We start from the raw sequence: 56,995 nt of genomic DNA on the forward strand, positions 1-56,995 counted from the left end.
TTCGCAGGGCAACTACAAGGGCCTCGACGTCGATTACTGCCGCGCGCTCGCGGCCGGCGTGCTGGGTGACGCCAGCAAGGTGCGCTACGTCTCGCTGACCGCGCAGAACCGCTTCACCGCGCTGCAATCGGGCGAGATCGACGTGCTCTATCGCAACTCGACGCAGACCTATTTGCGCGGCGTCACGCTCGGCCTGCGGCAGGGCCCGATCAACTTCTACGACGGCCAGGGTTTTGTCGTGAAGAAGGACCTCGGCGTGAAAGACATCAAGGACCTCAAGGGCGCCACCGTCTGCGTCGCTCAGGGCACCACGCACGAAGTCACGCTCGGCGACTATGGTCGCGCCAACGGCATCGACTGGAAGCCGCTGGTGTTCGACCGCGTCGACACCATGTACCAGACCTTCTTCGGCGGCCGCTGCGATGCCATGACCCAGGACGCCTCCGCGCTCGCGGGTGCCGTGACGACCGCGGCGCCGAACCCTGCGGACTACGTCGTGCTGCCGCAGACCATCAGCAAGGAGCCGCTCGGCCCCTTTACCCGCAACGGCGACGAAGTCTGGAGCGACATCATCACCTGGCTGCATTACGGCCTGATCGAGGCCGAGGAGCTCGGCGTGACGCAAGCCAATGTCGATGAGATGGCGAAGTCCCAGACGCCAGCGATCCAGCGCCTGCTGGGCGCCTCCGGCGACCTCGGCTCGCGGCTCGGGCTCGACAACAAATGGCTGGTCACCGCGATCAAGGCCACCGGCAATTACGGCGAGATCTACGAGCGCAATGTCGGCAAGGCGAGCCCGCTCAAGCTCGACCGTGGTCTCAACGGCCTCTGGAGCAAGGGCGGCTTGATGTACGCGGTACCGTTCAAGTGAACATCTCTCGTGTCCCGGACGCGCTGCAGCGTGCAACGCTGCTGCGCAGAGCCGGGACCCAACAGCTAATGGGCCCCGGCTCCGCAGCGCAATACTTCGCATTGCGCTGCGTCCGGGGCACGGGACCCATCAGGTAGTCACCTTCAATGACAACGCCCCCTCGCATCGCCCTCATCCACGCCCTCAAGCATTCCATCGCCCCGATCGAGGCGGCGTTCGCGACGGCATGGCCCGAGGCCCGGCTGATGAACCTGCTGGATGACAGCCTGTCGGCGGACCTGGCGCGCGACGGCGCGCTCAACGATACCATGACCGAGCGCTTCCTCGCACTCGGCGATTATGCGGCGGCGACCGGAGCTGATGGCATCCTGTTCACCTGCTCGGCCTTCGGCCCCTGCATCGAGGCCGTCGCGCGTGCCCATGCGCCGATGCCGGTACTAAAGCCGAACGAAGCGATGATCGAACGGGCGGTGACGATGGGCCAACGGATCGGCCTGCTCTCGACCTTTCCACCGACGCTGGCCTCGATGCCGCCGGAGTTTCCCGCCTCGGTCCAGATCGTGCCGAAACTTGCCGAGGGCGCGCTGGCCGCACTCGACCGCGGCGATCGCGCCACGCACGATCGGCTGATCGTCGAAGCGTCAAAGGATTTGCGCGATTGCGACGTGATTGCGCTCGCGCAGTTCAGCATCGCGGCGACCGCACCGCTGGTCGCGGAGGCCACCGGCCGTCCCGTCGTGACGACGCCCGACAGTGCGGTCGACAAGCTGATGAAGCTGCTGAGGGCGAAAGCCTAAGCGCCCGCCTTCTTCCGGCGCCCCGCGTCCTTGATCGCGACCGCGAGCGCGGCCTTCGTTTCACTGACAAAATCCTCGACGAGGTCCTCGCGCGTGGCATGTGCGGCCTCACCGGTGAACAGGCCCTGCTCGGCCAGCATCACCACGCCGTGCAGCGCCGCCCAGATCTTGAGCGCTTGCCGTTCGCGCAAATAGCCGACCGCAGGCACTTCCAGCGCCTCGATCACGAGCGAAAAGGTCTCGCGCGTCGCCTCATGCAGCTCGCTGCCCTTGACGGCGCATGACACGGTGCGGGACGCGAACATCAAGCGATAGATCCCGTTGCGGCGCAGGCCGAAATCGAGCATTGCCTGCGCCAGCCGCGACAGCTTCGGCTGCTTTGACGGTTTCGCCATCGCCTCCCGGAAGATTGCGCTGAGCTGCCGGAACGCTTCCGCCGTCACCGCCGCGAGCAGCGCCTCGCGGTCGGCGAAATGCCGGTACGGCGCCGGCTGCGAGACGCCGAGTTGCTTGGCCAGCGCCTTGATGCTGATCGCCTCGGCACCGCCCTGCTCCGCCTCGCGCAGAGCCGCCTTGATCAAGGCATCGCGGAGATCGCCATGATGGTAGGTGTTTTCGGGCTTGCGGGTGAGTTTTGAGCGCATGTTGCAGCCGAACCTACAAGTTTGCGCTTGACAGGGGAAGCCTATCGCGAATGTAATAGGATATAACTTAATGCAGCGGCAAACGCTGCGGATAAATTTGACATGAGGAACGCGCGCCGCCTTTGGCGCTCCGCGCATACGACCGAGGAAGCCGCAATGGCAGAGCGACTGAGGGTTCACGTCGATCCCGACAAATGCCAGGGCCACGCGCGCTGCAAGGCGCTCGCGCCGGAACTGTTCGAGCTCGACGAATACGGCAACGCCCACGAAGCCGGCGACGGTACGGTCCCTCCGGGCCTCGAGGACAAGGCGTGGCTTGCCAAATCCAATTGCCCCGAAATCGCGATCGATGTGATCGAAGAGTAGCGCACTCCCCGCCTGCTCGCGTGCCTTCAGCGACCACGAACCCCGAGGGATTCGAGATGTCCGACGTCAGCCAGCCCGCCGCCCATCCGCCCGTCACCGACTGGGTCCATGATTTCGACCACACCGATCCGCAATGGACGGAGGATCCCTTCCCGATCTGGGACGAGCTGCGCGCCGCGAGCCCGGTGGTGCACACCGAGCGTTTCCTCGGCTGTTACCTGCCGACGACCTATGAAGCGGTGCGCGAGATCGCCAACGACAGCGAGCATTTCTCGTCGCGCCGCATCATCGTGCGCGACGTCCGGCCCGAGGTCGCCAGGAACGCGGCCCCGCCGATCACCTCCGATCCACCCGTGCACAAGCCGGCCAAACAATTGCTGCTGCCGCCATTCACGCCGGACGCGATGAAGAAGCTCGAGCCCCGGGTCCGCGCCATCTGCAACGAGCTGATTGACGATTTCATCGCTGAAGGCAGCGTCGACGCGGCGGCACGCTACACAAAACACATTCCGGTGCGCGCGATCGCCCACATGCTCGGCATTCCCGAGAGCGACAGCGATCTCTTCGTCAACTGGATTCACATGATCCTCGAGCTCGGCATCAAGGACGAGACCATGCTGCTCCAGGCCGTGCACGAGATGAGCGCCTATTTCAGCGCCCATATCGAAGAGCGGAAGAAAAAGCCGACCGACGACCTGATCTCCTATTTGATGAACGCCAAGGACAAGGAGGGTAATCCGCTCGAGGATTCGCATGTGCTGGGTTCGCTGCGGCTGCTCCTGATCGCCGGCATAGATACCACCTGGAGCGCGATCGGCTCCTCGCTCTGGCATCTCGCGAGGACGCCGGCCGACCGTGAGCGGCTGATCGCCGAACCCGAGCTAATCCCCACCGCCGTGGAGGAACTGCTACGCGCCTATTCGCCGGTCACGATGGCCCGCGAGGTGGTCAAGGAGACGACGATCTCGGGCTGCCCGGTCAAGACAGGCAACATGGTGCTGCTGTCCTTCCCGGCCGCCAACCGCGATCCAAAAATGTTTCCGGACGCTGACAAAGTCGTGATCGACCGCCGCGAGAACCGCCACGCCGCGTTCGGCCTCGGCATCCACCGCTGCGTCGGTTCCAACCTGGCGCGAATGGAGATGCAGGTTGCGCTGGAGGAATGGCTGAAGCGGATTCCGGACTTCGGGCTCGATCCGGCAGGCACGGTGACCTGGTCGCAGGGCACGGTGAGAGGCCCCCGCCAGTTGCCATTTCTGCTGGGAAAGGCGATGTAGACCTTTCCGGACAGCGATACGGAGAGGCCGGCCGTGACAGAGCAAGCGATCCAACCGGCCTCCGACCACATTGACATCGCCGACGCCCAACGGCGGATCAAGGCGATCTTCATCGGCTCCATCGGCAATCTCGTCGAGTGGTACGATTTCTACGCCTATACGGCGTTCGCGCTCTATTTCGCTCCCGCCTTCTTCCCCGGAAACGACCCCGTCGTTCAGCAATTGAATGTCGCCGTCGTCTTCGCGGCGACGTTCCTGATGCGGCCCCTGGGCGGCTGGTTCTTCGGCTATCTCGCCGACCATTTCGGCCGCCGCATCTCGCTCACGCTCTCCGTCGTCTTCATGTGCTTCGGCTCGCTGATCATCGCGCTGACGCCGACCTATGCCACGATCGGCTTCGCCGCGCCTGTGATCCTGGCGCTCGCCCGCGTCATCGAGGGCCTGAGCCTCGGCGGCGAATACGGCGCCAGCGCCACGTACCTGAGTGAGGTCGCCGATCCCAGGCACCGCGGCTTCTATTCCAGCTTCCAGTACGTCACACTGATCGGCGGCCAGCTCACCGCGATCATCGTGTTGTTGCTCCTGCAAAAGGTCTTCCTCACGCCGGAGGAGCTGAAAGCCTGGGGCTGGCGCATCCCGTTCGCGATCGGCGCGATGCTCGCAGTCTTCGCCGCGGTGATGCGGCGTGGCCTGCACGAGACCGAAGCGTTCGAGGAGGCCAAGAAGGTGGTGAAGCCGACCGGCTCGATCACCAATTTGCTGCGCTATCCGCGCGAGCTGCTGCTGGTGGTCGGTCTCACCGCCGGCGGCACCGCCGCGTTCTACACCTTCACCACCTACATGCAGACCTTCGTCAAGCTGTCGGTCGGCTTGACCGAGGACCAGACCACCTTCGTGATCTTCGGCACGCTGATCTTCGCGACCATCCTGCAGCCGATCTACGGCGCCATCTCCGACAAGATCGGGCGCAAACCGCTGCTGATCTTCTTCGGCGTCGCCGGCACTCTCGCGACCGTACCGCTGCTGATGACGTTGAAGGAGACCAAGTCGCCTTTCATGGCGTTTATCCTGATCTGCTGTGCCTGGCTGTTCGTCGCCGGCTATACCTCGATCAACGCAGTCGTGAAGGCCGAGCTGTTCCCGACCAACGTTCGCGCGCTCGGCGTCGGCCTGCCCTACGCGATCACGGTCTCGATCTTCGGCGGCACGGCGCCGGCGATCGCGCTCTATTTCAAGAGCATCGGCCACGAGGACTGGTTTTACTTCTACCTCAGCGGCATCATCTGCCTGTCGCTGATCATCTATTCCACCATGCGCGACACCAAGCACGCCTCCGCAATGCACCGCCACGAGTAGGCCATGGCCGACGAGACGCCATCCGACAGCAAGCTGACGCGCACCAAGGAGAAATGGGCGCGTGAAGGCCGCTTCCTCACCGGCAGGATCACGCGGCCGGAGGACCAGCGCCTGCCGCCCGGCCAGCACCTCACCAAGGACTGGCCGGTGCTCGATCTCGGCGTCCTGCCGCCGGTGTCGCGCGAACGCTGGCGGCTCGATGTCTACGGCGCGATCGAGACCCCCGTGTTCTGGACCTTTGCCGAGTTCGCCGCGCAGAAGCAGGACCATGTCGTCTCCGACATTCATTGCGTGACGACCTGGTCGCGCTACGACAATCAGTGGGAGGGGCTAGCAACCCGCGAGCTGCTCGCGGCCTGCCAACCGCGCGAGGATGCGCGCTTCGTGGTGCTGCATTCCTACGACGGCTACACCACCAACCTCGCGCTGGAAGACTTCGCCGCCGAGGACGCGCTGCTTGCCCACAGCTGGTCGGGCAAACCGCTCACGGAAGAGCACGGCGGCCCGGTGCGGCTGGTCGTGCCGCATCTTTATTTCTGGAAGAGCGCCAAATGGCTCCAGGCGATCGAGTTCCTGACTGAGGATGCGCCAGGTTTCTGGGAAGTCCGCGGCTACCATAACCGCGGCGATCCCTGGGCTGAGCAGCGCTATTCAGACGATTAGATTCAAGCAAGAACGGGGAAAGCCGATGCCGACGGAACGCTTTCAATTCACCGGCGAAGGCGGCCATCAGCTTTCGGCCGCGCTCGAAATCCCGGACGGCGAGGTCGCGGCCTACGCGCTGTTCGCGCATTGCTTCACCTGCGGCAAGGACACGCTGGCAGCAAAACGCATCTCGGTCGCACTCGCCGCCAGGGGCATCGCCGTGCTGCGTTTCGACTTCACCGGGCTCGGCTCCAGCGAAGGCGATTTCGCCAATTCGACGTTCTCGTCCAATGTCGCCGATCTCGTTCGCGCGGCCGACCATCTGCGGAACACGCGCAAGGCGCCCTCGATGCTGATCGGCCACAGCCTCGGTGGGGCTGCGATCCTTGCAGCAGCCGGACATATCCCCGAAGCTACGGCGGTTGTGACGATCGCCGCGCCATCCGACCCTGCCCACGTTACCGGCTTGTTCAGGGAGCACGTCGACGCCATCCGCGCCCAGGGCGAGGTGGAAGTTTCGCTCGGGGGCCGTCCGTTCCGGATCAGACGCGAATTCCTCGACGACATCGCCGAGCACGAACTGATGAAGGACATCACGGGACTGCACAAGGCGCTGCTGGTGATGCACTCGCCGGTCGACGATACCGTCGGCATCGACAATGCGACCAAGATCTTCGTTGCGGCCAGACATCCCAAGAGCTTCGTCTCGCTCGACCATTCCGATCACCTGCTGACCAGGCCCGCCGACGCGCTCTATGCGGCCGACGTGATCACGGCCTGGGCGAGCCGCTACATCGACACCGCAAAACCTGCGAAAGCGATGGATCTCCCCGAAGCGCCGCGCCGGGTCGTGGTGCAGGAAACCCGCAAGAGCAAGTTCAACCAGATCATCACGGTCGGACCGCATCGACTGGTGGCGGACGAGCCGGTCGCCGCGGGCGGCGAGGACGCCGGCCCCGGGCCCTATGATTTCCTGCTCGCCGGCCTCGGCGCCTGCACCTCCATGACCATGCGCCTCTATGCCGACCGCAAGTCGCTGCCGCTCGACCGCGTCACCGTCACGCTGAAGCATTCGAAGATCTACGCCAAGGACTGCGAGGAATGCGAAACGCGGGACGGCATGCTCGACCAGATCGAACGCGACATCGCAATCGACGGCGCGCTCGATGCCGAGCAGCGCAAGAAGCTGATGGAGATCGCCGACAAGTGCCCGGTGCACCGAACGTTGACCTCGGAGATCCGCATCGTGACGAAGGCTGCGGAGTAGCGCGCTCGCACTGGTCTAGAAGCACGATGCCATCGTCCGCACCGCTGCGCTGATCTCGCTCTCGCGCCAGGCCGCAAAGCCGAGCAGCAGGCCGTGATCGCGGGGCCGGTCCAGCGACAGGCTGGACAAGGCGCGCGTCTCGACCCCTGCGGCGGCCAGCCGTTTCGCTGCCGCCTGATCGGCGGTGCCGCGCTTGAGGCGGGCGACGAGCTGGATGCCGCCCGGGGGGACTTCGACCGAGAGCATCTCGTCCAGATGGCGCTGCAATCCCGCGACGAGGTGATCGCGGCGCGCGTGATAGAGCCGGCGCATCCGCCGCAGATGCGCGAGGAAATGTCCGTCGGCGATGAACTCGGCAAGCGCTTCCTGAACGTGGCTGGAAGCGATCAGCCCGATGTGCCGCTGCGCGATCTCCAGCGTGCCGACCAGCGCCGGCGGCACGACGAGATAACCGAGCCGGATGTCCGACGTCATCGCCTTCGAGAACGTGCCGACATAGAGCACGCGGCCATGTGCGTCCAACCCCTGCAAGGCCGGCACCGGCCGGCTGTCATAGTGGAATTCGCCGTCGTAATCGTCCTCCACGATCCAGGTCTTGCCGGGCCTGCTTGCCCTGAGAAAATCGGTGCGGCGCGCCAGCGACATCAGCCGTCCGGTTGGGTGCTGGTGCGATGGCGTCATGAAGATCAATTTCGGGGCCGTCAGTGTCGGTATTCGCTGCATGCCCTGCTCGTCCAGCCTGATGCCGGTCACGCGCGCGCCGGAGGCACGGAACGCGGCAGCCGCACCGGGATAGCCGGGATCCTCCACCCACACCTCGTCGCCTTGCGCGATGACGGAAGCAGCGATCAAGGTCAACGCGGCCTGCGCGCTCGGCAAGATCATGATCTGCCCTGCCTCGGCGCGAACGCCTCTGCTGGTGGCCAGATAATGCGCGAGCGCCTCGCGAAGGCGCGCTCGGTTCACAGGTCCGAGCTCACGCTTGGCCGCACGCACGGCGCTGCGGCGCAGGCAGCGGGCCCACACCTCGTTCGGAAACTCCCTGAAATCTCCGTGCCCAGGGCGCAACGGTCTTAGCGGAGCCTGATAGGACATCGGCCAGTCGGTCTGCTTGAGCCTCGAAGCCCAGTGTGAGAGCCGCGGCCTGGCGGTGCGCACGCCGGGCGCGACGGCGCCCGTCCGTTCGATAGGTTCGTCGCCATCGACCGTGACCACCGGACGGCGTCCGTGCGACGCCTCGATATATCCCTCCGAGGCGAGCTGCTCGAAAGCATAGGTGACGGTGTTACGCGAAACGCCGAGCTCACTCGCGAGCCGGCGGCTCGACGGCAACGCGCGACCTTTACCGAGACGGCCGGTCGCGATCAGGTTTCGGAGCTGGCTCGTCAGCTGGGCCACCAGCCCCTCGTCGTCGGCCCGCTTCAGGTCGATCAGGGCCGAGATCGTCACTTCAGAAACTGGCACCTTATTTCTCCGTGATCTGGCCCTTTTTCAGGTGCCACGCGGGATGCTATCCGCCGGTCTGGACAGCTTCAAGGACCTCCGTGATGAACTCCCTGTCTCCCCGCGCGGCCGTCGGCCTGTTCCTCATCGTCGTGCTGGCCTGGGGCGTGAACTGGTCGGTGACAAAGCAGCTCGTCCAGTTCCTTCCACCACTTTGGACTTCAGCGATCCGGAGCTGGATCGCGCTGGCCGGATTGTTCGTGATCCTCGGACTGAGCAGAAATCTGGTGATCCCGGAGCGGCGCGACATTCCCGTGGTCCTGAGCGTGGCGCTGCTGCACATGACGCTGTTCTCGGTCCTGGTTGCGGCCGGTGTGCGCTTCCTGCCCGCGAGCAAGGCCATCGTGCTCGGCTACACCACGCCGCTCTGGGTCGCGATCGCCGCGCCTTTGCTGGGGAAGGATACGCCGACCGCGCCAAAGCTCGCCGGCGCCCTCCTCGGATTGATCGGCCTTGCCGTGATCCTGAACCCGGCGTCCATTGACTGGACCAATGCGAACGTCGTGCTCGGCGCCGGCATGGTCATCCTGGCTGCGATCTGCTGGGCCGCGAATATCATCTATATCCGCGCGCATCGTTGGATCGCCTCGCCGCTCCAACTCCTGATCTGGCAGGTGCTCGTCGCGACGATTGTGCTGTCAGTCAGCGCGACGGTCGCGGACGGTCTGCCGCACGCGGAATGGTCGTGGAAGCTCGTGCTGCTGTTCCTGTATTCGGGGCTGATCGGAACGGCGTTGGCTTATTGGGCGATGTCGATGGTCAACAAGAGCATCTCGGCTCTGACGACCTCGCTCGGCACCACCGGGACGCCGCTCGTCGGCATCGCCAGTGCGGCGATCCTGCTGGGCGAGCCCATCGACATGAGCCTGACTGTTGCGGCCGGATTGATCATCACCGGCATCGGGCTTGCGACGCTCGGCGACCGGCTGTTGCGCGGTCAGGCGACCGCGAGCGGTTGAACCCGCAGCACGCCGCGCAAACCGGCCGTCGTGCCGAGCAGAATGCCGGCGACCGCGACGAAGGAGCCCAGCGCGAGCGTCGACACGCCCGTGAGCCCCTGCCCGATCGAACAGCCGAACGCCATCACGCCGCCGATGCCCATCAGCGCTGCGCCGCTGCCTGAGCGCAGCATGTGGCGCGGCGAGGAATAGCCCTCGAGCTTGAAGCGTCCCGTCGCGAGCGACGTCGCCAGGCTACCGGCGAAGACGCCGGCAACCGTCGCAATGCCAAAATTGAGGGTCAGGCCGGTCGAGAGCATGGCGTATTGCAGCGCGTCCGCGATCGGCGCGATGAAGGTCAGCGAGGTCACCGGCACGGGATTGAAGTCGTCGGCGCCGAGATGGCCTGTAACGAACCAGCCGGCAGCGACAAGCAGGCCGACGACGACACCCGCGGAGATCTGGCCCGGCGAGCGACGGAACGCCGGATGCGCGAAGGCGAACAGGATCAGCGCGACGACGATGACAGCCGCGGCCAACGCGCGCGAGAACGCTTCAGCCGGCCCGAATGCCGCCAGCAGCGACGGCAGCGAATTGACGTTGACGGTGGTTTGCGAGGCCTGGACCAGCGCGATGCGCGCCGGTGCGATCAGGCCCTTGAGTGTCATCTGCGCGGCGATGGCCAGCACGATCACGACGACGAAGGAGCGCAGATTGCCGCGGCCGAGCAGCACCAGCGCGCGCGAGCCACAACCGTTCGACAGCACCATGCCGTAGCCGAACAGCAGGCCGCCGAGGAACAGCACCGGCACCGAGAAGGTCTGTTGCAGATAGATCGACTTGCCGAGATCGACCATGCCGTTGCCGGCGAGGAGCTGGCTGACACCGATCGCAACCGCGATCGCCAGCGCATAGCTGCGCACCAACCGCCCGTCTCCTTCCGCGAGAAATCCGCGCATGCTGCTCATTAGGCAGAAGCCGCTGAGCAGGCCGACGGCGCCGTAAATGAGACCGATGACGAGGCCGGCGAGGATGACGAGTTGCGCAGAGGATTCCATCGTCACGGCTTCAGGATCACGCGATCCCGCGAGGAGCCGGCGACCGCGGCATACGCCTCCTTCGCGCGCTCCAGCGGATAGACAGCATTCGCCTTGATCGGGAACGGCTTCAGGTGACCGCTTGCAAAGCCGGGGCTGAGATCGCGCAGCACCGCGCCTGTCGCGGCCGACGACAGGCCGAGCGTATCGATGCCGACATAAGTGTGCTGGCCGCGATAGAATTCGAGGATGTTGAACTGCACGATGCGATCGATCGCGGCGATCAGGATCTGACGGCCGCGCAGCGCGAGCGACTTGTGCGCGGCCTGGAAATAGGGATCGCCGACGGTATTGAAGACGATGTCGGCGCCCTTGCCGCCGGTCAACTCGCGGACCCGCGTGGCGACATCGGTGACGGACGCGTCGATCACCTCGATCGGCGCGTTGCTGTGGCCCTCATACGCTTCCGCCTTGCGCACCACGCCGATGACGCGCGCACCCTGCCAGGTCGCGATCTGCACCGCGGCCTGGCCGACCTTGCCATTGACGCCGAACACCAAAACGGTGTCACCGCTCTTCGGCACACCCGCGCGGCGAAAGCCTTCCATCGCGGTGACGAAGGGCACGCCGATGCCGGCGGCCTCCTCCCAGGACACCGTCTTGGGCTTCTCGACGACCGCATCGGCCTCGACGACGAGATGGGTTGCGTGGGTGCCGTCGCGGCGGATGCCGAGATCGCCGGAGGAGCCGAACACTTCGCGGCCGACCGTGCCGGCAGGCCCATCGATGACAACGCCGGCGTAATCGCGGCCCGGTGTGCGCGGGAACACGGCATAGGGCATCAACCCGGTCGCGGCCTTGACGTCGGAGGGGTTGACGGCGGCGGCCTTCACCTCGATCAGGAGATCGTTGGGGCCGCGCGTGAGGGTGTGACGCTCGACCACCGGTGCAAGTGCAGCAGCGTCCTCGGCCTTGGCCTTGAGGCGCACGCAGCGCGCTTCGACGGATTTGGGATCGGCTGGCGACATGAAAAGACCCGCGATTTCTCGCGGGCCTTGTCGCCTCTGGGGTCGGTCAAGTCAATCCGTCAGGTCAATCCTTCAAGTCAATCCTTGGGCCGCTTGTCGTAGAGGCGTTTGGCCTTGCCGAGCGAGCGCTCCAGCGTGGCCGGCGCGACGACCTGCACCCTGGAGCTGATGCCGATGGTGTTCTTGATGTGGGTCGAGATCCGGTCGGCATGATCGACAAGCCCCCTGCCGTCCCAGCTTTCGGGACGCGCCTCGGCTATGATGGTCAGTTCGTCCATCCGGCCTTCACGGGTCAGCTCCAGGATGAAGTGGCCGCCGCACCAGTCGGTGGCGAGCAGCACCTCCTCGATCTGGGTCGGGAACAGGTTGACCCCGCGCAGGATGATCATGTCGTCGGACCGGCCCGTGACCTTCTCCATCCGCCGCATGCCCGGACGCGCCGTGCCCGGCAGCAGCCGCGTCAGGTCGCGCGTGCGATAGCGGATCACCGGGAAGGCTTCCTTGGTCAGTGAGGTAAAGACCAACTCGCCCTTCTCACCGTCCGGCAGCACTTCGCCAGTCTCGGGATCGATCACCTCTGGATAGAAATGGTCTTCCCAGATGTGCAGGCCGTCCTTGGTCTCGATGCATTCCTGCGCGACGCCGGGGCCGATCACCTCCGACAGGCCATAGATGTCGGTCGCATCCATGTCGAATGCTTCCTCGATCTCGCCACGCATCGCATTGGTCCAGGGCTCGGCGCCGAAGATGCCGACCTTGAGCGAGCATTGGCGCGGATCGAGCTTCTGCCGCTTGAACTCGTCGAGGATCGCCAGCATGTAGCTCGGCGTCACCGTGATGATGTCGGGCCGGAAATCGTTGATGAGCTGCACCTGCCGCTCGGTCATGCCGCCGGAGATCGGCACCACGGTGCAGCCGAGTTTTTCGGCGCCGTAGTGCACGCCGAGGCCGCCCGTGAAGAGGCCATAGCCGTAGGCATTGTGGATGATCATGCCGGTGCGGCCGCCGGCGGCACGGATCGAGCGCGCCATCACCTCCGACCAGGTGTCGATATCGCGTTGCGTATAGCCCACGACGATCGGCTTGCCCGTCGTGCCCGACGAGGCGTGCACGCGCACCAGCTTCTCGCGCGGCACGGCGAACATGTTGAAGGGGTAGTTGTCGCGCAGGTCCGTCTTCACCGTGAACGGGAATTTCGCGAGATCGGAGAGCTCGCGAAAGTCGGACGGATGCACGCCGGCCTTGTCGAAGGCCTTGCGATAATGCGCGACGTTGTCGTAGGCGTGCTTCAGCGACCAGGCCAGGCGCTGCGTCTGCAACGCCATGATCTCGTCGCGCGAGGCGCGTTCATGCTTATCCATCTCGGCCCTATAGGTGTGGCCGCCTTCCTTCAGCTTCGTCGAAGCCATCCTCGTTTCCCCACATTGATTGGTTCTTTTATTTGTCTTGCGCCGGCAGCCACGTGCCGGGAATGACGCGCGAATGCCCGCGGAATTCGGCGATGACGGTGTCGCCTGCGGTGACGCGCACATCGTAGATGCCGGAGCGACCGCCGCGGGTGACCTCCCATGCCTTGGCGACGAGGCGGTCGCCGAGCTTGCCCGGCTTGATGAAGGTAATCTGCCCCTGCGCCGCGACCACGCGCTCATTGTGCGAATTGCAGGCGAACGCAAAGGCGGAATCGGCGAGCGTGAAGATGAAGCCGCCATGGGCGATGCGCTGGCCGTTGACCATGTCCGGCCGCACCATCATCGCCAGCGTCGCAAAGCCCGGGCCGATCTCGACGATCTCCATGCCGAGACCTTTAGAGGCATCATCCTCCGCCCACATCGCGTCAGCGCAGGCGCGGGCAATATCTTCAGGCAACAGGGCGGCCTTGACGTTCACGCGCTTCTCCCGGCCAGATGTTTGCACATGATGTTCTGCTGGTTGGCCAAAACTGTCAAATAATGCGACGCATTTGCATTGTCGGGGTCTGATGCGCCCGATCAGACATGATCGTAATCGACCACGACCCGCTCCGATGATGGCTTGGCCTGGCAGGTCAGGACGAACCCGGCCTTCAGCTCCCAGGGCTCCAGCGAATAGTTGATGTCCATCGGCGCTTCGCCCTCGACCAATTTTGCGCGACAAGTCGAGCACATGCCGCCCTTGCAGGCGAACGGCAGATCGACGCCGGCGCGCAGTGCGGCATCGAGGATGGCTTCGTCTTCGGCGACCGGAACATCGCGACGCTTGCCGTCGATGATCAGCGACGCCATGGCCTTTGGCGGTGCATCGGGCGCAACGACTTTCTTCGGCCGCGGCTTGCCACCGAACTCGGAGACGAAGCGCTCGACGTGAATGCGTTCTTCCGCGATGCCGAGATCACGGCAGGTCGTCTCGATGTCCTCGCTCATGCCGGACGGACCGCAGATGAAGACGTGATCGACGCTGGCCGCCGGCACCAGCGAGCGCAGCAGCACCCTCACCTTGTCGCCGTCGAGCCGGCCGTGCAGGATCGGAATGTCCTGCTCCTCGCCGGAGATGACGTGGAAGATCGAGAAGCGATCGATGAAGCGGTCCTTGAGCTCTTCGAGCGCTTCGAGGAACATGATGTTGTCGGTCGCGCGGTTGCCGTAGAACAGGAAGAAGCGACTGTCGGGCTCGCGTGCCAGCGTGCCCTTGACGATCGAGAGGATCGGCGTGATGCCGGAGCCTGCGGCAAAGCCGACATGGATGCGCCCGGCATCGTCGGGGGGAACCACGCCGAAGCGGCCTGTCGGCGTCATCACGTCGAGCTCGTCGCCGCATTTGAGATCTTCGGCTGCCCAGCTCGAAAATGCGCCGCCATCGATCTTCTTCACGGCGATGCGGATCTCGCCGTCATCGGGGCCGGAGCAGATGGAATAGGAGCGGCGCACCTCCTCTCCGTCCAGCGTGGTGCGGAGCGTGAGGTATTGGCCGGGCGTAAAGGCGTAGTCGCGAGCGAGTTCGCGGGGGATGGCGAAAGTCATCGAGATGGCGTCAGACGCCTCGCGACGGAGATCGCTGACGGCCAGGCGATGGAAGCGCGGTGCGGCTGCGGACATGGTCAATGACACTTGAAGTAATCGAAGGGTTCGCGGCAGGCCCTGCAGCGCCACAGCGCCTTGCAGGATGTCGAGCCGAACTCGGATAGGAGCTCGGTATTTTCCGAGTCGCATTGCGGACACGCAATGGCCTGCCCGCCGAACAGCGCGCGACGCGAGCTTGAGGCCTGCGGCGGCGCGATGCCGTAGGCGTGCAGCTTACGGCGCCCCTCCTCGCTCATCCAATCGGTCGTCCAGGCCGGTGACAGCACCGTGTGGACCTTCGGACGATTGAAGCCGGCGCGCTCCAAAGCGACCTCGATTTCGAGTGCGATCATGTTCATCGCCGGACAGCCCGAATAGGTCGGCGTGATCGCGACCTCGACATGATCGCCATCGAGAACGATATCACGGAGCACGCCGAGATCGGCGATGGTCAGCACCGGAATCTCGGGATCGACCACGCTCGCCGCGGCGTCCCAGGCCCGCCGGCGCAGCTCGCTATCGCGATCGAGCACCGTCACCATGTCTGCCCCGGAAACGTTCGCTGCATCGATTGCAGCTCGGACAGGAGATGGCCGAGATGCTCGCTGTGCCGGCCCGCGCGGCCACCCTGCTGCATCCAGTCGTTCTGCGGCAGCTCAAGTGTCGCTTCCCTGGCGACATCGGCGAGCGTCGTCAGCCAGCGGCCACGCAAGCTTCCGGGATCGATGGCGATACCGGCATGGATCAGGGCGCGCTCGCCGTCGTCGACCGCGAACAACTCGCCGGTAAATGCCCAGAGATGATCGATCGCTCCTTGCGCACGGGCGTGGCTTTCGTCCGTGCCGTCGCCGAGCCGGATGATCCATTCCGAGGCATGGCGCAGATGATAAGCGCTCTCCTTCTCCGACTTGGCGGCGATGGCCGCAAGCGTCGCATCGCGCGAATTCATCATCGCCCGCCAATAGAGATCGGCGAAGGCGGAATAGAAGAACTGCCGCACCAGCGTCTGGGCGAAGTCGCCATTCGGCTGCTCGACCAGCAGCAGATTGCGGTACTGCCTGACATCGCGAAGGTACGCGAGCTTATCCTCGTCGTTGTCCTTGCCCTCGGCCTTGGCGGCGTAGCTGTAGAGCTCGCGGGCCTGGCCGATCAGGTCGAGCGCAATGTTGGACAGCGCCATGTCCTCTTCCAGCATCGGCGCGTGCCCGCACCATTCCGACAGCCGATGGCCGAGGATCAACGCATCGTCGGCGCGGCGCAGCGCGTAGAGCACCAGCGGCGTTTCGGAGACCTGGATGTTGGCAGTCGCCATCACATGTGCCCCACTTCTTCCGGCACCTCGTAAAACGTCGGGTGCCGGTAGATCTTCGACTCCGCCGGCTCGAACATCATGCCTTTCTCGGCTGGATCGCTCGCCGTGATCGCGGTCGACGGCACGACCCAGATCGACAGCCCCTCTCCCCGACGGGTGTAGATGTCGCGGGCGGCTTGCAGCGCCATCGTCGCGTCGCTCGCATGCAGCGAGCCGACGTGCTTGTGCGCGAGCCCATTGCGGCTGCGAATGAAAACCTCCCACAGCGGCGTGTTTGGCGTGGCCATAGTGATCTCCCTATTCGGCGGCTTGCGCGGTCTGGCGCTGCGCGCGCTTGGCGGCATAGGCGGCTGCGGCTTCGCGCACCCAGGCGCCGTCCTCATGCGCCTTGCGGCGCGCGGCCATGCGGTCGCGGTTGCAGGGGCCGTTGCCGGCGAGCACCTGCTTGAACTCGGTCCAGTCGATCTCGCTGTAGCGCCAGTGGCCTCCCGCATCCTGAATCATGCCGGGATCGGGAATGGTGAGGCCGAGATATTGGGCCTGCGGCACCGTGGCATCGACGAACTTCTGACGCAGCTCGTCATTGGAGAAGCGCTTGATCTTCCACTTCGTCGAGGTGTCGCTGTGCTGGCTTGTGGCGTCCGGCGGGCCGAACATCATCAGCACCGGCCACCACCAGCGGTTCAGCGCATCCTGCGCCATCGCCTTCTGCTCGTCGGAGCCGCGGCACAGCGTCAGCATGATCTCGTAGCCCTGACGCTGATGGAACGACTCCTCCTTGCAGACCCGGATCATCGCGCGCGCATAGGGGCCATAGGAGCAGCGGCACAGCGGGATCTGGTTCATGATCGCGGCGCCGTCGACCAGCCAGCCGATGGTGCCGATATCGGCCCAGGTCAGCGTCGGATAGTTGAAGATCGAGGAGTATTTGGCTTTGCCCGCGAGCATGGCATCGACCAGCTCTTCGCGCGAGGCGCCGAGCGTCTCGGCGGCGGCATAGAGATAGAGCCCGTGGCCGCACTCGTCCTGCACCTTGGCGAGCAGCGCGGCCTTGCGGCGCAGGGTCGGCGCGCGCGTGATCCAGTTGCCTTCGGGCAGCATGCCGACGATTTCGGAATGGGCGTGCTGTGAGATCTGGCGCGTCAGCGTCTTGCGATAGGCCGCCGGCATCCAGTCGTTCGGCTCGATGCGCTCCTCGGCATCGATGCGGGCCTGGAACTGCGCGGCCCTGCCCGCGTCCTCGAGACCGCGATCATCGGCCTCGGCCGTGTTCAGCGCCTGGGTGTACATGCGCGTCCTCCCGCTTTATTGGGAGGCAATATATAACAAAAATTACGTCATGCAAGATATTTCTGTAACATAACGATCAGCCCCCGAACCTCCTTTCGAGGAGCTTTCGCGCGGGCGGCAACGGCCCCTTTTCATTGGTTCCATGGCCATCAAGCCATTGTTCGGACGGAGCGAGCAGCGCGCGATAGATCTCGCCGCAAAGCGAACGCGCCGCCCTGCCCGGCCAATCCGCCGGCAAGAGGCTCTCAGGCAGCAGCGGATCGCGCAGCACGACACGGCGATAGTAGTGGATCAGCAGGATGCGCGCGGTGAAGGCGTCAGGCTCGGACAGATCCGTACCGCGCGCGATCGCGGCGCAGAGCGGCTCGAACGTCTTCATGAACTTCAGATAGGCGTCCGCGGTCCGCTCCAGCGGCCAGCTCGCACTGAGCAGACGGCGGCCGCTGTTACCCTCGGCCGAGACTTCGAGACGGATCGCGCCTGCAGCCTCATCGGGCACCGGCACGCCCGACGGCGCGACCCAGACGCCGGGCAGCGGACTGCCGAAACCGGCGTTGCGGAGAGCTTCGCGCGAGGCGTCGCGATCTTCGCCATTGCCGATCAGCAGCAGCTCGAAGCGCCCGGTCCACTCGGATGGTGGCGGATCGTAGATGTGGCGCGTCGCGGCCTCGAAGGTCTCGCGGCCCTTCTCAGCGAGACGATAGAAGCTGTTGCGGCCCACCTTTTCGCGGGTGAGCCAGCCATCGGCGGCAAGGCGCGACATCGCGGTCCGGACCACGCCGCTGTCGATATCCAGGCTTTCGAAGAACTCCAGCAGCGTGCCGAGCCACACCGAACCGCCGCGCGGCACGATGGCGTCGCCGAACATTGTGATGACGATGGAGCCCGTGCGTGACGGCTCACGCTTGAGCTGGTCGATGATGCGAGAGAGCGGATGCGCCATGCGCGAGGCATAGCGCGTTTGGTGCAGGCGCGACAATGGACGGGAGCGACGCCGTTGCTCTTCCTCTCCCCGGTCTTATGGGGAGCAGCAAGAGATCACCGATGCGGATCGGGATAAGCCAGGCTGCGCCAGCCGCCGCGGTCGAACGGGCGCCACTGGCCTTCCTTCTGCGCAAGCCTGTCGGCCACGGCATAGACGGCGGCCGGATGATGGCCCATGCCGCAATGGCTGCTCTCGATCTCGATGCTCTCGGTCTGTCCGCCCGACTTCTCCATGCAGCCCTGCCAGGCGCAAACGCCGTCGGTGCGGCTGAAGATGGCGGTGGTCGGCACCGGCGGCGGGACGGCGAGCTCGCCGCCGAATCGCGGATCGACCTCGTCGGACTTGCGCCCGCTCGCCCATTCGTAAACGCGCCAGGCATTGGTCGATTTGGGATCGCCCGCAAAGGGGCTGCCGAGCGTGATTACCTGGCGCACGCGCTCGGGCATCATCTTGGCGAGCTGGCGCGCGTAGAGGCCACCAAGGCTCCAGCCGACCAGGCTGATCTTGCGGCCGTGCGTGTCGCTGAGTTCCTGCACCAGATCGACCATCGCATGCTGCACGCCCGGCCTCAGGCCGTAATTGCGGCCCTGGCGCCAGCCGCTCGCCGCATAGCCCTTGCTGGCCAGGAACGAGCGTAGCGCGCGCGTGGAGGCGTCGGAGGCCACCAGGCCCGGCAGCACCAGCACCGGATGCCCGTCGCCACGCGGCGCAAGACTCAGCAGCGGCAGCGCGCCGAGGAATGCGCCGAACTCGTGGATCGCGCGTCCTTCCAGGAACATCAGAGTTCGGGACGGCGGACGCAGCGTCTGGGCAGTAGCGGTCATCAATGTTTCCCCTGGGCAAGAATTCCTGAAGAGCTCGCCGGCCGCGATGCCGGCAAATGGGCATGAATTCCAATACGCCGGCTTCTTGAACGTTCCGCAGCGCAACATGAATCAGCTAGGCGGCCGGTTTCCGACATTCAAGCGGGAGTGATGCGGCGCGACAATAGGCCCACGCGTTAATGCTAACGGGAGTGACGCAAAAGTCACAACATTCGAAGCAGGAATTCTACGGAGTAGAGAGCAAGTCCGGCGAGGCCGCCGATCAGCGAACCGTTGAAGCGGATGTATTGCAGGTCGCGCCCGATGTTGATTTCGATCAGCGAGATCAGCTGCGCCATGTCCCACGCCTTGACCTGGTCGGAGATGAAGATCGAGACGCCGCTCTTCTGGTCGGCGACGAAGCTGCGCAGCACCGCTACCAGGCCCTTGTTGATCTCGCCGCGCAGCTCGGCATCACCGGCAAGGGCTTCACCCGCAGCGACGCACATGCCGGCGAGATGATGCTGCAGCACCTGCGTCTCGCCGCTCGCGCTACGCTCGATGAAGGAGCGCGTGTTGGCCCAGACGGTGCGGGCGAGATCGGCGAGCTCGGGCCGCGCGAGCAGATCGCGCTTCAGCCCGTCGATGCGGTCGATATAGGCCTGGTCGGTGCCGAGCCGGTCGACGAAGCTCAACACCATGCGATCGAACTCGCCCCGGAACGGATGCTTGGGATCGCTCCGCACCTCGTTGAAGAAAGCGGTGGCGGACGCCACGATCTTGTTCACCAGAAACTTGTCGGCACGATAGAGCCGGAGCAGGGTCGGCAACTCCGCGCGCACCTTCTCGCGGATCATCGCCATCGTCTCTTTCTGGTTCATCGTCTCGTGCATCACGCGCAGGAGATCGTCGAACAGGATCTGGTGCCGCCCCTCCGCCACGAAGCCGCGCAGCGTGCCGGCGGCGAGCGGTGCAAGGTCGATCGCCTGGAGTTGCGAGGACATACGGCGGATGATGAAGGTCATCAGGCCGGAGCTTTCCGTCGCAGACACGGCCTCCGGCAACAGACGCAACGCGAAGCGCGCGAGATCATCGCTGCGCTTGCGGTCGCGCAGCCAGTCGGCAACGAAGGAGCCGAAATCGATCTCATTCAGCTTGGCCTCGACGGGACCGGCCTCGAGGAAGTGCACCTGGATGAACTCGCCGAGCTTGTCGGCGATGCGGGCCTGGTTGCTCTGGATGATCGCGGTATGCGGGATCGGCAGGCCGAGCGGCCGCTTGAACAGCGCGACCACGGCATACCAGTCGGCAAGCCCGCCGATGGTCGCAGCCTCCGCGAAGGCCGCGACGAAGCCGAACGCCGGATGCACGGGCAGCAGCCACTTCGCAGCGATGAAAAGCAGAAATGTCGACGCCAGCACCAGCGTTGCCAGCGCTTTCACGCGGCGAAGCTCGGCCGCGCGTTCGGCGTCGCCCGGGGTGTCGAAGGAGAAGGTGGCGGGTGGGGTCATTGTAGATACTTAGCGTGTCGATCTCCGCGTGTCCCGGACGCGGTGCAGCGCGGAGCGATGCGCCGCAGAGCCGGGACCCAGAATGGCCCCCGGATCAGCAGTGCACCACACCCCTGGTCGATGCTTCGCATCGCCAGGGGCGCGCTGCACTGCGTCCGGGGAACGCAAGAGACAAAAACAAAAGGCCCGCCGAAGCGGGCCTCAAATCCAGTTTCTACTCAGGGCGCCGGATCAGGCGGTCTTGTTGTAGACCTTGGCAAAGTTGTCCTGAGCGGACTTCGCACCGTTGGTGGCGAGCTTGCCGACATAGTCGGCGGTCGCCTTGGCGCGCGACACGAACACTTCACCGCGAGCGCGGAGCAGGCTCGACTGGATCTCGACGGCTTCGCTGACCGACTTGGCGGAAGCGAGATTGTAGATGCCCGAGAAGAATGCCTCGGCGTCCTCGTAAATCGCCTGCTGGATGTTGCGGCTGATCTTGCCGGCTTCAGTGACGGACTCGGTCACCGCGTTCTCGACGGCGGCGGTCACGCGCTCGGAACCGGCGAACACCTCGGCAGCACGGTCCTTGGCGGTGCTGGCAGTCTTCTTGACGAACTCACGGGCGGCCTCGGGAACTTCCAGGTTCTGGATGTTCTTGAAAGCGTCCTTGAAGCCCTCGAAAGCGGTGTTGGTCTCAGTGGTCATGGGGTTCTCTCCATCCTCATTGTTTGAGCTATGGGCTCACCCCGTCCGCATTGGCCCGAGGCACGGCTTATATGGCATAGTTAATTGTGCGGTGCAATATCCTTGTTGCACCGCGACATCACGAAACTGTGAACAGCCTTAACAGGAGGCAATATGGTGCCTCCTTGGCCAAGCCGGTTCCCGAGAGCGGTCTAACGGGCCCTCTCGCGTGCTGGATGGCGCTTCTTAATGCTGGACGGCGCGCCCTAATGCTGGACGGCGCGCCCTAATGCTGGACGGCGCGCCCTAATGCTGGACGGCGCCTGGCAGCCCGTAGGCCTCCATCTGGGCCTGGACCTGCGCGATGTTGTGCCCAAGCACGACAATGTCGTGAGTCTTGCCCTCGACGTCCCGGACATGGTCGCGCAGCAGCGCCTCGGCCTTGAAGCCGAGGCTCTCGAACAGGGCAATCGCCGCCTGCTGGTCGACCGTCATCTGGACCGACAGCTTTTCCAGGCCGGCGCCGAGCGCAAGAGCAAAGGTCTCCTGCGACAGCGCCTTACCTACCCCCTTCCCGCGGACGTCGGGCGAGACCACCATGCGGATCTCGCCGACATGGGGCGACCAGGAATGCGGATCGCGCACCAGCGTGCCGCAGCCGACGACCTTGCCGTCCCCGACGGCGAGCAGGCTCGTGATCGCGCCGCGCTCGATCTCCTTGACCCAGGCGGAGAGCACCTTCGGCTCACTGATGTTGCGCGGCAGGAACAACAGATCGTGGGTCGGCAGGCCCTTGCCGAACGCCAGCACCGCGGCTTCGTCCGCAGGCGACATCAAGCGGATCTCGATATCGCCGGCGTCGGTCTTGACGTGACGCGGATAGGAACGCTGCTCGCTCATGTCGATCTCTTCCCAAGCCAGGAATCCAGTTTCGGCCACAGCCGCTTCACCGCGTTGGCGCCGGCGACGAGGGAGACGTGACCGCCCTTCAGCATCACCTCTTCCTTGTCTTCGGACCCGATCTTCGTGATCAGGTGTTTTGCGGCTTCATATGGAACGATGTGATCGTGCTCCGCGACCGCGTGCAGGATCGGCACCTTGATGTCTTCGAGCTTCGCGGCGCGGCCGCCGACCGACATGGTGTCGTTGAACAGCTTGTTGTCCCACATCAGGTCCTTGGTGATGGCGCGGAAATACTCGCCCGCCAGCGGCAGCGTGTCGGTCGCCCAGCGGTCGAACATGCGATAGGACTTCACGAACTCGTCGTTCCAGATGTTTTCCCAGAGCTGGATCTGGCTCACCGTGCGCGAGGCCGGACGCAGCATCTCGAACGAGGACAGGATCATCTCCGGCGGCACGTTCCCCACGCTGTCGACGAGACGGTCGACGTCGAAATAGCGGCGGTCGGAGAAATTCGAGAACAGCTTCATCTCGCGGAAATCGATCGGCGTCGTAAAGCAGATCAAATTCTTCATCGGCCCGTCCTTGTGGATCGAGCCGTAGAGCAGCGACAGCACGCCGCCGAAGCAATAGCCGATGACGGAGACGTCCTGTTCGCCGGAATCCTGCTGCACCCGGCGAACGCAGTCCGGGATGAAATCGAGGACATAGTCCTCCATCCGCAAGCTCTTCTCCTCCGGCCGCGGCGCGCTCCAGTCGAGCATGTAGACGTCGTAACCACGTTTCAGGAGGAACTCGATGAAGCTCTGCCCCGGGACGAGGTCGAGGATGTAGCCGCGGTTGGTGGTCGCCATCACGATCAGCACCGGCACGCGGTAGATCTCGTCCGACATCGGCCGGTAGTGATAGAGGCTCATCGTGCCGCGCGAATGCAGCACGTCCTTGGGCGTCGATCCAAGGGTCGGACCGGAGGTCGAGAAATATTCGACGCCCTTGATGCTGCGCTGGATGGCGCGCTGCACCTCGCTCTGGATGCGCTCCGGGATGGATGCGAAATCGAGTCCGGTCGGCGCGTTCATGGCTGCCCTCCGCCCTCGGACGGCGGACGCTTGGTGCGCGGCGGCCGCAATGCGGAATCGGTCCCCTGAGACACGCCGGCATTGGCTGCCATCTGGCCCAGCATCGACTTGATCTCACCGATCTGGCCCTCGATCGCTTGCAGCCTCTCGGCAAGGCTGGTGACCTGCTCGCGGCTCGGCAGGTTCATCGAAACCAGGTATTTCTCCATGAGCTCGCCGAGCTGCTTCTGAGCACCTGCAGCAACTCCCCCCGCACGGTTGATCGCCTGTGAAAACTCGGGCGACGACATGGCCTGGTTGGCGAAGGAATTGAACCCCTTCTCCATCTCGCCCATCATCTTCTGCCACATGGCGACCGGGTCATTGGTCTTGTCGGTCATCGGCGTCCTCCTGAAATCGAGAGCTTCGATGCCCTTCTTTTTTCGCCATACCACACCGTTGCGCCGTGCCGGTCAACCGGCAAGCAGCGGTGCAGTTTCGCGCGCGACTTCATTGCGACGGGAAACCGTGCGATACAGCATTGGTCAAACGCATGAGGGAACGCGCCCGTGAACGCCCATCAGCCGCCCCAGACCGTCCACGCCAATGGCATCGACATCTGCTACGAGATCTTCGGCAACGACAACGCCGAGCCGCTGCTGCTGATCATGGGACTCGGGGCGCAGATGATTCACTGGGACGATGCGTTCTGCGAGCAGCTTGCCGCGCGCGGCTTTCGCGTGATCCGCTTCGACAATCGCGACATCGGCAGGTCGAGCCATCTGACGGGGGGCAAGCGGCTGACGCCGCTCGAGCTGCTGAAGCTGCGCTTCCTCAAGATTCCCGTGGCCGCAACCTACAAGCTGATCGACATGGCCAGGGATACAATCGGGCTGATGGATGCGCTCGGCATCAAGTCGGCGCATCTGGTCGGCGCCTCCATGGGCGGAATGATCGCGCAGGAGGTGACGCTGTCGTTCCCGCAGCGCGTGCGCTCGTTGACCTCGATCATGTCGACGACGGGCAATCCACGCGTGCCGCCGCCGACCCGCGAGGCCGCCGCGATGCTGATGGCGCCGCCGCCACGCAGCAAGGAGGAGTTCATCGTCCGCTTCGGCCAGACCTGGAAGGTGCTGCGCGCCGGATCCTTTCCGGAAGAGGAAGCGCTCGACCCTGATCGTGCCGAGCGCGTGTTCGCGCGCGGCCTCAATCCGGCCGGCGTCGGCCGGCAGCTCCGCGCCGTGCTCGCCTCCGGCAGCCGCAAGGAGCGGCTGCATGGCGTGAAGACGCCGACGCTCGTCGTTCACGGCACCGTCGATCCGCTGGTCCATCTCGAAGGCGGCAAGGACACGGCAGCGTCGATTCCCGGCGCCAGGCTGTTGATGATCGAGGGCATGGGCCACGCGCTGCCGATGCGCTTCTGGCCCGAGATCATCGGCGCCATCGACAAGCACGCGCATGGGGCGGCGGCGCAGGCGGCCTAGACCGACGCAGCCAGTCTCCTCGCGGTGACCATGTGAGCCGCCGGTTACTGTCTTAACGCGGGCCGGCGCGAAAGCTATACAGGCCTCCCTCGATCACAAAAAGAGGCTGCGGCCTCTCGGAGCTCACATGCATCTCATCGTCCGGTCGGTCGCAATGATCGCCGCTTCGGTTCTCACGTTGTCCCTCGCCACCGGCGCCGCGATGGCCGGCACCGCGCAGGAAGAAGCCAATCGCAAGACGGTGCTTGCCTTCTACGAGAAGGGTCTCAATCAGAAGGACGCCGATGCGGCCATCGCCTATTTCGGCGACCGCTACGTCCAGCACAATCCAAATGCCGCCGATGGTCCGGACGGCTTCCGGAAGTTCATCGGCTTCCTCCGTGAAAAGTTTCCGAACTCGCATAGCGAGATCAAGCGCAGCTTCGCGGACGGCGACTTTGTCATCCTGCACGTTCACTCCGTTCGCGAGCCCGGCAGCAAGGGCCGCGCGATCGTGGATATCTTCAAGCTGGAAAACGGCAAGATCGTCGAACACTGGGACGTCGTTCAGGAGATCCCCGAAAATCCGGCGAACGGCAACACGATGTTCTGATCTCACAGCTGCGTAGGGTGGGCAAAGGCGCGCGCTCTTCGCGCGCCGTGCCCACCATCCATTCGCAATGAGGATGAAAATGGTGGGCACGCTTCCGCCTTCGCTCTTCGAGCTACGGCGGACAAGTCGCTTTGCCCGCCCTACGGCTTCTTCGCCATCCAGATCACGTGGCGCGCGCCACCGCCTCGGCCGGTGGCGCGAACGTTGACCTCGTTGACCGCGAAGCCGGCGGTCCGAAGGCGCCTGGTAAATGCCGGGTTCGGTCCCGACGACCAGACGGCAAGCACCCCTCCCGGCCGCAGCGCAGTCTTCGCCGCCTGCAATCCGCTTGCATTGTAGAGGGCATCATTGCCCTTCCGGGTCAGCCCCTCCGGCCCGTTGTCGACGTCGAGAAGAATGGCGTCAAAGGCCGACCGCTGCGCCCGGATGGTTTCACCGACGTCGGTCTCCCGGATGCTCACCCTGGAATCATCGAGGCTATCGCCAAAGACCTCCGTCATCGGGCCCCGCGCCCAGACGACGACCGCCGGCACGAGCTCGGAGACGACGATCTTCGCCTTGGCTCCGAGCACGGCAAGCGCCGCGCGCAGCGTAAAGCCCATGCCGAGTCCGCCGATGAGGACGACCGGCTTTGCGACCGTCTCGATCTGCTTCGCCGCAAGCGTCGCGAGCGCGGCTTCCGAGCCCGACAGGCGATTGTTCATCAGCTCGTTGGTGCCGAGCTTGATGGAGAACTCCTTGCCCCGCCGCATCAGGCGGAGCTCTTCGTCGGAGCCGGGGATTTTGGCGGTGTCGATCTTTTCCCAGGGAATCATGGAAGTGCTTTAGCACGATTGGGCCGGCGGTCACCCGCCCGCCCAGACGTCCAGCACATACCGGTTCTTCGTCCCCATCTCCTCGATCCACCGCGCACTGGCCGCGGCATCGCTACCGCTCTTCTCGCGATGAATTGCAACCAGCGCCGCCTTCACGTCGGGCTCCATCTTGCCACCGTCGCCGCAAACATAGATGATCGCGCCCTGCTCGATCAGCGGCCACACCTTGTCCTTCTGCGCGGCGAGCACATGCTGCACATAGGTCTTCGGGCCATCGGCGCGCGAGAACGCAGTGAAGAACTCCGTGACGCCGCCTGCGGCAAGCGCCTTCAGCTCGTCCGCGTAGAGAAAATCCTGGTCGGGATGACGGCAACCGAAGAACAGCATGGCCGGGCCGAGCGCAGCGCCCTTGGCCTTGCGCGCGGCGCGCTCCTGGAGGAAGCCGCGGAACGGCGCCAATCCCGTGCCCGGGCCGATCATGATGATCGGCACAGATGAATCGTCCGGGAGGCGGAAGCCGGCCTTGGTCTCACGCACGGTGGCGTAGACCGTATCGCCTGCACGCCGGTTGGCGAGATAGTTCGAGCAGATGCCCTTGTACGTGCCGCGCCCGGAAGCCGCCGGCCCTTCGACCACGCCGACCGTGACGCTGCAACGCGCGGGGTCGACCGACGGCGAGGAGGAGATCGAGTAATAGCGCGGCGCCAGCAGCGAGAGCGTCTCGAGATAGACGTGGAACGGTAATTCGCAGGCCGGATGTTCGAGCAGCAGATCGAACACCGATTTGCGCCGGGCCAATATCTCGCTGCGGTAACGCTCGAGCGTTTCAGGCTCCTCGCCGACAAAGGCCAGCAGCTTCGGCTTGGTCACCGGGCAACGGGTGTGCTCGGCCATGATCTGGATCTGCTTCCGCGTCGCGACCTGCTGCAGTTCGACGAACTCGCTGAGCAGGCGTCCGACCGACACGGCATTGCCGACCGGCAATTGCGCCCGGCGGCCCTCTGCGACCTGAAGCCTGATCTGGTCGGCCGGCAGGAAGCCGAAGCGGCGGGCAACCGAATCCACCAGCGTCGGATCGTTGCGCGGGACCACGCTCAGATGATCGCCAACACGGTACGTGATGTTGGACGGCAGCTGCACCTCGATATGGCGCGTCGAACGTTCCGATGGATTGGCGCCGGACTTGTTCTGAAGCTCGTCATTGGCCAGCACCTTCATCGCCACTGCGCCGCCCTGCGTGACGATGGTGTTGACGGCGGTCACCGCCACCGGCTCGATCGCGTAGAGCGGATCGTCCTCTGCCGTGCGGGTGAAATTCCAGTCGATGCCGAATTCCTTGGTTGCGACCTGGGCGGCCGCCGGGAACCATTTCTGGAACTGGCCGTCGAGGTCGCTGCGCGCGTCGCCTTCGCCGCGCGGATACACTGCCCGCGCGCCGTGCTTGGACAATTGCTCGTCGATGAACCGCGGCACCGACTGATAGGTCGCGGCCCAGTCGCTATTGCCGCAGCCGAACACGGCGTAGCGCACGCCGGAAAAGGCGTCCTTCGGCAGGTCATCCCCGAGCCATTTGACGAACTGCGTCGCATTGTCCGGCGGCGCGCCGTTATAGGAGGCGCAGATGATCAGCACGCCACCCTCCTGCGGCAGCTTTCCGACGTAATCGTCGAGCGGCCCGAGATGCACGGCAAAGCCGTTGATCTCGGCGAGGTCCGCCATGCGCGTCGCCAGCTCCTCGGCGGTGCCGAGATTGGAGCCGTAAAGCACCAGCATCGGCGTGTTGTGGCCGGGCCGCGCGGTTGGCTGGCGCGGCGCCTTCGGAGCGGAAGCCGCAACCGCGACAGGCCCGCCATACTCACTGCGCTCGCGATCGGCGCGTGGACGCACCTTGATCTTGAAGCCTTCCGGCTTCATCGTCAGCGTTTCCTTCAGATGCATCTGGTAGCGTTGGTGATCGATCAGCTTGAAACGCTGGAGGATCATGCCGAGCGCGAGTGCGGCCTCGTGCATGGCAAAGCCCCGGCCGATACAGGCGCGCTGGCCGTTGCCGAATGGCTTCCAGGCATTGATCGGCCGTTTTGCCTCCGCCTCGCGGCTGAAATTCTCGGGGTCGAAAGCGTCGGGGTTGGGACCCCAGACGCTGGGATCGCGATGTAGCGCCGTCACCAGGATGGTAGTGAACGTGCCCTTCCTGAGCTTGTACTTGCCGCCCCCGAGGGTCTCGTCGTTCAGTGGCGAGATGCCATAGGCCGGCGCCGGCGGCCACAGCCGCAGCGCCTCTTTCAGGATCTGCGTGATGTAGGTGAGCTGCGTCACCTGCTGGTAGGTCGGCTTCGCATTGACATCGGGGCCGAAGACGCGGTCGACCTCGTCATAGGCTTTCTTGAGGATATCCGGGTGCTTGAGCAGCGCATAGAGCGTGTAGGAGAGCAGGCCGCTGGTGGTCTCGTGGCCTGCGATCAGGAACGTGTTGATCTGGTAGCGGATGTTGACGTCGTCGAGCTGCTCGCCGGTCGAGCGGTCAACGCCGGTCATCATCGCGGCCAGCATGTCCTTCTTGTCGTCGGTCCCCTCCGCGCTCTTGCGGCGTTCGGCGATGATCTCGTCGACCATCTTGTTCATGAAGGCGACGTCTTCGGCCAGCGTCTTGCGCCGCTTCTGCATCCAGAGCTGCTCGAGCGGCAGGCCGCGCGTCATCATGATGGTTTCGAGCGAGCGCACCAGCGACTCGACGAAGGGATGGTAGTCGCGCCGGTAGAACGAATTGAAACGGTACTCGAAGCCGCACAGGCCGATCGTATCAAGCGTCAGCGCGGTCATGTCGTGGACGACGTCGATCTCGTCGTCGGCGTTGAGCCGCTCCCATTTGTTGACGAGCTGCTCGGCGATGTCGACCATGCTCGGGTGATAGGATTGCATGGCGCGGTTGCCGAACGGCTGGAGCAGGATGTTGTGCGCCTTGCTCCAGTTCGGCTCGCGGGTATCCGCCGTGAACAGGCCGTCACCGCCGACCGCACGCACGCGTCGCAAGGCGCCGCGCACCGTCTTGTCGAAGCGTTTCTCGTCGGAGAGCTCGTCGACGAGATCGTGGCCGGAGACGACGACGATGGGCGAGCCCATCATGTCGAGCCAGAAGATCGGGCCCAGCTCCTTCGCAAGCCGCGTCAGATGCTGAACGGGGGCGGCCGAGTCCAGCGACAGCATGTTGCCGACCACCGGCTTGGTCGGCGGGTGCGGGATCGGGTCCAGACGGTTCTTGGCTGACATTAAATGCGTATCCCCCTGCTTCGGTCAGTCGGTTCGTCATCGCGCGAACTCGCCATGACGAGCTAGCCAAACCGCCTTCTACGCCATTCGATCAGCTTGGCGCTGACCTCCTCCGGCTTCTCCTGCTGCGTCCAATGGCCGCTGTCCTTCACGAGATATTTCTCGAGATCGGCGATCAGCTTCTCCATGCCGTCGGCAGCCGAGGGCGGCAGCACGGCATCGTTCTCCGCCATGATCATCAGTGACGGCACGTGGACGTGATGATCCAGCCCTTTCGACCGCTCCCAATTGCGGGTGAAATTGCGATACCAGTTGATGCCGCCGGTGAAGCCGGTGTTCGTGAAGGTGTCGACGAACACCTTCTTCTCCTCGGCCGACAGGATTGGCGTGCGCGGATCGACCTTGGCGTCGTAGGCCGCGATCATCTGCGGGAAGGCCAGATTGGTCTTTGACGAGGCGCCGACACCCGCGATGGGCGGCTCGTCCGGTTTCGCCGCCGGCCGCGCCAACGGCTTGCGCATGAAGGCGTCGAACGTCTGCTCGACGCGGCTGCCAAAAATCTTGTCCGGTTCGCGCGCGGGATCCTGGAACTGGACGATGTACATCTGGTCGCCGAAGCGCTGGCGGAACAGCGCAATGGGATCGATCGGCGCGCGGTCCCAATGCGGCGTGTTGACGCCGACGACGCCGGCCACGCGCGAAGGGTGTCGCAGCGGCATCTGCCAGACGACGAAGCCGCCCCAGTCATGGCCGACGAAGATCGCCTTCTCGATGTTGAGGTGATCGAGCAGACCGACGAGATCGCCGGTCAGATGCTCCATGTCATAATCCTCGACCGGCTCGGGCCGGTCGGTCGCGCCATAGCCGCGCTGGTCCGGCGCGATCACACGGATGCCGGCCTCGCTCAGTGCCTTGATCTGGTGGCGCCACGAGAAGGCGAGCTCGGGCCAGCCGTGGCACAGCACGATTGGCGGCTTGTCATCGACCGGGCCCGCCTCGTAATAGCCCATGCGGATTCCGTTCGTCTGCGCGAACTTGAGCGGCGGCATTTCAATCATCACGGGATTCCTATTCCGCGGCGCCCTTGATGTCGGCCGCCGGCGGCGCATAGGCCGCCTCCAGCGCGGCAAACTCCTCCGGCAGCATGTCGCACATCACCTGCACGTGCGGAATGATGTTGGCGCCGACGATGAAACCGAAATCGAGCTGGTCGCGATAGCTCTGCACGGTGATGTTGAGCGCCTGCCCGTGCGTCGAGATCGACACCGGGAAGATGTGCAGCAGCTCGGCGCCGGCGGCGTAGAGCGTCTGCCGCGGTCCCGGCACATTGGACACGGTGATGTTGGCGGCCGGCGGCAGCACGTCGGACAGGTTGGAGCGGCTGTAGAGCAGCGCCAGGATCTGCACCATGATCGGCGCGCCCAGCATCGAGATGTTGGAGACCTGCGGCATCAGGGCGCGCAGCGGGTGCGACATCTCCTTGGACTTGGTCGACTGCGCGATGATCGCCTCCAGCCGCGCCTTGGGATCGTCGATATTGGTCGCGATCGCGCAGATCATGCCGAACACCTGGTTGTTCGCCTCGGTGTTGCCCTCCTCGCGCAGCGAGATCGGCACGGCGGCGGTCAAGGATTTTGCCGGCAGCGTGCTGTATTGCTGCAGGTAGCGGCGGACCACGCCGGAGGCGAGCGCGAGCACCACGTCGTTGAGCTTGCCGCCGGCCTGCTTGGCCAACGCCTTGGATCGCGACAGCGAAATCGACACGCCGGCAAAACTACGTTCGGACGAGATCGTCTTGTTGAGCATGGTCGGCGGCGACACCATGCTGGCAAGGCTCTCGCGCGATTTGGGATCTGCGACCTTGCCGAGCACGTCGGACACGCTCTTGAGCACGGTCGGGATGTTGCCGGCAAAGCGCACTGCGCTCTCGATCTGGTACATCGCATTGTCGAACAGGATCGAGCCGATGTCGCTCTTGCCGGTGCGCGGCAGTTGCAAATTCTTCGCGGCGGCCGACGCGTCGAGCGGCTGGCTGAAGAGCTGCTGATAGGAATCCAGCAGGTTCGCTGCGATGTCGCGCGGCTCCTGTCCGGGCTTGGCTCCTGCCGCCGGCGGATCGACCTGCCGCGGGATCGGCGAGATATCGTAGATCATGTTGGTCAGCGCCGCACCGGCGCCGCCGTCGATGGCGGCATGATGCATCTTGGAGTAAAGGCCAACCTCGTTGTCCTTCATGCCCTCGAACACGTAGAACTCCCAGAGCGGGCGGGCGCGGTTCAACAGCTTGGCATGCATCCAGCCGACGATGCGCTCGAGCGTGGCGCGGTCGCGCGGCTGCGGCAGGCTGGCGCGGAAGATGTGACGGTCGATGTCGAACTGATCGTCCTCGACCCAGGAGGGATGATCGATGTCGAGCGGCGCCTTTTCCAACCGCGCCTTCAGGATCGGCGCGATGTGCAGGCGCGAGACGATCATCGCCTTGAAGTCTTCGAAGAAGTCGCCCTTGTAGTCGTCGGGCAGGCGAAAGATCGCCATGCTCCCGACATGCATCGGCATTTCCGGCGTTTCCAGATACAAAAACGATGCGTCCAGCGACGACAGCTTCTTACCGTCAGCCATAGTTCCCTCCCGAGTATTTGACGGGCGCCTTGGGCGGCGCTTCTCGTCAGGCCGATACTGCCTGTTCCGGCGGGGCATATGCAATGGCAAACGGCCCTGCCCGGTCAAATGGCCAGAATTCCCCCTCCGGTTGCGCCAGGCGGTCGGCCACCGCCCACAGCGCCGCAGGGTTAACGCCAAGCCCGATATGGCTCGCCAGGTGCACCTCGATGTTCTCGGCGCGGTCGGAGGGACGGAGCAGACAGGTCCGCCAGTTCACGACACCGTCGGCACGCGAATAGATCGACGTCGCCGGCACCGGAAGATCGCCGGCAATCGCCTCGCGCGCTTCCGCGAAATCCTCGACACGCTCACCGGACAGCGCTTCGTAGAGCCGCGTCGCGTTGGTCGCCCGTATGTCGTTGGCAAAGGGGCTGCCGAGCGTAATGACATAACGGACCATCTCCGGCGCCTGGAGCGCGAGGTCGCGGGCATAGACGCCGCCGAGACTCCATCCGACCAGGCTGACCTTGCGTCCGCTCGCGGCATGGATCTCGGCGAGGCGGGCGCGCAGGGATTCCCGCATCCGTCCGAGGCCGCCGAGATTGCGGCCCATTCGCCAGGCATGAGCCTCATAGCCGAGCTCGCTGAGATAGCGCCGCATCGGCGCCATCGAGAGGTCGCTGGCGAGGAAGCCCGGCAGCGCCAGCACCGGATGGCCGTCGCCCCTGGGGGCGCGCATCAGCAACGACGACAGCAGGAGGCTGGCATTGAACTCGAATAGGCCGCGGGCTTCGGCGAGCAGCAGGCCGAGGCCAGGCGGACGAAGCCCGCCTGACGCCTGCCGCCCGTCCGGCCCGGGCGACATTATTTCTTCTTGTCGCTGCTGCGCGTGCCGCCAAGGCCGGCCATCGTGACGAACATGTCCTGAAACCGCTCGGCTATCTTCGGATCGAAGGTGAACCAGCTCTGGATCAGCGATTCCGGCGAGACCTTCTCGATGTTGGACATCATCTGCTGCTGCAGCTTGTCCATCACGGCGTTCTGCATCGGCATCACGTCGGGCAACCCGAAGAACTGGCGGGCCTCGAGGGGGGTACAGTCGATTTCGATGTTAACTTTCATGTCCCCTCCGGATGAGATTCGAGCGGCGCCACACAGTATCGCCGCGACACGGCGTGCAACGCAAGCGACCTGAGGCTAGCGGCCGGGCCCCGGTTTCCACGATCGGCAGGTATGGTCAACCAAAAGGTCTCGCCGGGTCGCCTGCGAGGCCTTTCGACGTTTATTCCCGACGCCGGTCGAAAGTCGAATATCGCCCGCGGACCTTCCGCCCTCAAATTGTTGGTCAGCATTGCTGCACAGCAGTGCAACTTGGCGCGTTCCTTGCTGGAATGGCGCTTGCACGGGTCGAGAACTCTGGGCAACATGGATCGATCAGCCCCGCCGAACAATCAAAAATCACGGTGCGGGCGAGTGGAGAGGGTCAAGAATGTCAGTCGGACGAAGTCTGTTTGCGGCGACGCTCGCCGGTGCGCTTGCGTTGGCGGTCTCGCCGGCGTCGAGCCAGACGCTGCGCTACGCCAATCAGGGTGAGTTGAAGTCGCTCGACCCCTACACACTGAACGAGTCGACCACCAGCGCCCATCTCGGCCATGTCTATGAGGGCTTGGTCGCCCGCGGCAAGGACCTGAAGATCATCCCGGCGCTCGCCGAAAGCTGGGAGACGCCGGAGCCGACACGCTGGCGCTTCCACCTGCGCAAAGGCGTGAAGTTCCACAACGGCGACCCCTTCACCGCTGACGACGTGGTGTTCTCGGCCGAGCGCGTGCGAGCGAAAGGCTCGAATTTCCAGAGTCGCGTTCCCGCCGATGCCAAGGTCGTCAAGATCGACGATTACACCGTCGATTTCGTCCTGACCTCGCCCAATCCCATCCTGACGGCGCTTTGGGCGACCTGGTACATCATGGACAAGAAATGGGCAGAGGCGAACGATGCGGTGGCACCGACGCCCGCAGCCGCGACGACCCCGAGCTACGCCTCGCTGCATGAAAACGGCACCGGCGCCTTCACCATCGAGAGCCATCAGCCGGGCGTGAAGACCGTCTACAAGGCCAACCCGAACTGGTGGCGCAAGCCGGAACATAATCTGAAGGAGATCGTCTTCACACCGATCGCAAACCCGGCCACGCGTGTCGCGGCGCTGTTGTCGGGCGAGGTCGACGTGATCGAGCCGGTTCCGGTCCAGGACATCGAGCGCGTCAAAGCGAGCCCCAACGCCACCGTGCTGACGGGACCCGAGCTCCGCACAATCTTCGTCGGCATGGATCAGGCGCGCGACGAGCTCCTCTATTCCAACATCAAGGGCAAGAACCCGTTCAAGGACGTTCGCGTCCGCGAAGCCATCTACCGGGCGATCGACGTCGACCTGATCAAGAATCGCGTGATGCGCGGTCTCTCCACGCCGTCCGCTTTGATGGTCGCACCAGAGATCTTTACCGCGAAGGACTTCACCCGACCGAAATTCGATCCCGACGCCGCCAAGAAGCTTCTGGCGGATGCTGGCTATGCGGACGGCTTCGAGGTGACGATGGACTGCCCGAACGATCGTTACGTCAATGACGCCGCGATCTGCCAGGCCATCGTCGGTATGCTCGCCCGCATCAACATCAAGGTGGATTTGCTGGCGCAACCCAAGGCCCAGTATTTCGCCAAGGTGTTGAAGCCCGGCGGCTACAAAACCTCGCTGTTCATGCTGGGCTGGACCCCGGATACGCTCGACTCCCAGAACGTGCTGCACGACATCATGGGCTGCCGGGATGATCCCAAGGATCCCAACCGCGGCGAAGCCAATCTCGCCGGCTATTGCAGCAAGCAGTTCGACGATCTCGCCGACAAGGTTCTCCTTGAGTCCGATACGGCCAAGCGCGATCAACTGATCAAGCAGGCTTTCGAGGTGTCGATGAAGGATTGGGCCTATGTCCCGCTGCACCAGCAGGCCCTCGCCTGGGGCGTGTCAAAGAAGGTGAAGCTGACCCAGCGCGCGGACAACCAGGTCCTGCTGTATTGGGCGACCAAGCAGGACGAGTAGGTATCGACAAGTTGTGAAGTCCCGGAAGCCATGACTTCCGGGACTTGCCGTTTCGGGCTAACGCGATGATGCGTGCTGCTGAAGAGATGTGAAAGGAACAGATGCTCGCTTTCACACTGCGCCGGGCCATCCAGGCCATCGGCGTTATGATCGCCGTCGGCGTCATCGCGTTCTCGATGTTTCGCTTCGCCGGCGATCCCGTGAACCAGATGGTCGGGATGGACACGTCGGGCGCCGAGCGCGCCGCGATCCGCAAATCCCTCGGCCTCGACGATCCCGTGATCGTCCAGTTCGGCCGCTATGTCGGCAATGCCGCGCAATTCAAGTTCGGCGTGTCCTACCAGTTCCGCTTGCCCGTCACCAATCTGCTGATCGAGCGTATGCCCGCGACCCTGGAGCTCGCGATCTGCGCCACCATCTTCGCGATGGTCAGCGGCATCCTGATGGGTGTCTATTCGGCGCTGCGCCGTGACAGCTGGCTCGCGCATGTCTTCCAGGCGGTCTCGCTGATCGGCATCTCGCTGCCGACCTTCCTGATCGGCGTTCTCATGATCTACCTGTTCTCGGTGACGCTTGGCTGGCTGCCCTCGTTCGGCCGCGGCGACGTCGTGCATATCGGCTGGTGGACAACGGGGCTCCTGACGCTGTCAGGCCTGAAGGCGCTGATCATGCCCTCGATCACGCTCGGCCTGTTCCAGATGACGCTGATCATGCGGCTGGTGCGGGCCGAAATGCTCGAGGTCATGCGCACCGACTACATCCGCTTTGCCCGCGCACGCGGCCTGACCACGCGGGCGATCCATTTCGGTCACGCGTTGCGCAACACGCTGGTTCCCGTAATCACCGTGGCGGGCTTGCAGTTTGGCTCGGTCATTGCTTTCGCGATCATCACCGAGACCGTGTTCCAGTGGCCGGGCATGGGGCTCCTGTTCGTGCAGGCCGTCCAGAACGTCGATATCCCGATCATGGCGGCCTACCTGATGATGGTGTCCCTGATCTTCGTCACCATCAATCTCGTGGTTGATATCCTCTACACCATCGTCGATCCGCGGCTGCGCTCGACGGTCAGCCGGGCGCACTGACATGAGCGAGGCCGTCGTTCCCCACGCAACCGAGAAGCGCGCCGCCATCTCACCCGGCTGGTTCAAGCGCGCACTCGACAGCGACCTGTTCTATTCGTTCCGCCGCTCCAAGATCACGATGATCGCGGCGGGCGTAACGTTGCTGTTCTTCCTGGTCGCGATCTTCGCCTCGGTGCTGTCGGTACAAAATCCGTTCGACCCGGCACAGCTCCAACTGATGAATTCGCGCATCTCGCCGCTCTGGACCGCCGACGGCCAGAGCCCGTTCCTGCTCGGCACCGACGAGCAAGGCCGCGACGTGCTGTCCGCAATCCTCTATGGCCTGCGAATCTCGCTGCTCGTCGGCGTGCTGGGCGTGGTGCTGTCCGGCGCAATCGGCATCCTGCTCGGATTGACGGCCGGCTATTTCGGCGGCGCCGTCGACGGGCTGATCATGCGCATCGCCGACGTGCAGCTTTCCTTTCCGGCCATCCTGATCGCGCTGCTGATCAACGGCATCGCCAAATCGGTCTTTGGCAACAAGCTCGACGAGATGAGCATGTTGGCGGTCCTGGTCTTCGCGATCGGCCTGAGTTTCTGGGTGCAGTACGCGCGCACGGTACGCGGCTCGGTCCTGGTCGAGAAGAACAAGGATTATGTCGCGGCCGCGCAATTGATTGGCCTGCCTGCTCCCGTGATCATGCTGCGCCACGTTCTGCCGAACACCACGGGGCCGATTCTCGTGATCGCCACCATCAACCTCGCGCTCGCCATCATCACCGAGGCAACGCTGTCCTTCCTGGGCTCGGGCATGCCCGAGACCATGCCATCGCTTGGCACGCTGATCCGCATCGGCAACGGCTATCTGTTCGCAGGCGAATGGTGGATCGTCGCCTTCCCCGGAATAGCACTGGCGGCACTGATCTTGTCGATCAACCTGCTCGGCGACTGGCTGCGCGATGCGCTCAACCCGAAACTTCGATGAGCAAAACTTCGATGAAAACGCGCCGCCCATGACCGAACCAGTTCTCTCCGTGCGCAATCTTCAGGTGGAGTTCGCCTCACGTCGCGGCACGCTGCGCGCCATCGACGGCGTCTCCTTCGATATCGCCAAGGGCGAGGTGCTGGGCGTCGTTGGCGAATCCGGTGCCGGCAAATCCGTCACCGGGCTCTCGGTGATCGGCCTGATTGATCCACCCGGCCGCATCGCCGGCGGCGAGATCCGTCTTGCGGGCCTGCGCATCGACAACCTGCCGCCGGAGGAGATGCGCCGCATCCGCGGCAAGCGCATCGGCATGATCTTCCAGGATCCCCTCACCTCGCTCAATCCGCTCTACAAGGTCGGCGACCAGATCGTCGAGACGATCCGGACCCATCTCAATCTGTCCGAGACAGCCGCGCGCCGCCGCGCCATCGACCTGCTCGCCGAGGTCGGCATTCCTGCGCCCGAAAAACGCATCGACGGCTATCCCCACGAATTCTCCGGCGGCATGCGCCAGCGCGTGGTGATTGCGCTGGCGATCTGCGCCGAGCCTGAGCTGATCATCGCGGATGAACCGACCACCGCGCTCGACGTTTCCGTGCAGGCGCAGATCATCTCGTTGATCAAGCGGCTCGGCCGCGACCACGGCACCGCCGTGATGCTGGTGACCCACGACATGGGCGTGATCGCCGAGACCTCGGACCGCGTAGCCGTGATGTATGCCGGCCGTGTCGCCGAGATCGGCCCGGTGCAGGACGTCGTGAAGAATCCGCTGCATCCCTACGCCAAGGGCCTGATGGGCGCGATCCCAACGCTGGCCGGCGACGACAAGCGGCTGGTGCAGATCCCGGGCTCGATGCCGCGGCTGTCGGCGATCCCGCCCGGCTGCTCGTTCAATCCGCGCTGCGCGTTCGCGTTCGACCGCTGTCGCGTCGATCGGCCGGAGCCGCTGGCGCGCGGCGCGCAATCGGTCGCCTGCCATCTCTATGACGACGTGCCGGCGGAGAGCGCGGCATGAGCGCCCCCTTCGTCCAGGCGACAAATCTGCGTCGCGTTTTCGACGTCTCAAAACCCTGGCTCAACCGCGTGCTCGAGGGCGGGCACCTCGAATATCTCAAGGCCGTCGATCACGTCACCTTCGACATCAGGAAGGGCGAGACGTTTGCGCTGGTCGGCGAGTCCGGCTCGGGCAAGACCACGGTGGCACGCATGGTCGTCGGCCTGTTGCCGCCAAGCTCCGGCGATGTGCTGATCGACGGCGTCTCGATGACGGACCCGCGGCAGGCGCCGGCGCGCCGGAAGTTGCGCCGCCGCATCCAGATGATCTTCCAGGACCCCTATGCGAGCCTGAACCCGCGTTTCCGCGTCGATGCCATCATTTCCGAGCCGATCCGCGCCTTCGACCTGATCCAGGGTGAGCGCGACATCCAGGCGCGCGTCGGCGAGTTGCTCAGCCTCGTCGGCCTGCATCCCGACGACCGCCTGAAGTTTCCGCACGAATTCTCCGGCGGCCAGCGCCAGCGCATTGCGATTGCGCGAGCGCTGGCCTCCGACGCCGAATTCATCGTCTGCGACGAGCCGACCTCGGCGCTCGACGTCTCCGTGCAGGCGCAGATCCTCAACCTGATGCGCGATCTCCAGGACAAGTTCGGCCTGACCTACATGTTCATCAGCCACAACCTCGCCGTGGTCCGCCACATGGCGAGCCGCGTCGGCGTGATGTATCTCGGCCGCATTGTCGAGATCGCGGAGGGGCGCGAATTGTTCGCCCGCCCGCGCATGCCCTACACCAAGATGTTATTGGGCGCCGTGCCTGATCTCGCCATGAGCGGCCGCCAGCGCATTCCTGTCAAAGGCGAGATCCCTAACCCGATCAATCCGCCGCCCGGCTGCGCCTTCAACCCGCGCTGTCCGCTGGCGTTCGATCTCTGCCGCAAGGAGGCCCCGGAACTGATCGACGGCGTCGCCTGCCACGCAGTCAACACCGCGCCGGTCCCGGCGTGACGCGCGCGTGCCATGCGGTCTGTGCATTTGGCATCCCTGCATCGACTGTGATCAATTGCGCGCGCCACAACTGAGGTAGCGAAATCCGATGGCCAGCAACGTCAATCCCGATCCCTTCACGACGCGTCCCGAGATCGAGGGCACGTTCGGCGTCGTCGCCACCACACACTGGATCGCGACCGCCGTTGGCATGGCCATCCTCGAAAAAGGCGGCAACGCCTTCGATGCCGGCGTCGCCACCGCCTTCACGCTCCAGGTGGTCGAGCCGCATCTGAACGGCCCCGGCGGCGACGTGCCCATCATCGTCCATGACGTGAAGCGCGGCCGCACCGAAGTGATCTGCGGCCAGGGTCCGGCCCCGGCGCGCGCCACCATCGCGCATTACAAGAGCGAAGGCCTCGACATGGTGCCCGGCACCGGTCTGCTCGCGGCCTGCGTGCCCGGCACTTTCGAATCCTGGATGATGCTGCTGCGCGACTACGGCACCATGCGCGTGCGCGACGTGCTGGAGCCCGCGATCTCCTACGCCCGCGACGGCTATCCGCTGGTCGAGCGCGCCTGCGCGACGATCCAGACCGTCGAGCAACTGTTCCGCAAGCACTGGCCGACCTCGGCTGCGGTCTATCTTCCGAACGGCGAGGTGCCTAGGCCCGGCACGCTGTTCACCAACAAAACGCTGGCCGCGACCTACACCCGGATCCTCAACGAAGCCGAGAGCGGAGGCGGCGGCCGAGACGCCGAGATCGAGCGTGCGCGCAAGTCGTGGTCGCAAGGCTTCGTTGCAGAGGCCATCGACAAGTTCTGCCGGACCCAGGAGGTGATGGACGTCAGCGGCTCCCCGCATCGCGGTGTGCTCTCGGCCGACGACATGGCGCGCTGGCAGCCGACCATCGAGGCGCCGCTCACCTACGACTATGGCCGCTATACCGTCTGCAAGGCCGGGGTCTGGAGCCAGGGTCCGGTGACGCTGCAGCAGCTCGCGCTGCTGAAGGGCTTTGCGCTCGACGGGCTCGATCCGACCGGCCCGGAGTTCATCCATCTCCAGATCGAATGCGCAAAACTCGCCTTCGCCGACCGCGAAAAATTCTACGGCGATCCGAAGTTCAGCGAGATCCCGATCGCGACCCTGCTCTCGGATGCCTACAACGACGAGCGGCGCAAGCTCGTCACCGACAAGGCGTCGCTCGACTTCATCCCCGGCTCCGTCGAGGGCTTTGGCGGCATCGTCAAGCTGCGCCGCGCCGAGGGCCAGCGCGAGGCGGTTGGCGCGCTCGGCGCCGGCGAGCCGACGGTGGGGCGCTTCGGCGAAGTGCGCGGCGACACCGTGCATTTCGACATCATCGACAAGGCCGGCAACATGGTGTCCTCGACGCCATCGGGCGGCTGGCTCCAATCTTCGCCGATCATTCCGGAGCTCGGCTTCTGTCTCGGCAGCCGCGCCCAGATGTTCTGGCTGGAGGAAGACCACCCCGCGGCGCTCGCGCCGGGCAAGCGGCCGCGCACGACGCTGTCGCCGACCATGGCGCTGCGCGACGGCGAGCCGTATCTGGCCTGGGGCTCGCCCGGCGGCGATCAGCAGGACCAGTGGATCACGCAGTTCTTCCTGCGCCACGTCCATTGCAATCTCAATCTCCAGGAGTCAATCGACGCGCCGGCCTGGCACTCCGAGCATTTCCCGATCTCGTTCTGGCCGCGCACCGCGCGCCCGGGCGTGCTCGTAGTCGAGAACCGCGTGCCGAAGGCGACGATCGAGAACCTTCGCGAGCGCGGGCATATCGTCGAAGTCGGCCCCGACTGGTCCGAAGGCCGCCTCACCGCGGCCTCGCGCGTCGGGGTGCGCCGCCGCGCTGCCGCCAATCCGCGCGGCATGCAGGGCTACGCCGCGGGACGCTGAAGGCAGCACATGACCTGGTCGATCATCGCGCGAGACCCAGCCACCGGCCAGTTCGGCATTGCGGTAGCGACCCGCTTCTTCGCCGTCGGCGCGCGCGTGCCCTACATCGCGGCCGGCCTCGGCGCCATCGCGACGCAGGCCTTCGTCAATCCCTATTACGGCATCGACGGCGTCAAGCTGCTGCGTGAAGGCCTGAACGTCCATGACGTCCTCGCCACCTTGCTCGCGACCGATGACGGCCGCGAAAGCCGCCAGATCCACATCATGGACGCCAGCGGTGAGATCGCCGCGCATACCGGGCGCGACTGCGTCGACTGGTGCGGACACATTGCCGGCAGCGGCTTCTCGATCGCCGGCAACATGCTCGCCGGCGCCGACGTGCTCGACGAGACGGCGAAGACCTACATCGCCAATGACAGCCTGCCCTTCCCGCGCCGCCTGCTCGCGGCGATGCGGGCGGGCGAAGCCGCCGGCGGCGACAAGCGCGGCAAGCAGTCGGCCGCGCTCCTGATCCACGGCGAGGAGGAATGGCCGGCGCTGGACATTCGCGCCGACGACCATCCCGATCCGCTGGGCGAGCTCGAACGGCTCGAGCGGGTCAGCCACGAGCTCTGGGTGCACTTCCGCCCCTCCATGCCGACGCGGCAGAACCCGTCCGGCAACACCGACCGCAGCGTCATCGACGCCAGCATCGCCGCGGCGCGCGCAAGGCAATCATGAGCGCAAGCCCCCTCATCGAGATCAGCGATCTCCACATCCGCTTCCACGGTGACGATGGCCGCATCACCCACGCGGTCGACAGCGTCGATCTCAGCGTCGCCAATGGCGCGACGCTCGGCCTCGTCGGGGAATCCGGCTGCGGCAAGAGCGTGACCTCGCTGGCGATCATGGGCCTGTTGCCGAAGCAGAGCGCGGAAATATCGGGCGCGATCCGCTTCGACGGTTTTGATCTGCTGAAGGCTCCAGACCAGACCCTGCGTGATCTGCGCGGCAACCGGCTGGCGATGATCTTCCAGGAGCCGATGACCTCGCTCAACCCGAGCTTCACCATCGGCGACCAGATCATCGAGACCATTTTGCGCCACCGCGGCGGCTCGCGGAAGAGCGCGCGCGAGCGGGCGATCGAGCTCTTGCGCCGCGTCCACATCCCCTCGCCCGAGCGACGCATCGACGAATATCCGCACAAGCTCTCCGGCGGCATGCGCCAGCGCGTCATGATCGCGATGGCGCTCGCCTGCGATCCGCGGCTCCTGATCGCGGACGAGCCGACCACGGCGCTCGACGTCACCTTGCAGGCGCAGATCCTGGAGCTGATGCGCGAGTTGAAGGCGGCGAGCGGCGCCGCGATCATCCTGATCACCCACGATCTCGGCGTGGTTGCCGAAGTCTGCGACGAGGTCGCGGTGATGTATGCCGGCGAGATCGTCGAGCGCGCGCCGGTGGACGAAGTGTTCTCTGCACCGCAGCATCCCTACACCGTCGGCCTGCTCGGCTCGATCCCGCGGCTCGACCATCGCGCCGAGCAGCTGGCCACGATCGAGGGCATGGTGCCGAACATGGCGCAGCCGCCCGCCGGCTGCCGCTTCGCCGCGCGCTGCCCGTTCGTGCTGGACGCCTGCACCAGTGCGCCGCCGCCACTTGTCGAAGTCGGTCCCGGCCACCTCTCGCGCTGCATTCGCGCGCCGCTCGAACGCCTGGTGTCGTGATGGCGCTGCTCGAGGTCGAAGGTCTCGTCAAGCATTTCGTCGCCGAGCGCTCGCTGTTCGGCCGGGCGCTGGCGCATGTCAGGGCGGTCGATGGCGTCAGCTTCACTCTCGAAACCGGCAAGACGCTGGCGCTGGTCGGCGAATCCGGTTGCGGCAAGTCCACCGTCAGCCGCCTGGTGCTGCGGCTGATCGAACCGGACGCGGGCAAGATCCGGTTCAACGGACACGATCTGCTCTCCCTCGACGCAGATACGCTCCGCAAATTCCGCCGTGAGGCACAGATCATCTTCCAGGATCCTTACGCCTCGCTCAATCCGCGCATGACCGTCGGCCAGATCCTGACCGAGCCGCTGGCGCTGCACGATCTCGTGCCGCCGGCGCAGCGGCCCGAGCGTGTCGCGGAACTGTTGCGACTGGTCGGGCTGGAACCGCGGCTCGCCCGACGCTATCCGCACGAATTCTCCGGTGGCCAGCGCCAGCGCATTGCGATCGCCCGTGCACTCGCGGTCGAGCCGAAACTCATCATCTGCGACGAGCCGGTCTCGGCGCTCGACGTCTCGATCCGCGCACAGATCCTCAATCTCCTGCGCGAGCTCCAGGACCGGCTGGGCCTCGCCTACATTTTCGTCTCGCATGACCTCGCCGTGGTCAAGCACATCGCCGACCATGTGGCGGTGATGAATCTCGGCCAGATCGTCGAGACGGCGGAGGCAGATGCGCTATTCGCTTCGCCGCGCCACCCCTATAGCCGGGCGCTGCTGTCGGCGATCCCCGTGCCTAAGCCGCGGGCAAAACGCAGCCGGATTGTGCTGCAAGGCGAGATTCCCAGCGCGCTCAATCCGCCCGCCGGATGCCGCTTCCACACCCGCTGCCCCTATGTGATCGAACGCTGCCGCAGTGAAATACCGCAGCTGCTGCCGGATGGCATCGGACATGCAACGGCCTGCCACCGAACGTCGGAATTGCCGTCGTCGGCAGCGATCGTGCCCTCGGACGGCGGCTTTTCGCCGGTCCTGGAAAAATTGGTCGCCGCCTTCTGCGGCAGCCCGGAAGCAGTGCGCGGCGGCGGGGTTAGTTCCTAGGAACGGACCCGGCATGGCCGTCAAACGGAGTTGAGAGCGATGAGTCCTATGCGTTTGGCAATCCTGGCGTCGGCATTGCTGACGTCGCTCGCGGGCGCCGTCCAGGCCCAGACCACGCTTCGCATCGGCATCGCCGAGGACCCCGACATCCTCGATCCCAGCATCGGCCGCACCTATGTCGGCCGCATCGTGTTCTCCGCCTTCTGCGACAAGCTGTTCGACATCGACGAGAAGCTCAACATCGTGCCGCAGCTGGCGCTGTCGCACGAGACGTCGGCCGACGGCAAGGAGATGACGATCAAGCTGCGGCCGGGCGTCAAATTCCACGACGGCGAGCCGCTGGACGCGGAGGCCGCAAAGTTCTCGATCGAGCGGCACATGACATTGCCGGGCTCGTTCCGCAAATCCGAGCTCGCCAGCGTCGACCACGTCGAAATCGTCGATCCCCTGACCATCAAGCTGGTGCTGAAGACGCCCTACTCGCCACTGATCGCCCAGCTCACCGACCGCTCCGGCATGATGGTGTCGCCGAAGGCGGCGAAAGAGGCCGGAGACAAGTTCGGCCTGCAACCGGTCTGCGCCGGCCCCTATAAATTCGTCGAGCGCGTCCAGCAGGACCGCATGGTGTTCGAGAAATTCTCGGACTACTGGAACAAGGACAACATCCATATCGATCGCGTCGTGTTCCTGCCGATCGTCGACGCCACCGTGCGCCTCGCCAATTTGAAGTCCGGTGGGCTCGATCTGATCGAGCGCGTGCTCGCCACCGACATCAAGGACGTCCGCTCCGATTCCCGCCTCGTCCTGTCGACCGCGCCGGAGCTCGGCTATCTCGGCCTGACCGTCAATATCGGCAACGACAAGACCAAGGGACCGCTGAGCCAGTCGGCGAAGGTCCGTCAGGCGCTCGATTTGTCGATCGATCGCGACGCCCTCAACCAGGTCGTCTTCAACGGCGAGTTCACGCCCGGCAATCAATGGGTGAGCCCGAAGCACCCCTATTACCAGAAGGCCTTCCCGGTCCGCGGCCGCGACATTGCGAAGGCGAAGGCGCTGTTGAAGGAGGCCGGCGTCAGTCTGCCTGTGACCGTCGACTACATGATCCCCAAGGGCGCAGAGAACGAAGCCGTCGCCCAGGTCGTCCAGTCGATGGCCGCGGAAGCTGGCTTCGACATCAAGATCCGCGCCGTCGAGTTCGCGACCACCTTCAAGCAGGCCCAGGCGGGCGAGTTCCAGATCTTCCAGATCAACTGGAGCGGCCGCATCGATCCCGACGGCAACTCCTACATCTTCATGCGCAGCAAGGCGCCGCAGAACGACGGGGTCTATTCCAACCCCGAGGCCGACAAGCTCTTGGAAGACGGGCGGGCGACCTCCAACGTCGAGGAGCGCAAGGCGATCTACCAGAAGCTGGCCAAGATCCTGCTCGACGATTTGCCGATCATCTACATCTACCATCGCACGCTCCTGATCGCGCACACGAAGAAGCTCGACGGCTACCGGCAAATGCCCGACGGACTCGTGCGCGTGGTCGGGCTGAAGTTCAAGTGACCGCGACAGCGCCCACGAAGCGACCGGCATCATGCTGAACTTCCTCGCCCGCCGCATCGCGCAGATCGTGCCGACACTGTTCTTCGTGTCGGTGCTGATCTTCTCGCTCCAGCAATTGCTGCCGGGCGATCCCGCGCTGGTGATGGCCGGCGAGGAGCGCGACCCCGTCGTCATCGAGCAGATCCGCCAGCAATACAAGCTCGATCAGCCGATCCCGGTACAATACGTCTACTGGCTCAAGGGGGTCCTATCAGGCAATTTCGGCGAGTCCCTGCGCAACAAGATGCCGGTGCGCGAACTGATCGCGCAGAAGCTGCCGGTGACGCTGCAGCTCGGCTCGATGGCGATCATCATCGCGTTCTTCATCGGCATTCCCGCCGGCATCGTCGCGGCGGTGAAGAAGGGCACCGCCTGGGACTACGGCGCGAACCTGTTTGCGCTGTGGGGCATCTCGACGCCGAACTTCTGGCTCGGCATCATGCTGATCTTCCTGTTTTCGATCGAACTCGGCTGGCTGCCGGCCTCGGGCTACGTGCCGCTCACCGAGAACTGGCGCGCGAGCCTCGCCGCCACCATCATGCCGGCCTTCGTGCTCGGCAATGCCATTGCCGCGGTCCTGATGCGGCATACCCGTAGCGCCATGCTGCAGGTGCTGGAAAGCGATTACGTCCGCACGGCACGCGCCAAGGGCCTGGCGGAACGTTCCGTCATCCTCAAGCACGCCATGCGCAACGCGCTCACGCCTATCATCACGCTGGGCGCTCTAGAACTCGGCACACTGCTGTCCGGCGCCGTGCTGACCGAGCAGATCTTCTCCATTCCCGGCTTCGGCAAGCTGATCGTCGACGCCGTCTTCAACCGCGACTACGCCGTTGTGCAGGGCGTGGTGCTGGTGACGGCCACGGTCTACATCACGCTGAATCTCGTGGCCGACATCGCCTATATCCTCGTCAATCCGCGGCTGAGGGGCTAGGCGATGACCGACGCCGCACTTCCTGCCAGCCCCGCTACGCAAAGCTACGAGCTCGACAGCCCGGCCCGCCGCGCGCGGCGCCGCCTGTTCAAGCGCAAGGCCGCCGTGTTCGGGCTCGCCGTGATCACGCTGTTCATCGCGCTCGCCCTGCTCGCCCCGCTCGTCGTGCCCTACGATCCCATCGCGACGAGCTGGAGCCTGGTGCGCAAGCCGCCCACCGTGGCGCACTGGTTCGGCACCGACGAACTCGGCCGCGACATCCTCAGCCGTGTCGTCTACGGCGCGCGGGCCTCTCTGCTCGCGGGCCTGATCTCGGTCGCGATCGCGCTCGGCATCGGCGTGCCGCTCGGTCTCCTCGCCGGCTATCGCGGCGGGTTCACCGACGCCCTGATCAGCCGCATTACCGACGCGATGCTGGCCTGCCCGTTCCTGATCCTGGCGATCGCACTCGCCGCGTTCCTCGGCCCGAGCCTCGGCAATGCCATGATCGCGATCGGCATCTCGGCAACGCCGATCTTCATCCGCCTGACCCGCGGCCAGGTGCTGGTCGTCAAGGCCGAAGACTATGTCGAGGCCGCGCGCGCGCTCGGCAATCCGCCCTGGCGGATCGCGTTCTCGCACATCCTGCCGAACATCCTGCCGGCGCTTCTGGTACAGGCGACGCTGTCGATCGCCGCCGCCATCATCGCCGAGGCCGCGCTATCCTTCCTTGGCCTTGGCCAGCAGCCGCCCGCACCGTCCTGGGGCAGCATGCTCAACGCGGCGCAACGCTTCCTGACCCAGGCGCCATGGATGGCGATCTGGCCGGGGCTTGCGATCTTCCTCGTGGTGCTCTCGCTGAACCTGCTCGGTGACGGCCTGCGCGATGCGCTGGACCCAAGGCAGCGCTAGATCACGACTTCCCGCACCACGCGCCGGCAATCCATCTCGAATTCGAGATCGACCACCGGCGGACGGGCGAAGTACCAAATGAGGCCGGAGCGCAGCGCGCCGCGGCGCACCAACTCGTCGGCCAGGGCGTGGTGGAAATCGCGAATCGAATAGGCTTGCACCGCCGTTGTCTCGTTCCAGCCGAAGCCGAATGCCGAAAGGCGGCTCTCCATCTGAGAGGTGGTGAAGCGAACCTTCTCCGTGATGCCCTCCGGACTGAGATCGCGGTAGCGCACGGTGCGCTCGACATAGCTGCCGCTGCCCTCGCGCGCCTCGGCGCCGCCTGATATCACGAAGGTCGGCGTGCTCGACCGCGTCGGACGGGTGAACGAAAACGCATAGAACGACGGCTCGGACGGCGGATCGATCTCGGGGCAGACATTGCTGCGGGCCACCGGGTTGGTGGTGCCGTCGAAGATGCCCCATTCTGACAGCGTCTTCACGTAGTGCAGGTTGAACGCGCGAAAGCCTTCCTCGCTGAAGGCGGCCGGTGAGCGCAGCTCGCAGGCACAGAACGCCGTCAGCGGCCGCCCCGCCTCCTGGATGAATTTCGCCGCAAGCGCGAAGCCCTCCGCGAGCGGCACCAGGCGGTCGAACCGGACCCGCTCGATTTCATAGCCGTCGTCCGCTGCCGCGCCGGCCGAATACTGGAACACGGAGGGGATGAAGCGATAGTTGCCGGCGGAGAATTCACGCGTCATGACGAGCTCCTATTCCAGTTGCATGCGAATGCCCTTGGCGCCGTTGAGGAGGCGCTTCAGGTGGAATCCGGCCAGGGAATCGTCGGCGTGCATCCCCACCAGCGCGGCAAAGGCCGGCATGGCCGCCGCATCGCCGGCCTCCATCTTGGCGAAAGCCTCGGAATAAAGCGCGGTCTCCGGCGCTTGAAATTTTTCCGGCGGCAGCGGCTCGAATGCGCGCAACGGCTCGCTGCGTCCGCGCAGCATCAGCTCGCCGACGGGGCGGCCCTGGAAATTCTCGGCCGCCTTGGCGACGCTGGCACTGACGCAGATGCGCGTTCCCAGGTGCTTGTTGGCTGCCTCCAGCCGAGCCGCGATGTTGATGGAGTCGCCATAGGCGGTGTAGTCGAAGAAGCGGTTGCCGCCGAAATTGCCGACCAGTGCCGGCCCGGCGTGAATGCCGATGCGGGTGGCGCCGAAATTCACACCCTTCGCCCGCTGGCGCGCGCAAAAATCCTGCGCCCAGGCATCCAGATCGTGGGCACAGGCGACCGCACGCGTCGCATAGTCCGGCTGATCGCCGGGCGCGTTGAACAGCACCTGGAGCGCGTCGCCGATGATTTTCGCGACCGTCCCCTCATGCGCGAAGACGATCTCGGTCATCCCGCCGACATATTCGTTGAGGAGCGCACCAAGCGTCTCGGGCGGTGCAGTCTCGACCAGTGACGTGAAGCCGGTGATGTCGGTGAAGATCGTCGCGACATCGCGCCACTGCACCTCGATCCCTTCACCCTCGCCGCTGGCCGCAAGACGCTTGGCAAGCTCCGGCGAGAAATGGCGCGACAGCGCGGCATGGGCCCGCTCCGCCTCCATCTGACGGCGCCGCACCTCGCGCAGCATATCGATATGGCGGATCGTCTTCTGGATCGTGGTCTCCAGATCGACGAAGTCGATCGGCTTGGTCAGGAAGTCGAACGCGCCACGGTTCATGGCGGTACGGATGTTGTTCATGTCGCCATAGGCCGAGACGATGATGGTCGACTTCTTGTCCTCGGCCTCCTGGAGCTTCGCGAGCAGCGACAGCCCGTCCATCCGGGGCATGTTGATGTCGGAGACCACCATGTCGACCTGCGGATTCTGCTCGAGCGATTCCAGAGCCTCGAGGCCGTCGCGGGCGAACATGATCGTGACCTGTCCGTCGCGGATCTGCCTGCGGAATTTCTGCAGGACCAGCGCCTCGAGGTCCGGCTCGTCGTCAACGAAGAGGATGGTCGCGGTCATGCGGCTTGCTCGAGCCTCGTGTCGATTTCCTGCCGCAGCAGCGCGAAGTCGATCGGCTTGGTGAGGAGCCCGACGGCGCCGCGCTCGATCGCCTTGCGGCGCGTCTCGGCATCGCCATAGGCCGTGATCATGATCACCGGAACCTCCGGATGCGCGGCACGGACCTTCGGCAGCATGTCCAGCCCGCTCATGCCAGGCATGTTGATGTCCGACAGGATCAGGATCAACGAGGGATCGCGAACCTCGGCGGCGCGCTTGAGCGCATCGGGCGCGGAGGGCGCGAATTCCATCTGGAAGCGGCCGGCGCGCAGGTCGCGCCGGAACTGCTGCCGGAACAGGGCCTCGACGTCGGGCTCGTCATCGACGACCAGGATGTAAACGTTCAAGACTTGCCTCCGGAAGTGCCGCCTGCCGCCATCATGCGCGGCAGCGTGATGATGAATTCGGTGAACGCTCCGAGTGTGGTGTTCACGTCGATCGTGCCGCCGTGCTGTTTCACGACGATGTCATGGCTCATGGACAGGCCGAGCCCGGTGCCCTCGCCGGCCGGCTTGGTGGTGAAAAAGGGATTGAACATCTTCTCCTTCACCTCGGGTGGAATCCCGGTGCCGTTGTCGCGAATGCGGATCTCGACCCTGCCGCCGAGATTTTTCGTTGCGGCGCTCAAGGTGGGCTCGAAGGCGCCTGCGGCACTGTCCTTGCGCTTGGCGGTGGCATAGAAGCCGTTCGAGATCAGATTGAGGAAGACGCGCGTGATCTCCTGCGGATAGATATCGACCATGCCGGCAGCTGGGTCGAAATCGCGTTCGAGCGTCACGTTGAAGGCGGGCCTTTCGGCACGCGCGCCGTGATAGGCCAGATTGAGGCTTTCCTCCACGACGGCGTTGATATCGCTGGGGCGATGCTCGCCAGATCCTTCGCGCGAGTGCAAGAGCATGTTTCTGACGATGGAATCGGCCCGCTTGCCGTGCTGCACGACCTTCTCGAGATTGCCCCTCAACATCCCGGTCAGCTCGTCGACCTCCGCCTTGGTCTTGCCGTCGAGCGCGGCCGATTGCAGGGCCTCATTGAGCTCGTCGATCAGTTCGGTCGAGATCGCGGAGAAATTGTTGACGAAATTGAGCGGGTTCTTGATCTCGTGGGCGATCCCTGCGGTGAGCTGGCCGAGGGATGCGAGCTTCTCCGTCTGGATCAGGCGATCCTGCGCGGTGCGAAGATCGTTCAGGGATCGCGACAGCTCTCTGGTGCGCTCCTGAACTTCTTCGAACAAGCGAACATTCTCAATCGCAATAAGGGCCTGATCCGCGAAGGTCGTGGCGAGTTCGATCTGCTTCTCGCTGAAGGGACGCACGACATGCCGCGTCAGGACGAATACCCCGATTGGTGCCCCCTCTCGAAGCAGAGGCACACCTAGCATCGTACGAACGTTGGAGCGTCTTCGCTCAGATGAAGGCGCGTATTCCGGATCGGCCTGCACATCCGGAACATGAACCGTCTTGCAATCGAGCAAGGTACGTCCGACGACGCTTCCCCGTTCCGGTACGGAAGCAAATGTCCGAAGCTTGTTCTCCTGCTCCGCGTCAAGACCGCAGCTTGCTGCCAGGTAGAAGACTCCATCCCGGGGGCGGAAGATCGTTCCTTCGTCCGCGTCGCACAAGCGGGCCGCCGAACCGACCAGCGTGTCAAGCACGGTTTGCAAATCGAACGTCGAGCGGCTGATCACCTTGAGCACGTCGGCGGTTGCGGTCTGCTGCTGCAGTGCTTCCCGCAATTCAGCGGTCCGCTGATCGACCTTGTTTTCGAGGTCAGCATAGGATTCCTGCAGGCGCGCGCCCATGTCGTTGAACTGATCCGCGAGACCTTCGAGCTCGTCGCCGGTCCGGATCGAGATGCGCTGGGAGAAGTCGCCGCCGCCGATCCGCTCGGCGCCGCTGCGCAGCGCCTGGATCGGCCCGACCATGCGGCGGGCGAGGAATATCCCGGCAAGCACTGCGAAGATCGACGCCGCCAGCAGCACGATCGCAAGCCGCTGCAGCGAGGCGTAGAGCGCGGCATAGGCCTCCTCGACCGGAAGCTCGACGAACATGGTCCAATGCAGCGGCGCGATCGGAGCCGACGCGGTCAACACCGTCTGACCCTGGATGCTGCGCGCTTCCGGGAGCACGTCCGAGATGGTGCCCCCACCAGCTTGCGCGGCGCGCACCTGCGCAAGGCCCGACATGTCGGTGTTGCGCAGGACAAGGCTGATATCGGGATGCGCGATCAGGCGCCCCTCCGGACCGACCACGTAGGCGTGCCCGTGTTCGCCGACCTTGATCTGGGACACGACGTCCCAGATCAGCTTGAGATTGACTTCCGCGATGCTGACGCCGGCATCCTTGCGCGCGCCGGCCAGCGCCAGCGTCATGTAGGGCTCGGAGTCCCTGCGGAAATAGACCGGCCCGTAATAGACCTTGTGCGCGACCGCCTCGGTGAACTTCGGATCGTTCGACATGTCGATCCCGCTGTCGATCGCGTCCATCGCCAGCCGCGAGACGCGTAGCCGCTCCTTGCCAGTCGAATCCACCTGGGCGAGCTCGGTGATCGCGGGCACCTGGCGCAAGAGCCGCAGCGCGTCGAACCGGCGCTGCTCGATCGAGCCCGCCGTCCAGGGCAGCTGCGTGGTCCAGCCGAGCTGGCTCTCGATCTCCTTGACGAACTGACCGATCTTGGCCGCGGCCGCCTCGGCCTGCTCATGCTGGACCCGGACCAGGGAGGCCTTGTGCTCGCGATAATAGAAGAAGACCTCGAACAGGCCGTTGGCGAGCAGCGCGATGGCAACGACGGCCACGAACAGCGCGACATATTTGGTGAACAGCCGGGTGCGAATGCCAGCCCCCGCTCCCGCGCCGGACGGCGCATCACCCGCCGCTGCACGACCAGGCAGCGACCGTCCTTGCGGCGTGTCGGGATGAAGGGAGACGCTCATCTCCGCCAGCCTAGCAAGAAGGTCCGGGCTTGTCTCTTGCCGCAGCGCACAAGGCTACTCGATGATCTCATCCGCGAGCGCGAGCAAGGTCGGGGGAATCTCCAGTCCGGCCGCCCTGGCCGTCTTGAGGTTGAGCGCCAGGGGATAGCGGGTCGGTTGCTCAAACGGCAGGTCACCGGGGTTCGCCCCGTTGAAGATGCGGGCTGCCAGTGCAGCTGCACGCTCGAAGGATTCCGACAAGTCCGGTCCGTACGACATCAGTCCGCCGTCGCGGACAAGCTCATCATTCTCGTAGATTGCCGGCAGCTTCCGGTCGGCGGCGAACTCGAAGACCCGCTTGCGGTTGAGAATGGTGAGCGCGTCCGCCACCATCAGGATGCCGTCCGGCAAATCGCCCTTCATCACGGAAAAGGCCTCTTCGAAGTCGTCGGGCTCGCGGACGCCAAGTGCCTGCACGGTCAGCCCAAGCGCCTGGGCAGCCTTTGCCGACGCCTGGTAGCGCATGGTCATGCCGAGATCGTCCTTGTTCCAGAGCATCGCGACCTTGTTCAGTTTCGGTGACATCTCCTTGAGCAGCGACAGTCGCTTGGCGCTGAGCGTTGCCGCCACATCCGAAATCCCGGTGATGGTGCCGCCGGGATGCGCCAGACTCTCGATCAGCCGAGTTTCGACGGGATCACCGATGCCACTGGCCGCCACGGTGGGAATGCCGGCGGCTTTGGCGGCCATCGCCGTCGGATAGCCGACGATCACGATGGCATCGACGCTGGCCTTCAGCTCGGTGACCAGCGCGGGGAGCTTGGTGACATCGCCCGCCGCACCGCGAGCCTCCAGGGTCAGATTCCGGCCGAGGTTGAATCCGCGCTCGCCGAGCGCCTTGACCAGGATCTTGCCGCGGGGACTTGTCTCGGTGATCGGAGCAATCGGCGTCAGAGTGCCGAGGCGGCAGATCCTGCCCGCCGCCGTAGCCGGGCCCGTCCCCACCAGCGCAACGCAGCCGAGCCCGCCCAGGAATTCGCGCCGCCTCATGATGCCTTCCCTGCTCCAGCGCTACAGCGCGTTGCACAAGTCTAGCACGGGACAAGAAAAAGGCGGCAATGGCGATAGCCATTGCCGCCTCACATCTGCGTTCGTATGGCCTCAGGTCGGCCGCAGCGCCTTGCCGCCGAGGTCGAGCTCGTTGACCTCTTTGTTCCGCTCGGAATCCGCCGCCGCGCGATGGTCGGTCGCCAGCACCACGTAGACCGCCGGCAGCACGAACAGTGTGAACAGCGTGCCGATCGACATGCCGGCGACGACCACCAGACCGATCGAGAAGCGGCTGGCCGCGCCAGCGCCGGTCGCGGTCAGGAGCGGGATCAGGCCCGTCACCATCGCGGCCGTGGTCATCAGGATCGGCCGCAGGCGAATGCGGGCCGACATCTCGATGGCCGAGCGGCGGTCGAGCCGCTCGTTGACCTGGAGCTCGTTGGCAAACTCCACCATCAGGATGCCGTGCTTGGTGATGAGGCCGACCAGCGTGAGCAGACCGACCTGGGTGTAGATGTTCATGGTCGCTGCGCCGAAGAACAGCGGGATCAGCGCGCCGACGATCGCCATCGGCACCGAGATCATGATCACCAGCGGGTCACGCAAGCTTTCGAACTGCGCGGCGAGCACCAGGAAGATGATAATCAGCGCGAAGCCGAAGGTGATCGCGAGCTGGTTGCCTTCCTGGACGTACTGACGGGAGTCGGCCAGATAGTCGTGGCTGAAACCGGCCGGTAGCTTCTTGGCTTCGCCTTCGAGGAAGTCGACCGCTGCGCCGACGGTCACGCCGGGCATCGGCACGGCCGAGAAGGTCGCCGAATTGAGCTGATTGTAATGCGTCAGCGAATTCGGATCGGTGCGGGTCTTGATCGAGACCACGGTCGACAGCGGGAGCTGCTGGCCCGTGTTGGTCGTCACGTAGTACCCGCCGAGCGATTCCGGTGACAGCCTGTTGGCGCGCGGCACCTGCGGGATCACCTGGTAAGAGCGACCCTCGAGATTGAAGCGGTTGATATAGTTGCCGCCGAGCAGAACCGCGAGCGTTGCGCCGAGGTTCTGCATGTTGACGCCGAGATCCTGCGCCTTGCTACGGTCGATCGTGACCTGAACGCTCGGCTGGTTAAAGGCGAGGTCGCTGTCGGAGACGATGAACATGCCGCTCTTGCGCGCAGCGTCCTTCAGCTTCTCCATCTGCTCAAAGACGGTCTGGTAGCCCGCGGTCGAGTTGATGACCATCTGCACCGGCAGACCGCCGGGACCACCCGGCAACGGCGGCAGGTTGAAAGCAAAGGCCTGCACGCCCTCGATCTTGGAAAGCTCGGCCTGCACCAGCGGCTTCAGCTGAATCGACGAGCGCTTGCGCTCGTCCCATGCCTTCAAGAGCATGCCGGCGATGCCGCCCTGCGGGCCGTTGATGCCGTTCAACACGAAGCGCAGATCGGTCTCGGGGAATTTCTGGAATTCCTTGTCGAGCTTGTCGCCGTAGAAATCGACATAGTCGATATTGGCGTATTTCGGCGCCTTGGTCACCGCGAACACGATGCCCTGGTCTTCCTCCGGCGCCAGCTCCTTCGAGGTGTGCATGTAGAGGAAGCCGACGAGTCCGAGGATGGTCACCGCGAACAGACCGGTGATCGCCTTGTAGTCGAGCGAGCGGTCGAGCCTGCGGCCATACCAGCGCGTCATTGCGCCGAACACCTGGTTCACGAGCTTGGCGAAACGGCCCTCTTCGGTGTTCTTGAGGAGCACCGAGCACATCATCGGTGACAACGTCAGCGCGATCACGCCCGACACGATCACGGAGCCGGCGAGCGTGAAGGCGAACTCGCGGAACAACGAGCCGGTCAAGCCCCCGAGGAAGCCGATCGGCGCGTACACCGCCGCGAGCGTGATGGTCATCGACACGACGGGGCCGACGATCTCGCGTGCGCCTTCCATGGCCGCCTGGACCGGTGTCTTCCCCTCTTCCAGATGGCGATGGATGTTCTCCACCACCACGATGGCGTCATCGACCACGAGACCGATCGCAAGCACCATCGCGAGCAAGGTCAGCAGGTTGAAGCTGAAGCCCAGCGCCAGCATCAAGGTACAGACGCCGATCATCGACAACGGAATGGTGACGACCGGAATGATGACCGAACGGAGCGAGGCCAGGAACAGGAAGATCACCACGATCACGATGATCACGGCTTCGCCCAGCGTCTTCTCCACCTCGTCGATCGAGGACTGAATGAACTTGGTCGAGTCGTAGGCGACCTTCATCTTCATCGAGGGTGGCAGGTTGCGCTCGAGCTCCGGGAACAGCGCCCGCACGCCCTTGACCAGCGTCAACGGATTGCCTTGCGGCGTTGCGTTCACGCCAATGAAGATCGCATGCTCGCCGTTGAAGGCGACGCTCGCGTCAGTACTTTGCGCGGCAAGCTCGACTGTCGCGATATCCTCCATCCGCACAAAGCCACCGTCCTTGGCCTTGACGATCATCTTCCGGAACTGGTTGACGTCGGTGAGGCTGGTGTTTGTCGAGATGTTGGAAACGATCAGATAGCCCTTGGTCTGCCCCGCCGCCGACTGGAAGTTGTTGGCCTGGATGGCAGCGGCGACGTCCGCCGGCGAAACGTTGCGGCCGGCCATCTTCATGGGATCAAGCCACAGCCGCATCGCAAAGGTCTGACCACCGAGAATATCGGCCGAGGCGACGCCGTCGACGGTCGACAGTACCGGCTGCACCACGCGCGTCAGATAGTCCGAGATCGCCGAGCCCGACAGCTCCTCGGAGGAGAAGCCGAGATACATCACCGCCGTGGTCTGGCCCGTGGTCTTGGTGACGATCGGGTCGTTGGATTCCTTCGGGATCAGGTATTTGACCGAGTTCGTCTTGGCCAGCACCTCGGTGAGCGCCTGGTTCGGATCGAAGTTCAGCTTGATGTAGACCTGAATCGTCGAGGTGCCGAGCACCGAGGACGAGGTCATGTAGTCAACGCCCTCGGCGGAGGCGACGGCCTGCTCGATGGGCGTGGTGATGAAGCCCTGGATCAGGTCGGCGGACGCGCCGGGATAGACGGTCGTGATGTTGATGACCGTGTTCGACAGCTTCGGATATTGCCGGATCGGCAGCACCATCGCCGCGCGCAGGCCGATCAGCAGGATCAGCAGACTGACGACGACCGACAGGATCGGGCGTTTGATGAAGATATCAGTAAAGCGCATCGCGGCGATCTCGAATTCTTTGTCTTAGATAAAGTGATCCGGCCGGGCCGGATCACTTGGTTGTATTGGATCAGTAGCGCGGCGGCTGCGCCGGGACCTGCGGAGCCGGGTCGGTTGAAATCGCGATCGCTGCGCCCGATTGCAGCTTGAGCTGGCCGACGGCGACCACCTTGTCGCCCACCTTGAGACCCTTGACGATCTCGACGCGGCCTTCGACCCGGTTGCCGGTCTGCACGAAGGTGCGCACCGCGGAGAGGCTGGTCTTGCCGTCCTCTTCCTTCTTCTCGGTGATCACGAACACGGAGTCGCCGTACAGCGTGTAGTCGACCGCCGTTTCCGGAACGGTGATCACCGCCGGCTTCTCCGGCAACACCACCGTCGTGGTCACGAACATGCCGGGCTTCAGGATCTTCTCGGGATTGGAGATCGTTGCCTGCACGCGGATGTTGCGGGTGTCGGTCGCGATCTGCGGCTCGATCGTGGTGATCTTGCCCTCGAAGGTGCGACCCGG

Annotated in this window: 53 protein-coding genes (2 of these 53 cut by a window edge); 22 read left to right on the forward strand and 31 right to left on the reverse strand. The window is 64.7% G+C overall.

Going from position 1 to position 56,995, the window contains the following annotated elements; translation table 11 throughout:
* Window positions 1-871: the 3' portion of an amino acid ABC transporter substrate-binding protein gene (locus RAD15_RS20890; protein WP_458180039.1), read on the forward strand. 140 nt of this gene lie to the left of the window's left edge; only the last 871 of its 1,011 coding nucleotides appear in the window; its start codon lies off the left edge, out of view; the stop codon is at window positions 869-871.
* Between the two features lie 146 nt (window positions 872-1,017).
* Entirely contained in the window at window positions 1,018-1,668 is a 651-nt protein-coding gene (locus RAD15_RS20895) for an aspartate/glutamate racemase family protein (protein ID WP_458180040.1), read from the forward strand.
* Here the strand turns inward: RAD15_RS20895 and RAD15_RS20900 are convergent.
* Complete coding sequence (locus tag RAD15_RS20900; protein ID WP_458180041.1) at window positions 1,665-2,312, reverse strand: TetR/AcrR family transcriptional regulator; 648 nt, start codon at window positions 2,310-2,312, stop codon at window positions 1,665-1,667. The genes RAD15_RS20895 and RAD15_RS20900 overlap by 4 nt on opposite strands.
* Window positions 2,313-2,468: 156 nt before the next feature.
* On the opposite strand from RAD15_RS20900, the gene RAD15_RS20905 reads away from it, so the two are divergent.
* From RAD15_RS20905 to RAD15_RS20925, 5 genes are read left to right on the forward strand one after another with little or no spacing between them, the layout of a single operon-like run.
* On the forward strand, window positions 2,469-2,678 hold the full coding sequence (locus RAD15_RS20905; RefSeq protein ID WP_148774408.1) for a ferredoxin: 210 nt from the start codon (window positions 2,469-2,471) through the stop codon (window positions 2,676-2,678).
* Window positions 2,679-2,734: 56 nt separating this feature from the next.
* The gene (locus RAD15_RS20910; RefSeq protein ID WP_458180042.1) at window positions 2,735-3,955 is read left to right on the forward strand and encodes a cytochrome P450; all 1,221 of its coding nucleotides are present in this window, start codon (window positions 2,735-2,737) and stop codon (window positions 3,953-3,955) included.
* 33 nt (window positions 3,956-3,988) lie between these two features.
* The gene (locus RAD15_RS20915) at window positions 3,989-5,311 is read left to right on the forward strand and encodes an MFS transporter (RefSeq protein WP_458180043.1); all 1,323 of its coding nucleotides are present in this window, start codon (window positions 3,989-3,991) and stop codon (window positions 5,309-5,311) included.
* Window positions 5,312-5,314: 3 nt separating this feature from the next.
* On the forward strand, window positions 5,315-5,974 hold the full coding sequence (locus tag RAD15_RS20920) for a sulfite oxidase-like oxidoreductase (RefSeq protein ID WP_458180044.1): 660 nt from the start codon (window positions 5,315-5,317) through the stop codon (window positions 5,972-5,974).
* 25 nt (window positions 5,975-5,999) lie between these two features.
* Window positions 6,000-7,223, forward strand: coding sequence for a bifunctional alpha/beta hydrolase/OsmC family protein (locus tag RAD15_RS20925; RefSeq protein WP_458180045.1), 1,224 nt, complete (start codon window positions 6,000-6,002; stop codon window positions 7,221-7,223).
* Between the two features lie 15 nt (window positions 7,224-7,238).
* Here RAD15_RS20925 and pdxR read toward each other — a convergent pair whose 3' ends face one another.
* The gene (gene pdxR / locus RAD15_RS20930; protein ID WP_458180046.1) at window positions 7,239-8,687 is read right to left on the reverse strand and encodes a MocR-like pyridoxine biosynthesis transcription factor PdxR; all 1,449 of its coding nucleotides are present in this window, start codon (window positions 8,685-8,687) and stop codon (window positions 7,239-7,241) included.
* Window positions 8,688-8,770: 83 nt separating this feature from the next.
* Between pdxR and RAD15_RS20935 the strand changes: the two genes are divergently transcribed.
* Window positions 8,771-9,685 (forward strand): DMT family transporter, encoded by a 915-nt coding sequence (locus RAD15_RS20935; protein ID WP_458180047.1) that lies wholly within the window; start codon window positions 8,771-8,773, stop codon window positions 9,683-9,685.
* Here RAD15_RS20935 and RAD15_RS20940 read toward each other — a convergent pair.
* From RAD15_RS20940 to RAD15_RS21015, 16 genes are all read right to left on the reverse strand, one after another.
* Entirely contained in the window at window positions 9,664-10,722 is a 1,059-nt protein-coding gene (locus tag RAD15_RS20940) for a YeeE/YedE family protein (protein WP_458180048.1), read from the reverse strand. The two genes, RAD15_RS20935 and RAD15_RS20940, sit on opposite strands and share 22 nt — an antisense overlap.
* A gap of 2 nt (window positions 10,723-10,724) precedes the next feature.
* On the reverse strand, window positions 10,725-11,729 hold the full coding sequence (locus RAD15_RS20945; RefSeq protein ID WP_458180049.1) for a quinone oxidoreductase family protein: 1,005 nt from the start codon (window positions 11,727-11,729) through the stop codon (window positions 10,725-10,727).
* A gap of 77 nt (window positions 11,730-11,806) precedes the next feature.
* Window positions 11,807-13,138, reverse strand: a complete 1,332-nt coding sequence (paaK, locus tag RAD15_RS20950) for a phenylacetate--CoA ligase PaaK (protein WP_458180050.1) — start codon at window positions 13,136-13,138, stop codon at window positions 11,807-11,809.
* 28 nt (window positions 13,139-13,166) lie between these two features.
* On the reverse strand, window positions 13,167-13,616 hold the full coding sequence (gene paaI, locus RAD15_RS20955) for a hydroxyphenylacetyl-CoA thioesterase PaaI (protein ID WP_458180051.1): 450 nt from the start codon (window positions 13,614-13,616) through the stop codon (window positions 13,167-13,169).
* A 101-nt stretch (window positions 13,617-13,717) separates the two neighbouring features.
* Window positions 13,718-14,800, reverse strand: coding sequence for a 1,2-phenylacetyl-CoA epoxidase subunit PaaE (gene paaE, locus RAD15_RS20960; protein WP_458180052.1), 1,083 nt, complete (start codon window positions 14,798-14,800; stop codon window positions 13,718-13,720).
* 2 nt (window positions 14,801-14,802) lie between these two features.
* The gene (gene paaD, locus RAD15_RS20965; RefSeq protein WP_458180053.1) at window positions 14,803-15,306 is read right to left on the reverse strand and encodes a 1,2-phenylacetyl-CoA epoxidase subunit PaaD; all 504 of its coding nucleotides are present in this window, start codon (window positions 15,304-15,306) and stop codon (window positions 14,803-14,805) included.
* Window positions 15,300-16,076, reverse strand: coding sequence for a 1,2-phenylacetyl-CoA epoxidase subunit PaaC (gene paaC, locus RAD15_RS20970; RefSeq protein ID WP_458180054.1), 777 nt, complete (start codon window positions 16,074-16,076; stop codon window positions 15,300-15,302). The genes paaD and paaC overlap by 7 nt, the downstream gene beginning before the upstream one ends.
* Window positions 16,076-16,363, reverse strand: coding sequence for a 1,2-phenylacetyl-CoA epoxidase subunit PaaB (gene paaB, locus RAD15_RS20975; protein WP_008136594.1), 288 nt, complete (start codon window positions 16,361-16,363; stop codon window positions 16,076-16,078). Before paaB ends, paaC begins: the two co-directional genes overlap by 1 nt.
* Window positions 16,364-16,373: 10 nt before the next feature.
* On the reverse strand, window positions 16,374-17,366 hold the full coding sequence (paaA, locus tag RAD15_RS20980) for a 1,2-phenylacetyl-CoA epoxidase subunit PaaA (RefSeq protein WP_458180055.1): 993 nt from the start codon (window positions 17,364-17,366) through the stop codon (window positions 16,374-16,376).
* Window positions 17,367-17,442: 76 nt separating this feature from the next.
* A complete protein-coding gene (paaX, locus tag RAD15_RS20985) occupies window positions 17,443-18,309 on the reverse strand; it encodes a phenylacetic acid degradation operon negative regulatory protein PaaX (protein ID WP_458180057.1) in 867 nt (288 codons plus the stop codon).
* A gap of 95 nt (window positions 18,310-18,404) precedes the next feature.
* Window positions 18,405-19,175, reverse strand: a complete 771-nt coding sequence (locus tag RAD15_RS20990) for an esterase/lipase family protein (protein WP_458180058.1) — start codon at window positions 19,173-19,175, stop codon at window positions 18,405-18,407.
* 203 nt (window positions 19,176-19,378) lie between these two features.
* A complete protein-coding gene (locus RAD15_RS20995) occupies window positions 19,379-20,665 on the reverse strand; it encodes a DUF445 domain-containing protein (RefSeq protein WP_458180059.1) in 1,287 nt (428 codons plus the stop codon).
* A 231-nt stretch (window positions 20,666-20,896) separates the two neighbouring features.
* Entirely contained in the window at window positions 20,897-21,352 is a 456-nt protein-coding gene (locus RAD15_RS21000) for a phasin (protein ID WP_458180060.1), read from the reverse strand.
* Window positions 21,353-21,637: 285 nt separating this feature from the next.
* Entirely contained in the window at window positions 21,638-22,231 is a 594-nt protein-coding gene (locus RAD15_RS21005) for an N-acetyltransferase family protein (protein ID WP_458180061.1), read from the reverse strand.
* The gene (locus RAD15_RS21010) at window positions 22,228-23,310 is read right to left on the reverse strand and encodes a PHA/PHB synthase family protein (protein WP_458180062.1); all 1,083 of its coding nucleotides are present in this window, start codon (window positions 23,308-23,310) and stop codon (window positions 22,228-22,230) included. The genes RAD15_RS21005 and RAD15_RS21010 overlap by 4 nt, the downstream gene beginning before the upstream one ends.
* Entirely contained in the window at window positions 23,307-23,690 is a 384-nt protein-coding gene (locus tag RAD15_RS21015) for a hypothetical protein (protein ID WP_458180063.1), read from the reverse strand. The genes RAD15_RS21010 and RAD15_RS21015 overlap by 4 nt, the downstream gene beginning before the upstream one ends.
* Before the next feature lie 168 nt (window positions 23,691-23,858).
* Here RAD15_RS21015 and RAD15_RS21020 point away from each other — a divergent pair, with 168 nt between their 5' ends.
* Complete coding sequence (locus tag RAD15_RS21020; protein ID WP_458180065.1) at window positions 23,859-24,773, forward strand: alpha/beta fold hydrolase; 915 nt, start codon at window positions 23,859-23,861, stop codon at window positions 24,771-24,773.
* A 127-nt stretch (window positions 24,774-24,900) separates the two neighbouring features.
* On the forward strand, window positions 24,901-25,365 hold the full coding sequence (locus RAD15_RS21025) for a nuclear transport factor 2 family protein (protein ID WP_458180066.1): 465 nt from the start codon (window positions 24,901-24,903) through the stop codon (window positions 25,363-25,365).
* 140 nt (window positions 25,366-25,505) lie between these two features.
* Here RAD15_RS21025 and RAD15_RS21030 read toward each other — a convergent pair whose 3' ends face one another.
* The 6 genes from RAD15_RS21030 to RAD15_RS21055 form a co-directional block, all read right to left on the reverse strand.
* A complete protein-coding gene (locus RAD15_RS21030) occupies window positions 25,506-26,180 on the reverse strand; it encodes a spermidine synthase (RefSeq protein ID WP_458180067.1) in 675 nt (224 codons plus the stop codon).
* Between the two features lie 30 nt (window positions 26,181-26,210).
* A complete protein-coding gene (locus RAD15_RS21035; RefSeq protein WP_458180068.1) occupies window positions 26,211-29,447 on the reverse strand; it encodes a bifunctional cytochrome P450/NADPH--P450 reductase in 3,237 nt (1,078 codons plus the stop codon).
* Window positions 29,448-29,509: 62 nt separating this feature from the next.
* Complete coding sequence (locus RAD15_RS21040) at window positions 29,510-30,505, reverse strand: alpha/beta fold hydrolase (protein ID WP_458180070.1); 996 nt, start codon at window positions 30,503-30,505, stop codon at window positions 29,510-29,512.
* 10 nt (window positions 30,506-30,515) lie between these two features.
* Entirely contained in the window at window positions 30,516-32,066 is a 1,551-nt protein-coding gene (locus tag RAD15_RS21045; RefSeq protein WP_458180072.1) for a wax ester/triacylglycerol synthase family O-acyltransferase, read from the reverse strand.
* A gap of 46 nt (window positions 32,067-32,112) precedes the next feature.
* The gene (locus tag RAD15_RS21050) at window positions 32,113-32,913 is read right to left on the reverse strand and encodes an esterase/lipase family protein (RefSeq protein ID WP_458180073.1); all 801 of its coding nucleotides are present in this window, start codon (window positions 32,911-32,913) and stop codon (window positions 32,113-32,115) included.
* On the reverse strand, window positions 32,913-33,170 hold the full coding sequence (locus tag RAD15_RS21055; RefSeq protein ID WP_458180075.1) for a DUF6489 family protein: 258 nt from the start codon (window positions 33,168-33,170) through the stop codon (window positions 32,913-32,915). Before RAD15_RS21055 ends, RAD15_RS21050 begins: the two co-directional genes overlap by 1 nt.
* Before the next feature lie 367 nt (window positions 33,171-33,537).
* Here RAD15_RS21055 and RAD15_RS21060 point away from each other — a divergent pair, with 367 nt between their 5' ends.
* The 12 genes from RAD15_RS21060 to RAD15_RS21115 all read left to right on the forward strand — a co-directional run bounded on the left by RAD15_RS21060 (window position 33,538) and on the right by RAD15_RS21115 (window position 47,280).
* Window positions 33,538-35,136, forward strand: coding sequence for an ABC transporter substrate-binding protein (locus RAD15_RS21060; RefSeq protein WP_458180076.1), 1,599 nt, complete (start codon window positions 33,538-33,540; stop codon window positions 35,134-35,136).
* Between the two features lie 101 nt (window positions 35,137-35,237).
* Window positions 35,238-36,218, forward strand: a complete 981-nt coding sequence (locus tag RAD15_RS21065) for an ABC transporter permease (RefSeq protein ID WP_458180077.1) — start codon at window positions 35,238-35,240, stop codon at window positions 36,216-36,218.
* A 1-nt stretch (window position 36,219) separates the two neighbouring features.
* Window positions 36,220-37,182 carry an ABC transporter permease gene (locus RAD15_RS21070; protein WP_458180078.1) on the forward strand — a complete coding sequence of 321 codons (963 nt, stop codon included), beginning with the start codon at window positions 36,220-36,222 and terminating at the stop codon, window positions 37,180-37,182.
* Window positions 37,183-37,210: 28 nt separating this feature from the next.
* Window positions 37,211-38,197 (forward strand): ABC transporter ATP-binding protein, encoded by a 987-nt coding sequence (locus tag RAD15_RS21075; protein WP_458180079.1) that lies wholly within the window; start codon window positions 37,211-37,213, stop codon window positions 38,195-38,197.
* On the forward strand, window positions 38,194-39,183 hold the full coding sequence (locus tag RAD15_RS21080) for an ABC transporter ATP-binding protein (RefSeq protein WP_458180080.1): 990 nt from the start codon (window positions 38,194-38,196) through the stop codon (window positions 39,181-39,183). Before RAD15_RS21075 ends, RAD15_RS21080 begins: the two co-directional genes overlap by 4 nt.
* An 88-nt stretch (window positions 39,184-39,271) precedes the next feature.
* Window positions 39,272-41,077, forward strand: a complete 1,806-nt coding sequence (locus RAD15_RS21085) for a gamma-glutamyltransferase family protein (protein WP_458180081.1) — start codon at window positions 39,272-39,274, stop codon at window positions 41,075-41,077.
* Between the two features lie 9 nt (window positions 41,078-41,086).
* Window positions 41,087-41,797: a DUF1028 domain-containing protein gene (locus RAD15_RS21090; protein ID WP_458180082.1), complete on the forward strand. Its 711-nt coding sequence runs from the start codon at window positions 41,087-41,089 to the stop codon at window positions 41,795-41,797.
* Entirely contained in the window at window positions 41,794-42,783 is a 990-nt protein-coding gene (locus RAD15_RS21095) for an ABC transporter ATP-binding protein (RefSeq protein ID WP_458180083.1), read from the forward strand. The genes RAD15_RS21090 and RAD15_RS21095 overlap by 4 nt, the downstream gene beginning before the upstream one ends.
* On the forward strand, window positions 42,783-43,865 hold the full coding sequence (locus RAD15_RS21100; protein WP_458180084.1) for an ABC transporter ATP-binding protein: 1,083 nt from the start codon (window positions 42,783-42,785) through the stop codon (window positions 43,863-43,865). The genes RAD15_RS21095 and RAD15_RS21100 overlap by 1 nt, the downstream gene beginning before the upstream one ends.
* A gap of 39 nt (window positions 43,866-43,904) precedes the next feature.
* Window positions 43,905-45,416, forward strand: a complete 1,512-nt coding sequence (locus RAD15_RS21105) for an ABC transporter substrate-binding protein (RefSeq protein WP_458180085.1) — start codon at window positions 43,905-43,907, stop codon at window positions 45,414-45,416.
* 31 nt (window positions 45,417-45,447) lie between these two features.
* On the forward strand, window positions 45,448-46,389 hold the full coding sequence (locus RAD15_RS21110) for an ABC transporter permease (RefSeq protein WP_458180086.1): 942 nt from the start codon (window positions 45,448-45,450) through the stop codon (window positions 46,387-46,389).
* A gap of 3 nt (window positions 46,390-46,392) precedes the next feature.
* Window positions 46,393-47,280, forward strand: coding sequence for an ABC transporter permease (locus RAD15_RS21115; protein ID WP_458180087.1), 888 nt, complete (start codon window positions 46,393-46,395; stop codon window positions 47,278-47,280).
* Here the strand turns inward: RAD15_RS21115 and cnbZ are convergent.
* The 7 genes from cnbZ to RAD15_RS21150 form a co-directional block, all read right to left on the reverse strand.
* Entirely contained in the window at window positions 47,277-48,020 is a 744-nt protein-coding gene (cnbZ, locus tag RAD15_RS21120) for a 2-amino-5-chloromuconate deaminase CnbZ (RefSeq protein ID WP_458180088.1), read from the reverse strand. The genes RAD15_RS21115 and cnbZ overlap by 4 nt on opposite strands.
* Window positions 48,021-48,029: 9 nt before the next feature.
* Entirely contained in the window at window positions 48,030-49,280 is a 1,251-nt protein-coding gene (locus tag RAD15_RS21125; protein WP_458180090.1) for a response regulator, read from the reverse strand.
* Window positions 49,277-49,666, reverse strand: coding sequence for a response regulator (locus RAD15_RS21130; protein ID WP_458180091.1), 390 nt, complete (start codon window positions 49,664-49,666; stop codon window positions 49,277-49,279). The genes RAD15_RS21125 and RAD15_RS21130 overlap by 4 nt, the downstream gene beginning before the upstream one ends.
* A complete protein-coding gene (locus RAD15_RS21135; RefSeq protein ID WP_458180092.1) occupies window positions 49,663-52,248 on the reverse strand; it encodes an ATP-binding protein in 2,586 nt (861 codons plus the stop codon). The genes RAD15_RS21130 and RAD15_RS21135 overlap by 4 nt, the downstream gene beginning before the upstream one ends.
* Before the next feature lie 54 nt (window positions 52,249-52,302).
* The gene (locus RAD15_RS21140; protein ID WP_458180093.1) at window positions 52,303-53,277 is read right to left on the reverse strand and encodes an ABC transporter substrate-binding protein; all 975 of its coding nucleotides are present in this window, start codon (window positions 53,275-53,277) and stop codon (window positions 52,303-52,305) included.
* A gap of 111 nt (window positions 53,278-53,388) precedes the next feature.
* The gene (locus tag RAD15_RS21145; protein WP_458180094.1) at window positions 53,389-56,484 is read right to left on the reverse strand and encodes a MexW/MexI family multidrug efflux RND transporter permease subunit; all 3,096 of its coding nucleotides are present in this window, start codon (window positions 56,482-56,484) and stop codon (window positions 53,389-53,391) included.
* Window positions 56,485-56,554: 70 nt separating this feature from the next.
* A protein-coding gene (locus RAD15_RS21150) for an efflux RND transporter periplasmic adaptor subunit (protein ID WP_458180095.1) crosses the window boundary here: on the reverse strand, window positions 56,555-56,995 show its 3' portion. Its footprint extends 753 nt past the window's final position; the window shows 441 of its 1,194 coding nt (coding positions 754-1,194); its start codon lies beyond the right edge, outside the window; it ends in the stop codon at window positions 56,555-56,557.

It is taken from the genome of Bradyrhizobium sp. 14AA (genome assembly GCF_054185205.1).

Coding starts and splice junctions, on each gene's coding strand:
- paaC (WP_458180054.1), bottom strand. CDS start 16,076: ATGGCGACTGCCAACATCCAGGTCTCCGAAACGCCGCTGGTGCTCTAC.
- RAD15_RS21080 (WP_458180080.1), top strand. CDS start 38,194: ATGAGCGCCCCCTTCGTCCAGGCGACAAATCTGCGTCGCGTTTTCGAC.
- RAD15_RS21090 (WP_458180082.1), top strand. CDS start 41,087: ATGACCTGGTCGATCATCGCGCGAGACCCAGCCACCGGCCAGTTCGGC.
- RAD15_RS20925 (WP_458180045.1), top strand. CDS start 6,000: ATGCCGACGGAACGCTTTCAATTCACCGGCGAAGGCGGCCATCAGCTT.
- paaA (WP_458180055.1), bottom strand. CDS start 17,366: ATGTACACCCAGGCGCTGAACACGGCCGAGGCCGATGATCGCGGTCTC.
- RAD15_RS21040 (WP_458180070.1), bottom strand. CDS start 30,505: ATGATTGAAATGCCGCCGCTCAAGTTCGCGCAGACGAACGGAATCCGC.
- paaX (WP_458180057.1), bottom strand. CDS start 18,309: ATGGCGCATCCGCTCTCTCGCATCATCGACCAGCTCAAGCGTGAGCCG.
- paaE (WP_458180052.1), bottom strand. CDS start 14,800: ATGTCCGCAGCCGCACCGCGCTTCCATCGCCTGGCCGTCAGCGATCTC.
- RAD15_RS21030 (WP_458180067.1), bottom strand. CDS start 26,180: ATGATTCCCTGGGAAAAGATCGACACCGCCAAAATCCCCGGCTCCGAC.
- RAD15_RS20905 (WP_148774408.1), top strand. CDS start 2,469: ATGGCAGAGCGACTGAGGGTTCACGTCGATCCCGACAAATGCCAGGGC.
- RAD15_RS21010 (WP_458180062.1), bottom strand. CDS start 23,310: ATGAACGCGCCGACCGGACTCGATTTCGCATCCATCCCGGAGCGCATC.
- RAD15_RS20900 (WP_458180041.1), bottom strand. CDS start 2,312: ATGCGCTCAAAACTCACCCGCAAGCCCGAAAACACCTACCATCATGGC.
- RAD15_RS21065 (WP_458180077.1), top strand. CDS start 35,238: ATGCTCGCTTTCACACTGCGCCGGGCCATCCAGGCCATCGGCGTTATG.
- RAD15_RS20895 (WP_458180040.1), top strand. CDS start 1,018: ATGACAACGCCCCCTCGCATCGCCCTCATCCACGCCCTCAAGCATTCC.
- paaD (WP_458180053.1), bottom strand. CDS start 15,306: ATGGTGACGGTGCTCGATCGCGATAGCGAGCTGCGCCGGCGGGCCTGG.
- RAD15_RS20920 (WP_458180044.1), top strand. CDS start 5,315: ATGGCCGACGAGACGCCATCCGACAGCAAGCTGACGCGCACCAAGGAG.
- RAD15_RS20940 (WP_458180048.1), bottom strand. CDS start 10,722: ATGGAATCCTCTGCGCAACTCGTCATCCTCGCCGGCCTCGTCATCGGT.
- RAD15_RS21095 (WP_458180083.1), top strand. CDS start 41,794: ATGAGCGCAAGCCCCCTCATCGAGATCAGCGATCTCCACATCCGCTTC.
- RAD15_RS21070 (WP_458180078.1), top strand. CDS start 36,220: ATGAGCGAGGCCGTCGTTCCCCACGCAACCGAGAAGCGCGCCGCCATC.
- paaB (WP_008136594.1), bottom strand. CDS start 16,363: ATGGCCACGCCAAACACGCCGCTGTGGGAGGTTTTCATTCGCAGCCGC.
- RAD15_RS20945 (WP_458180049.1), bottom strand. CDS start 11,729: ATGTCGCCAGCCGATCCCAAATCCGTCGAAGCGCGCTGCGTGCGCCTC.
- RAD15_RS21000 (WP_458180060.1), bottom strand. CDS start 21,352: ATGACCACTGAGACCAACACCGCTTTCGAGGGCTTCAAGGACGCTTTC.
- RAD15_RS21055 (WP_458180075.1), bottom strand. CDS start 33,170: ATGAAAGTTAACATCGAAATCGACTGTACCCCCCTCGAGGCCCGCCAG.
- RAD15_RS21050 (WP_458180073.1), bottom strand. CDS start 32,913: ATGTCGCCCGGGCCGGACGGGCGGCAGGCGTCAGGCGGGCTTCGTCCG.
- RAD15_RS21145 (WP_458180094.1), bottom strand. CDS start 56,484: ATGCGCTTTACTGATATCTTCATCAAACGCCCGATCCTGTCGGTCGTC.
- RAD15_RS21100 (WP_458180084.1), top strand. CDS start 42,783: ATGGCGCTGCTCGAGGTCGAAGGTCTCGTCAAGCATTTCGTCGCCGAG.
- RAD15_RS21110 (WP_458180086.1), top strand. CDS start 45,448: ATGCTGAACTTCCTCGCCCGCCGCATCGCGCAGATCGTGCCGACACTG.
- RAD15_RS21015 (WP_458180063.1), bottom strand. CDS start 23,690: ATGACCGACAAGACCAATGACCCGGTCGCCATGTGGCAGAAGATGATG.
- RAD15_RS21105 (WP_458180085.1), top strand. CDS start 43,905: ATGAGTCCTATGCGTTTGGCAATCCTGGCGTCGGCATTGCTGACGTCG.
- RAD15_RS21035 (WP_458180068.1), bottom strand. CDS start 29,447: ATGTCAGCCAAGAACCGTCTGGACCCGATCCCGCACCCGCCGACCAAG.
- RAD15_RS20935 (WP_458180047.1), top strand. CDS start 8,771: ATGAACTCCCTGTCTCCCCGCGCGGCCGTCGGCCTGTTCCTCATCGTC.
- RAD15_RS21140 (WP_458180093.1), bottom strand. CDS start 53,277: ATGAGGCGGCGCGAATTCCTGGGCGGGCTCGGCTGCGTTGCGCTGGTG.
- RAD15_RS21025 (WP_458180066.1), top strand. CDS start 24,901: ATGCATCTCATCGTCCGGTCGGTCGCAATGATCGCCGCTTCGGTTCTC.
- paaK (WP_458180050.1), bottom strand. CDS start 13,138: ATGGCTTCGACGAAGCTGAAGGAAGGCGGCCACACCTATAGGGCCGAG.
- RAD15_RS21060 (WP_458180076.1), top strand. CDS start 33,538: ATGTCAGTCGGACGAAGTCTGTTTGCGGCGACGCTCGCCGGTGCGCTT.
- RAD15_RS20990 (WP_458180058.1), bottom strand. CDS start 19,175: ATGACCGCTACTGCCCAGACGCTGCGTCCGCCGTCCCGAACTCTGATG.
- RAD15_RS21135 (WP_458180092.1), bottom strand. CDS start 52,248: ATGAGCGTCTCCCTTCATCCCGACACGCCGCAAGGACGGTCGCTGCCT.
- RAD15_RS21075 (WP_458180079.1), top strand. CDS start 37,211: ATGACCGAACCAGTTCTCTCCGTGCGCAATCTTCAGGTGGAGTTCGCC.
- RAD15_RS21045 (WP_458180072.1), bottom strand. CDS start 32,066: ATGGCTGACGGTAAGAAGCTGTCGTCGCTGGACGCATCGTTTTTGTAT.
- RAD15_RS21115 (WP_458180087.1), top strand. CDS start 46,393: ATGACCGACGCCGCACTTCCTGCCAGCCCCGCTACGCAAAGCTACGAG.
- RAD15_RS20995 (WP_458180059.1), bottom strand. CDS start 20,665: ATGACCCCACCCGCCACCTTCTCCTTCGACACCCCGGGCGACGCCGAA.
- RAD15_RS21125 (WP_458180090.1), bottom strand. CDS start 49,280: ATGACCGCGACCATCCTCTTCGTTGACGACGAGCCGGACCTCGAGGCG.
- RAD15_RS20910 (WP_458180042.1), top strand. CDS start 2,735: ATGTCCGACGTCAGCCAGCCCGCCGCCCATCCGCCCGTCACCGACTGG.
- cnbZ (WP_458180088.1), bottom strand. CDS start 48,020: ATGACGCGTGAATTCTCCGCCGGCAACTATCGCTTCATCCCCTCCGTG.
- RAD15_RS21005 (WP_458180061.1), bottom strand. CDS start 22,231: ATGAGCGAGCAGCGTTCCTATCCGCGTCACGTCAAGACCGACGCCGGC.
- RAD15_RS21085 (WP_458180081.1), top strand. CDS start 39,272: ATGGCCAGCAACGTCAATCCCGATCCCTTCACGACGCGTCCCGAGATC.